We start from the raw sequence: 57,671 nt of genomic DNA, 5'->3' as shown, positions 1-57,671 counted from the left end.
ACACTCTGGAAGGTCTCGATGAAGCGCGCCGTACCGCCGAGCCGCTGGGGGTGAAGCTGGTCAACGGCATCGAGTTGTCCTGCGCCTGGGGTGGGGCGACCATTCACGTATTGGGCTATGCCTTCGAGCGCGAGGCGCCGGCGCTGTGTGCTGCCATCGATGCCCTGCACCACGGGCGCTGGCAGCGTGCTGAAGAGATCGACCGCCGCCTCGCGGCTAAGGGCATGCCCGGCGCACTTGAGGGCGCACGTGCTGTCCAACAGGAATTGGGCGACAGTGGCAACGCGCCGGCGCGTCCACATTTCGCCGAATTTCTCGTGCGTGCCGGCCATGTGCGCGACCGCGCCGAGGCGTTTCGCAAGTGGCTGGGCTCGGGTAAGTTGGGTGACGTCAAGCAACATTGGCCTATGCTGGAAGAAACCGTCGCCACTTTGCGTTCGGCCCGGGCCTGGATCAGCCTGGCGCATCCGTGGCAGTACGACTTTACTCGCAGTAAGCGTCGGCGCTTGGTGGCCGATTTCGCGGCGGCCGGTGGTCATGCCCTGGAAGTGGTCAATGGCATGCAGCCGGCTGAGCAAGTCGGCGGTTTGGCGATTCTGGCGCGCGAGTTTGGCTTGATGGCCAGTGTCGGCAGCGATTTCCATGCGCCCGGCGACTGGTCCGAATTGGGCATGTATCGCCCGTTGCCTGATGACCTGACTGCGCTCTGGGAGCGCTTCGAACATGCACAGCCATCCGCTGTCACTTCATGAGCTGGGAGCAAGTGTGAGTCAATTTTTCCAGGTTCACCCGGAAAACCCACAGGCACGCCTGATAAAACAGGCTGTGGAAATCATTCGTGGCGGCGGCGTGGTGGTCTATCCGACCGACTCTTCCTATGCACTGGGCTGCATGATCGGTGACAAGAATGCAGTTGAGCGCATTCGCCGCCTGCGTCAGCTCGACGACAAGCACAACTTCACCCTGGTTTGCCGCGACCTGTCGCAGATCGGCCTGTTCGCCAAGGTCGACACCGCCGCTTTCCGCCTGCTGAAGAATCACACCCCGGGCCCTTATACCTTCATCCTCAACGCCACCCGCGAAGTGCCGCGAATGTTGCTGCACCCCAAACGTCGCACCATCGGCATCCGCGTCCCCGGCCACCCGATCGCCCTGGCGTTGCTGGAGCAACTGGGCGAGCCGTTGATGAGCGTCAGCCTGATCATGCCGGGCGATGAGCTGCCGATGTCCGATCCCTACGAGATGCGCCAGATTCTCGAGCACCATGTGGACCTGATCATCGATGGCGGTTTTGGCGGTCTGGAAGCCTCTACCGTGGTCAATCTGGCCGACGACAGCCCCGAGGTCGTGCGCGTCGGTTGCGGAGACCCGACGCCGTTCAACGATCTCTGAGGCGAGGCCGGAAAAATCCGTCATGCCCGCGCCGGCGGGCATCCAGAGTTTTCGAATGATCTGGGCTTCCGTCTTCGCCGGAGTGACGATCAAGCGCTTTTTCAAAACATCCCTGACACCGCCTTTTCCGTTGTGAGCGCAGCTACCCTATACTCTGTGGTCTTGTCTGGATTATGGATAGAACGGTTTGAGCCTTAACGACTCTGAGCGTCGAGTGTTGTCAGGAATGCGTCCGAGTGGTCGTCTTCACCTCGGGCACTACCACGGTGTGTTGAAGAACTGGGTCAAGTTGCAGCACGAGTACGACTGCTTCTTCTGTATCGTCGACTGGCATGCCCTGACCACCGAATACGCCGATGCCGGCCAGCTTTCCCAGCACGTCATGGATATGGCAGTGGATTGGCTGGCCGCAGGCGTAAGCCCGAGCTCTGCAACGCTGTTCGTACAGTCTCAGGTGCCGGAGCATGCCGAGCTCCACGTGTTGCTGTCGATGATCTGCCCGCTCAGCTGGCTGGAGCGCGTACCGTCCTACAAGGAGCAGCAGGAGCACCAGAGCGGTAAAGACCTCTCCACCTACGGTTTTCTCGGCTACCCGCTGCTGCAGGCTGCGGACATTCTGTTGTACCGCGCCGGGCATGTGCCGGTCGGCGCCGATCAGCTCCCCCATATCGAATTTGCCCGTGAAGTGGCGCGCCGCTTCAACCACTTGTACGGCAGCGAGCCGGATTTCGAGCGCAAGGCTGAAGCTGCCATCGGCAAGCTGGGCAAGAAGCTCGGTAAACTCTACAGCAACCTGCGCAAGGCTTATCAGGAGCAGGGTGACGCACAGGCCCTGGAGACGGCGCGGGCCTTGCTCAAGGAGCAGACCAGCATCACCCTCGGCGATCAGGAACGCCTGTACGGCTATCTCGAAGGTGGTGGCAAGGTGATTCTGAGCGAGCCGCAGCCGATTCTTGCCGAGTTTTCGCGGGTACCTGGCCTGGACGGACAGAAGATGGCCAAGTCGAGCGGTAACGCGATATTCCTGCGCGATAGCGATGCCGAACTTGAGGAAAAACTGCGGCGCATGCCCACCGATCCGGCCCGCGTACATCGTGACGATCCAGGTGAGCCGCAGCGTTGCCCGGTCTGGTCGCTGCATCAGCTGTATTCCAGCGACGAGCAATTGCATTGGGTGATTGAGGGTTGTCGTAGAGCCTCGATTGGTTGCCTCGACTGCAAAAGCACGCTGTGCTCGTCTCTGCAGGCCGAGCTTGCGCCGCTGCAGCAGCGCGCCATCGATTACGAGGAAAGCCCGGACCTGGTGCGCAGCATTCTCGCCGAAGGCGCCGAGCGCGCGCGTGACGAGGCGCGTGAAACCCTGGCCGAGGTGCGCATGGCCATGGGCCTGAATTACCGTTGAAGGAGCGCCCGTCGATGAGTGAGCCCGCCACGCCAACCCCCGACAGTCAGGCCGGTGCCCAGCAGGAGCTGCCGTTCGCCCTGGTGTATGGCGAGGCGGTCACCGAGCTGCCACTGGATCTGTACATTCCCCCGGATGCCCTGGAAGTCTTCCTCGAGGCCTTCGAGGGGCCGCTGGACCTGCTGCTCTATCTGATTCGCAAACAGAACATCGACATCCTCGACATCCCGGTGGCCGAGATCACCAAGCAGTACATGGGCTACGTTGAACTCATGCATTCGGTGCGTCTGGAGCTGGCTGCCGAATACCTGGTGATGGCCGCCATGCTGGCCGAGATCAAGTCGCGCATGCTGCTGCCGCGCTCGACCGAGGCCGAGGAAGAAGAGGACGACCCGCGTGCTGAGCTGATTCGCCGCCTGCAGGAATACGAGCGCTTCAAGGCCGCTGCCGAAGGTATCGACGAACTGCCGCGTGTCGGCCGCGACGTGACCGTACCGAAACTGGATGCTCCCGAAGCCCGCGCGCGCAAGCTGCTGCCGGACGTGAGCCTGGAGGAGGTGTTGCTGTCGATGGCCGAGGTGCTGCGCCGTGCCGACATGTTCGAAAGCCACCAGGTTACCCGTGAGGCCCTGTCTACCCGCGAGCGCATGAGTGAGGTGCTGGAGCGCCTCAAGGGCGGGGCTTTCGTGCCGTTCGTCGAGCTGTTCGCCGCCGAAGAGGGCCGACTAGGTGTGGTGGTGACCTTCATGGCGGTGCTCGAATTGATCAAGGAATCCCTGGTCGAGCTGGTGCAGAATGAGCCCTTCGCCGTTATTCACGTCCGAGCCCGTGCCGAATGAACCTCAACGACCCCAAAGACCTGGCCCAATTGCTCGAAGCCTTTCTGCTGGCTTCCGGCAAGGCGCAGTCGCTCGAACGCCTTTTCGAACTCTTCGAAGAGGGTGAGCGGCCCGAGCCTGAGCAGTTCAAGGCGGCGCTGGAGGTCCTGCGTCTGTCCTGTGAGGGGCGCGCCTTCGAGTTGAAGGAGGTTGCCTCGGGCTACCGCCTGCAGGTGCGTGAGCGCTTTGCCCCTTGGGTTGGCAGGCTTTGGGAAGAGCGTCCGCAGCGTTACTCCCGTGCGCTGCTGGAAACCCTGGCGCTGATCGCCTACCGCCAGCCCATCACCCGTGGCGAGATCGAGGACGTACGCGGTGTGGCGGTCAACAGCAACATCACCAAGACCCTGCTCGAACGCGAGTGGATTCGCGTGGTGGGCTATCGCGATGTGCCGGGGCGCCCGGCGATGTTCGCCACCACCAAGGGCTTTCTCGATCACTTCAACCTGAAAAGCCTCGACGAATTGCCACCGCTCGCCGCTCTGCGGGAGCTGGAGCCCGAGCCTGAACTGGCATTGGATGACGACGCCGAGGTGCCGGCCGGGCTGCAAGCACGCGCCGATCTGGCCTTGCAGGACGACGGTGAAGCCGCCGAGCCTCGCGAGGAAACCAGCTTCCGCAGCCTGCTGGCCGAGCTGGACACCATGGAGCAAGGGCTCAAGACCGATTTCGATGATCTGCGCCTGGCCGACGACGACGAGGCAGGCGAGTCGAATGAAGCGGTCCAAGATGATCTGGCTGACCTGGATGGCGATCAGCCGTTGCATTGAGTGCGTGTAAGCGAGCTATCGAATACTTCAATCTCGCTGTTGTGTGCTCGGCCTTTATTCTGGCGCCCATCCGATCCTTCTCGGCCCAGGAGCGCCCATGAGCAAGAGCCCGTGCATCAAGGTCTGTGAATTCGAAAAGGACATCTGCCTCGGCTGCGGCCGTAGCCGCCAGGAAATCAAGGGCTGGAACCGCCTGGACAAGGGCGAACGCCTGGCCTTGCTGGCCGAAGCCGATATGCGTCTGCTGGCGCTGGAGGCGACCGGGCGGCGCAAGTTCTGAGCGTGCCGGGCGCTGCTTCAGCGCTTTTCGCTGTCGTTTGGCCTAGCCTCGTCTACCCTAAGGGCTCCGTAGTGCGTATGATGCGCGCCCTTCGATCATCAACTACTACACCGGGAGGTGCCCACGATGACTGAGCACGAACAACCGCGTCCTGCAGGCGAGAAACTGCAGAAAGTCCTGGCCCGCCTCGGGCTGGCTTCGCGTCGCGAAATCGAGACCTGGATCGCCGAAGGTCGGGTCAAGGTCAATGGCGCTGCTGCGACCCTGGGCCAGCGCGTCGATGCCAACGACGCCATCGCCCTCGATGGCCGCTTGCTCAAGCGCGAAGAAATCACCGGCTCGGTACGCCGCGTGCTGATCTACAACAAGCCGGACGGCGAGATCTGTACCCGTGACGACCCGGAAGGTCGCCCAACCGTTTTCGACCGCTTGCCTCGTCCCAAAGAGGGGCGCTGGATCAACATCGGTCGCCTCGATATCAACACAACCGGCCTGCTACTGTTCACCACCGATGGTGAGCTGGCCAACCGCCTGATGCACCCCTCCTATCAGATGGACCGCGAATATGCGGTGCGCGTGCGTGGCGAAGTCACCGAGGAAATGCTGGAGAACCTCAAGAACGGCGTGATGCTCGAGGACGGTCCGGCCAAGTTCACCGACATCAAGGAAGCGCCAGGCGGCGAAGGCTTCAACCACTGGTATCACTGCGTGGTGATGGAAGGCCGCAACCGTGAGGTGCGTCGCCTGTGGGAATCCCAGGGTCTGGTGGTGAGCCGTCTGAAGCGTGTGCGTTTCGGCCCGGTGTTCCTGACCTCCGAGCTGACCATGGGCCGCTGGCGCGAAATGGAGCAGCGTGAAGTGGACATTCTCAGCGCCGAAGTTGGCCTGACCCCGCAGGCTCTGCCGGCGATGAAGGAAAAGACCCGCGAGAAGCTTGACCGCCTGCAGCGCAAATCGGCCAAACCGGTCGAGGTGCGTGGTAAGCGCGTGTTGCGTCCGGCGAAGGACGAGGCCGGTGCTGACAATGCTCGCCCGAGCCGTGCACCGCGCCGTGACGAGGCTGAGCAACGTACACCGCGCGGCCCGCGTAAAGAGGGCGGTGAGCGCCGCGAGAATGGCCGTGGCACTCCGGTGGCGGAGCGTCCGAGCGATGTGAAGAAGCGTCAGCCGCGCCCGGCCGTCGAGTTGTCCGAGCGTCCGGCGCGCAAGCCGCGTCCGGCAACACCCGGCAAGCGTCCGCCCGCCGGCGATGGTCAGCGTCCCGGCTTCGGCTGCAAGCGCTGATAAACGAAAAAGGGACTCCGCGGAGTCCCTTTTTTCATTCTGCTGTCCGGATGGCAGCGTGAACCATTGTATTCAGAGCATTCCCGAATTAGGCGGGCAATCTCTCAACCGGCCATGGACAGGCGGTTGCGGCCTTCACGCTTAGCCACGAACAACGCGTTGTCGGCGCGGCGCAGCAGGCTTTCGCCTGACTCGCCCGGCAGCAGGCTGGAACAGCCCAGGCTGATGGATACGTCTATGTGGCGGCCGGCATCCAGGCATTGCAGCTCCATCACCGCAAAGCGCAGGCGCTCGCCCACCAGCGCAGCGCCTTCGCGGTTGGTGCCGGAGAGAATCACCAGAAACTCCTCGCCGCCGTAGCGAAATACCATGTCGATGTTGCGCAGCTGGTTCTTCAGGGTCTGGGCGACTGCTTTCAGCACTTCATCGCCAAGCGCATGGCCGTGGTTGTCATTGATGCTCTTGAAATGGTCGATATCGAGCATCAGCAGTGACAAGGGTTGCAGGTTGCGGCGGGCCAGGTCCACCTCGCGCTGCAGCACCTGGTCCATGGCGATGCGGTTGCCGGTATCGGTCAGTGGGTCGCGCAGCGCGCTTTGCAGGGCAGTGCGGTAAAGCAAGGCATTGCGCAGTGGGAACAATAGGCTGGCCAGCAACGACTCCAGCTGAATCAGCTCCTCTTCGGAGAAACGCTGCTTGCGGCGGAAAATCAGCTCGCCCAGGTATTCCCCCTCATGACTCAAGCGATAGCCTGCCGAGTGAGGTGCGCGCTCGCCCAGCTCGAGGCGCAGGTCGTGCGACGGATGCTGGAAAGCCAATGCATCGAGCGGCACCAGGCGCTGTACTTCGCGGAAGAACAGATTGAGGATTCGCTCCGCGTCCAGGCTGGTCTGCAGTTGCAGGCTCAATTGGTGACGCAGCTCTACTAGGCTGGCGGGCTTGAGCGGCAGGTTGCGACTGCCGGTAAAGCCGAGACGCTGCAGCTTGGCGGCATCGAAATCGATGGTGTTGGACTGGCTGGGGGGAACCATGGAGCTGAACCTCTGGCGCGATGGTGCGACGAGAGGGTTAGAGCGAATTTCGTGCCAGGTGGTTCTTTCTGGATTAAAGTCTTGTGAAGTCAGTCACTTAGATGTTTTTCAGAGCGCTGATCGGCAAGGGGTTGCCGGTTGCCTGACGGTGGTGCTGGCAATGTGCTGCCGCCTGGCAGTGATAGCGGCGGATTTTTGTCGTGCCATGGCCCACTGATAGGCAGTGAGCCATGGCAGGTAATCACTGAGCGTCGAATGCCTGGCCGTTGACGCCCTTGCTGTCCGGGCCCATCAGGTAGAGGTAGAGCGGCATGATCTCTTCCGGCTGCGGACGGGTCGCCGGGTTTTCCCCGGGGTAGGCCTGGGCGCGCATGGCTGTGCGGGTCGCGCCGGGGTTGATGCTGTTGGCACGCACGTTGGCGATGCCGTCCAGCTCGTCAGCCATGACCTGCATCAGGCCTTCGGTGGCGAATTTCGATACTGCGTAGGCGCCCCAATACGCGCGCCCCTTGCGTCCGACGCTGCTGGAGGTGAAGGCGACGGAGGCATCCTCCGACAGTTTGAGCAGTGGCAGCAGGGTGCTGCTGAGCATGAACATGGCGTTGACGTTGACGTGCATCACGCGCATGAAATTGTCGCCGGAGAGCTGCTCCAGCGGCGTGCGCGGCCCGAGGATCGAGGCGTTGTGCAGCAGGCCGTCGAGGCGGCCGAATTCGTTCTCGATCATCACCGACAGTTCGTCGTACTGATGCGGCAGGGCAGTTTCCAGATTGAAGGGGATCACCACTGGTTGTGGATGACCGGCAGCCTCGATTTCGTCATAAACCTGGCTCAGGTTGGCTTCGGTCTTGCCCAGCAGCAGCACCGTGGCGCCATGGGCGGCGAAGCTCTTGGCGGCTGCGGCGCCGATACCGCGGCCGGCACCGGTGATCAGGATGACGCGATCCTTGAGCAGGTCTGGGCGGGCGGTGTAGTCGAACATGGGAGAATCCTTCGGAGAGCTCTAAGGGTAGGGCGGGCGAAGCCCGCCAAATGGCGGAGTGGCCGGGTTTCACCCGGCCTGCGCGATCAACAGCTGCAAATGGCGCGATCGAGTACCGCGCGCAGCTCCTGAGGGTGATCCACGACCACATCGGCGCCCCAGTTGCGCGGGTTGTCTTCGGGGTGGATGTAGCCATAGGTCACTGCTGCGGTGCGGCAGCCAGCGGCACGGCCGGACTCGATGTCACGGGCGTCGTCGCCGATGAACAGCACTTCCTCGGGTTTGACCCCCATCTGCTGGCAGGCGAGCAGGAGCATGTCCGGCGCCGGTTTGCTCTGCTCGACGTGGTCGGGGCAAACCAGCACTGCCGAGCGCTGGGCCAGGTTCAGACCCTGCATGATCGGTTCGGCGTAGCGCACCGGCTTGTTGGTGGCGACGCCCCACAGCAGACGCGCCTGCTCGATGTCGTCGAGCAGGGCTTCGATGCCGTCGAACGGGCGGGTGAGGACGGCGCAGTGTTGCTGGTAACGCTCCAGAAACTCTTGGCGCAGGGTTTCGAAGGCGGCCGAGTCCGGGTCTTCATCGAAAGCGCAGGCGACCATGGCGCGAGCGCCACCGGATACCTGGTCACGAATGGCCTTTTCTGCCAGTGGCGGCAGGCCACGGGCCGCGCGCATGGCCTGGGTGATGGCGATGAAGTCCGGCGCCGAGTCGAGCAGGGTGCCGTCCATGTCGAAAAGAACTGCTTTCAAACGCATGCGTTCTACTCCTTGCGCAGCGTCTGGATCATGTAGTTGACGTCGACGTCAGCTTCCAGCTTGTAGTGTTTGGTCAGCGGGTTGTAGGTCAGACCGATGATGTCCTTGACCTCCAGTCCGGCTGCGCGGCTCCAGGCACCGAGCTCGGAGGGGCGGATGAATTTCTTGAAGTCGTGGGTGCCGCGCGGCAGCAGGCGCAGGATGTATTCGGCGCCGATCACCGCGAACAGGTACGCCTTGGGATTGCGATTGATGGTGGAGAAGAACACCTGGCCGCCCGGCTTGACCAGCGTGTAGCAGGCGCGGATGACCGAGGACGGATCGGGTACGTGCTCGAGCATCTCCAGGCAGGTGACGACGTCGAACTGGCCTGGCATTTCCTCGGCCAGGGCTTCAGCGGTGATCTGCCGGTAGTCGACTTCCACGCCGGATTCCAGTTGGTGCAACCTGGCGACCGACAGCGGCGCTTCGCCCATGTCGATGCCCGTCACTGTTGCGCCGCGCTGGGCCATGGCCTCGCTGAGAATGCCGCCGCCGCAGCCGACGTCGAGAACGCGTTTGCCGGCCAGACCGACGCGCTCGTCGATCCAGTTGACCCGTAGCGGGTTGATGTCGTGCAGGGGTTTGAACTCGCTCTCGCGGTCCCACCAGCGGTGTGCCAGGGCCTCGAATTTGGCGATTTCGGCGCGGTCGACGTTGCTCATAAGCATCTCTATTCAAAGCATGGAAAGCATATCGCCGCTATGTTGCCAGTTTAAGAACGGGCGTGGGGCGGCGCGGATTCGTTCAATGTATGTCAGTTTGTCGCAGTTGTTCCGTGAGCGTAGCCCGGATGCAATCCGGGGCGATTGCATTGTTCTCAGGCTGCATCCGGCGACCTTTGGGCAATTCTGGCTCCCCATTCCCTGGCCTTGGCGATCAGCTCGCTTTCGTCCATGCGCGTCAGGCGGCCGTCTTCCAGCAACTGCTTGCCGCCAACCCACAAATGCTTCACGCAGTCGCGGCCGCTGGCGTAGATGAGCTGCGATACCGGGTCGTAGATCGGTTGCTGGGCCAGGCCGGAAAGGTCGAAGGCGACCACGTCGGCCAGCTTGCCCAGTTCCAGCGAGCCGGTCTGTGTTTCCAGTCCCAGTGCGCGAGCGCCATTCAAGGTAGCCATACGCAAGGCGCTGTGAGCGTTCAGGGCGGTGGCGGAGCCGGCGACGGCCTTGGCCAGCAGGGCGGCGGTACGGGTTTCGCCGAGCAGGTCGAGGTCGTTGTTGCTGGCGGCGCCATCGGTGCCGATGGCGACGTTGACGCCAGCCTGCCACAGGCGCTCGACCGGACAAAAGCCGCTGGCCAGTTTGAGGTTGGATTCAGGGCAGTGCACGATGCTGCAATTGTGCTCCACCAGCAGTGCCAGATCCTCGTCATCGATCTGCGTCATGTGCACTGCCTGGAAACGCGGGCCGAGCAGGCCGAGGCGAGCCAGGCGCGCCAGTGGGCGTTCGCCGTGCTTGGCGACGGCTTCGGCCACTTCCTGGGCGGTTTCGTGCACGTGCATATGAATGCCGGCATCCAGTTCGTCAGCCAGTACGCGAATCTGTTCCAGCTTGTCGTCGCTGACCGTGTAGGGCGCGTGGGGGCCGAAAGCGATGCGGATGCGTGGGTGCTGCTTGAGGTCATCGAACAGTTGCAGGCCCGTGCGTAGAGCCTCGGCGGCATTGAGTGCGCCGGGTACCGGGAAGTCCAGCACGGGAACGGTGATCTGCGCGCGCATGCCGGCGTTGTGCACGCGTTCAGCGGCGGTCTGCGGGTAGAAGTACATGTCGGAGAAGCAACTGATGCCGCCCTTGATCTGTTCTGCGATGGCCAGATCAGTGCCGTCGCGGACGAAATCCTCGTCGACCCACTTACCTTCGGCAGGCCAGATATGCTCGTGCAGCCAGGTCATCAGCGGCAGGTCATCGGCAATGCCGCGCAAAAGCGTCATCGCGGCGTGGCCGTGGGCGTTGATCAGGCCGGGGGCGAGCAGGCATTGCGGCAGCTCTCGCACTTCCGTTGCCGGGTGGCGCAGCGCCTCGGCACGTGGCGCGATCAGTGCGATCTGCCCGTCGCGAATGCCCAGGCCATGGTCGCGTAGCACCACGCCGGCCGGCTCAACGGGCACCAGCCAGGTGGGCAGGAGCAGCAGGTCGAGAGGGGCTTCGGGCATGGGGGATTGTCCGTCTGGCTTGATCGATGCAAGGAAGGTCGCCAGTGTATAGATGAACGCACCTGGCTTGAAGTCGTGAGGGCGAGCAGGATTGTTCGGCTGGTCTTGGTCGGTCTGCGTATAATCCGCGATTTTTTGGCGGTGACAGATGGAGTGCGCGATGCGCGAGCAATTGCTGGCGGTGGAGAAGGTTCAGGCAATCGAGTGGCGCGATGGTGCGTTGCACCTGCTCGATCAGCGCCTGCTGCCGCATCAGCAGACCTGGCTGCGTTTCGACTCTGCCGCCGAGGTGGCCGATGCGATTCGCGACATGGTGGTGCGTGGTGCGCCGGCTATTGGCATCGCTGCTGCCTATGGGCTGGTGCTGGGTGTCCGTGCTCGTCTACAAGACGGTGGTGACTGGCGTGAGGCGTTGGAGGCCGATTTTGCCTATCTCGAGCGCTCGCGCCCGACTGCGGTAAACCTGTTCTGGGCTCTGCAGCGCATGCGTGAACGCCTGGCAAGACTCAAGGATGGCGACGACATCCTGGCGCTACTGGAGGCTGAGGCGGTGGGGATTCACCTCAGCGACCGTGAGGCCAACCTGACCATGGCGCAGTTGGGCATGGAGCTGATTCGCAAGCATCAGGGCAATCCACAGGTGCTGCTGACGCACTGCAATGCCGGTGCCCTGGCAACCGGCGGCTTTGGCACCGCGCTCGGGGTGATCCGTGCGGCGTATCTGGAAGGTTTGGTCGAGCAGGTCTATGTCGATGAAACCCGCCCCTGGCTGCAGGGCGCGCGACTGACGGCCTGGGAATTGGCGGGTGACGGCGTGCCGGTCACGCTCAATGCCGATGCAGCGGCGGCTCACCTGATGAAGACCAAGGGCATCACCTGGGTCATCGTCGGCGCTGATCGCATCACCGCCAACGGTGATGTGGCCAACAAGATCGGTACTTATCAGCTGGCGGTCAACGCCATGCACCACGGCGTGCGGCTGATGGTGGTGGCGCCGAGTTCGACCATCGATATGAATCTGGAAAGTGGCGAGGACATCCTGCTCGAAGAGCGCGATGGTCTTGAGTTGCTGGAGGTGGCGGGGCATCGAGTCGCGGCCGATGTGCATGCCGTCAATCCTGTGTTCGATGTGACGCCGGCTGATCTGGTTGACTACATCGTGACCGAGAAAGGCGTGATCGAGCGTCCAGATAGCGCCAAGCTGGCGCAGTTGATGTGCCGCAAGCGCCTGCATTGAACCTGCCATGCGCGCGCCGTCGCGGGGTAGGTGTGTAGCACGCTTTGTGGTAATCTCCGGCAGTTTTCAAGGGGGCTGACTGCAGCCTCCTTCACTGCATCGAATCGTGACATAACTCGTTGATTTGTCGTGAGTCGCTGATGGCCTGAGGCTATCGCGACGAGCTCCATGGCGTTCAGGAAGAATGACGCGGAGTTTCACCAGAAAAAGGAACCAGGCTTCTCATGGGCGAACTGGCCAAAGAAATCCTCCCGGTCAATATCGAAGACGAGCTGAAACAGTCCTACCTCGACTACGCGATGAGCGTGATCGTCGGGCGTGCGCTGCCGGATGCGCGCGATGGCTTGAAGCCGGTACACCGTCGTGTGCTCTACGCCATGAGCGAGCTGGGCAACGACTGGAACAAGCCCTACAAGAAATCCGCCCGTGTGGTCGGTGACGTGATCGGTAAATACCACCCGCACGGCGACACCGCGGTGTACGACACCATCGTGCGTATGGCGCAGGACTTCTCCCTGCGCTACCTGCTGGTCGACGGTCAGGGCAACTTCGGTTCGGTGGACGGTGACAACGCCGCGGCCATGCGATACACCGAAGTGCGCATGACCAAACTGGCCCACGAGCTGCTGGCCGACCTGGAAAAAGAAACTGTCGACTGGGTGCCCAACTACGACGGCACCGAGCAGATCCCTGCTGTCATGCCGACCAAGGTGCCGAACCTGCTGGTCAATGGCTCGTCCGGTATCGCCGTGGGCATGGCCACCAACATCCCGCCGCACAACCTCACCGAGGTGATCGACGGCTGCCTGGCGCTGATGGACAACGCCGAGCTGACCGTCGATGACCTGATGCAGTACATCCCCGGCCCTGATTTCCCCACTGCGGGCATCATCAACGGCCGTGCCGGCATCATCGAGGCCTATCGTACCGGCCGTGGGCGCATCTATATCCGCGCTCGCGTCGAGGTCGAGGATATCGACAAGGTCGGCGGTCGCCAGCAGCTGGTGGTCACCGAGCTGCCGTACCAGCTGAACAAGGCGCGTCTGATCGAGAAGATCGCTGAGCTGGTCAAAGAGAAGAAAATCGAAGGCATCACCGAGCTGCGTGACGAGTCCGACAAGGACGGGATGCGCGTGGTGATCGAACTGCGTCGTGGTGAAGTGCCGGACGTGGTGTTGAACAACCTGTACGCCCAGACCCAGATGCAGAGCGTGTTCGGCATCAACGTCGTGGCGCTGGTCGACGGTCAGCCGAAGATCATGAACCTCAAGGACATGCTTGAGGTGTTCATCCGTCACCGCCGTGAAGTGGTGACCCGCCGTACCGTCTACGAGTTGCGCAAGGCGCGTGAGCGCGGCCACATCCTCGAAGGCCAGGCGGTAGCGCTGTCGAACATCGATCCGGTGATCGAGCTGATCAAAGCCTCGCCGACGCCGGCCGAAGCCAAGGAGCGCCTGATCGCCACCGCCTGGGAATCCAGTGCGGTGGAAGCCATGGTCGAGCGCGCGGGTGCCGACTCCTGCCGCCCGGAAGGGTTGGATGCGCAATACGGTCTACGTGACGGCAAGTACTACCTGTCGCCGGAGCAGGCTCAGGCTATCCTTGAATTGCGCCTGCACCGTCTGACCGGCCTGGAGCACGAGAAGCTGCTGGCCGAGTACCAGGAAATTCTCAACCTGATCGGCGAGCTGATCCGCATCCTGACCAACCCTGAGCGCTTGATGGAAGTCATCCGCGAGGAACTGGAGAAGGTCAAGGCCGAGTTCGGTGATGCCCGTCGTACCGAGATCGTCGCCTCGCGTCTGGACCTGACCATTGCCGATCTGATCACCGAAGAAGAGCGTGTTGTCACCATCTCCCACGGCGGCTACGCCAAGAGCCAGCCGCTGGCGGCCTACGAGGCGCAGCGTCGCGGTGGCAAGGGCAAATCTGCCACTGGCGTGAAGGACGAGGACTACGTCGAACACCTGCTGGTCGCCAACAGTCACGCTACCCTGCTGCTGTTCTCCAGCAAGGGTAAGGTGTACTGGTTGCGTACCTTCGAAATCCCCGAGGCCTCGCGTGCTGCGCGTGGTCGTCCGCTGGTCAACCTGCTGCCGTTGGACGAGGGCGAGCGCATCACCGCGATGCTGCAGATCGACCTTGAAGCGCTGCAGCAGAGTGCCGGCGCTGATGAAGATCTGGACGACGAGGGTGTACTGATCGAAGGCGAAGCCGTCGAAGTGGTCGAGGCCGAGGAAGTCGAAGAGATCGAGGGCGAAACCCCCGAGTTGGTCGCCGAGCCAACTGGTGCCTTCATCTTCATGGCCACCGCCTTCGGTACCGTGAAGAAGACCCCGCTGGTGCAGTTCAGCCGTCCGCGCAGCGCCGGTCTGATTGCCCTGAAGCTGGAAGAGGGCGATACCCTTATTGCTGCCGCCATCACCGACGGCGCCAAGGAAGTCATGCTGTTCTCCGACGCCGGCAAGGTGCTGCGTTTCGCCGAGAGCAAGGTGCGCACCATGGGCCGTACCGCTCGTGGCGTACGTGGCATGCGCCTGGCCAAGGGCCAGCAACTGATTTCCATGCTGATTCCGGAGTCTGGTGCGCAGATCCTCACCGCCTCTGAGCGGGGCTTCGGCAAGCGTACCGGTCTGGGCAAGTTCCCCCGTCGCGGTCGTGGCGGCCAGGGCGTTATCGCCATGGTTACCAGCGAGCGTAACGGCAAGTTGGTCGGCGCCATCCAGGTGCAGGACGGCGAGGAAATCATGCTGATTTCCGATCAGGGCACCCTGGTGCGTACCCGTGTCGACGAAGTCTCCAGCTCGGGCCGTAACACTCAGGGTGTGACCCTGATCAAGCTGGCCAAGGACGAGACCCTGGTCGGCCTGGAGCGTGTGCAGGAGCCGACTGCGGTGGAAGAGGACGAGCTGGTCGAAGGTGCGGAGGGCGCTGAAGTCGCCGAAAGCGCCGAAGCACCAGTCGCCGACGCCGAGGAAGGCAGCGAAGAGTGAAGTCGGGCTCTGTGTGAGGGGCTTTAAAAGCCCCTCCCACAGACACGGTGACAGTGTGGACATGCCATCGCCTGGTGGTGGCGTTCTGTGAATCTGAGAGAGACAGACGTGAGCAAGCGAGCTTTTAACTTCTGCGCCGGCCCGGCCGCGCTGCCGACCGCTGTACTGCAACGCGCCCAGGCCGAGATGCTCGACTGGCAAGGCAAGGGCCTCTCGGTGATGGAGATGAGCCATCGCAGCGACGAGTACGTGGCCATCGCCAGCCAGGCCGAGCAGGACCTGCGTGATCTGCTCGCTGTACCCAGTGACTACAAGGTGTTGTTCCTGCAGGGCGGTGCCAGCCAGCAGTTCGCCGAGATTCCGCTGAACCTGCTGCCGGAAGACGGCGTGGCGGATTATGTCGAGACCGGCATCTGGTCGAAGAAAGCCATCGAAGAGGCGCGTCGTTACGGTGCCATCAACGTCGCCGCCAGTGCCAAGGCGCACGACTATTTCGCCATTCCCGGTCAGAACGACTGGCAGTTGTCGAAAGACGCTGCCTACGTGCATTACTGCAGCAACGAGACCATCGGTGGTCTGCAGTTCGACTGGGTGCCGCAGACCGGCGATACCCCGTTGGTCGCCGACATGTCCTCGGACATCCTCTCGCGTTCGCTGGATGTTTCGCAGTTCGGCCTGATCTACGCCGGTGCGCAGAAGAACATCGGCCCGAGCGGTCTGGTGGTGGTGATCGTCCGTGAAGACTTGCTCGGTCGCGCCCGTTCCAGCTGCCCGACCATGCTCGACTACAAGGTCTCCGCCGACAACGGCTCGATGTACAACACCCCGGCGACCTATTCCTGGTACCTCTCCGGTCTGGTCTTCCAGTGGCTGAAGGAGCAGGGCGGCGTCGAGGCCATGGAGCGCATCAACCGCGCCAAGAAGGACCTGCTGTACAAGGCCATCGACGACAGCGATTTCTACAGCAACCCCATCGCCCACAACGCGCGTTCCTGGATGAACGTGCCGTTCCGCCTGGCCGACGAGAAGCTGGATAAAGCCTTCCTGGCCGGCGCCGATGAGCGCGGCCTACTCAACCTCAAGGGCCATCGCTCGGTCGGTGGCATGCGTGCCTCCATCTACAACGCCGTTGGTATGGATGCGGTCGAGGCTCTGGTGGCCTATATGGCCGAGTTCGAGAAGGAGCACGCCTGATATGTCCGAGCAGGAGCTGCAAGCGCTGCGGGTACGCATCGACAACCTCGACGAGCGCATTCTTGAGCTGATAAGCGATCGCGCACGCTGCGCCGAAGAAGTCGCCCGCGTGAAGATGAAGGAGCTGAAGGAAGGCGAATCGCCGGTCTTCTATCGTCCTGAGCGCGAGGCTCAGGTGCTCAAGCGCGTGATGGCGCGCAACCAGGGCCCGCTCGGTAACGAGGAAATGGCGCGGCTGTTCCGCGAGATCATGTCCTCCTGCCTGGCGTTGGAAAATCCGCTGAAAGTCGCCTACCTCGGCCCTGAAGGTACCTTCAGTCAGGCCGCAGCGATGAAGCACTTCGGTCATGCGGTGATCAGCGTTCCGATGGCGGCCATCGACGAGGTGTTTCGCGAAGTAGCCGCTGGCGCTGTCAACTTTGGTGTGGTGCCGGTGGAAAACTCCACCGAAGGCGCGATCAACCATACCCTCGACAGCTTCCTCGAGCATGACATGGTCATCTGTGGCGAGGTGGAGCTGCGCATTCACCACCACCTGTTGGTGGGCGAGACTACTCAGACCGACAAGATCACCCGCATCTATTCCCACGCCCAGTCGCTGGCGCAGTGCCGCAAGTGGCTCGATGCGCACTATCCGAACGTCGAGCGCGTGGCGGTTTCCAGCAACGCTGACGCGGCCAAGCGAGTGAAGAGCGAGTGGAACAGCGCGGCCATCGCCGGCGACATGGCGGCCAACCTGTATGGCCTGACCAAGCTGGCGGAAAAGATCGAGGATCGCCCGGACAACTCCACGCGTTTCCTTATCATCGGCAGCCAGGAAGTGCCGCCGACCGGCGACGACAAGACCTCGATCATCGTCTCGATGCGCAACAAGCCGGGTGCGCTGCACGAGCTGCTGGTGCCGTTCCATAACAACGGTATCGACCTGACTCGCATCGAGACCCGCCCGTCGCGCAGCGGCAAGTGGACCTACGTGTTCTTCATCGATTTCGTCGGCCACCACCGCGATCCGTTGGTCAAGGGTGTGCTGGAGAAGCTCGCTCAGGAAGCGGTGGCGCTGAAGGTGCTGGGTTCTTATCCGAAGGCGGTACTGTAAACCGCGTCCCTGTAGGAGCGGCTTTAGCCGCGATGTTCGCGATTGAAGTTGCTCCTGCGAAGCCTGTGGCGCTCGGTCGAGACAATGAGGTTTTGTAATGAGTTGCGATTTCCTGACCCTGGCCCAGCCAGGCGTGCAAAAGCTGTCCCCCTACGTACCAGGCAAGCCAGTCGATGAGTTGGCCCGTGAGCTGGGTCTCGACCCGGCTGGTATCGTCAAGCTGGCCAGCAACGAAAACCCGCTCGGCCCCAGTACCAAGGTGCTGGCAGCGATTCGCGCCGAACTGGACGAGCTGACCCGCTACCCGGATGGCAATGGCTTCACCCTCAAGACTGCGCTGGCTGCCCGTTACGGTGTAGACGCTGCGCAGGTGACGCTGGGCAATGGCTCCAACGACATCCTTGAGCTGGTTGCTCGCGCCTACCTGGCGCCTGGCCTCAACGCTGTGTTCAGTGACTACGCCTTCGCGGTTTACCCCATTGCCACTCAGGCAGTTGGCGCACAGGGCAAGATCGTGCCGGCCAAGGATTACGGCCACGATTTGCAGGCGATGCTTGCCGCCATCGACGACAACACCCGCGTTGTCTTCATCGCCAACCCCAACAACCCGACCGGTACCTGGTTTGGCCCGGACGCGCTGGAAACCTTCCTGGCCAAGGTGCCGGAGTCGGTGCTGGTGGTGCTGGACGAAGCCTATATCGAATACGCCGAAGGCGACGAGTTGCCGGACGGCCTTGATTACCTGGCGCGCTACCCGAACCTGCTGGTCTCGCGCACCTTCTCCAAGGCCTACGGTCTGGCCTCGCTGCGCGTCGGCTATGCCATCAGCTCGCCGGCTATCGCCGACGTACTCAACCGCGTGCGCCAGCCGTTCAACGTCAACAGCCTCGCGCTGGCAGCTGCCTGCGCGGCGCTGAGCGATGCCGACTACCTGGCTGAAAGCCGTCGCCTAAACGATGCCGGCATGCAGCAGCTGGAAGAGGGTTTGCGGGCTCTGGGGCTGAGCTGGATTGCCTCCAAGGCCAACTTCATCGCCGTCGATTTTGGCCGGGATACCGCCGCGATCAACCAGGCGCTGCTGCGTGAGGGAGTGATCGTGCGGCCGATGGCCGGTTACCGCATGCCGAATTTCCTGCGCGTCTCCATCGGCCTGCCGCAAGAGAACGCACGCTTCCTCGAGGCCCTGGCGAAGGTGCTGTCGGCGTGACTGTCACTGCAGTGCAATCGATTACCCCTAAGATCGGCCGCCTGGTGGTGGTCGGCCTCGGCCTGATCGGTGGTTCCTTCGCCAAGGGCCTGCGTGAACGTGGTCTGTGCCGGGAAGTGGTGGGTGTCGATCTGGATGCTGAGTCGCGTCGCTTGGCGGTGCAGTTGGGCGTTGTTGATCGTTGTGAGAGCGATCTGGCCGCCGCCTGTCAGGGGGCCGAGGTCATTCAGTTGGCAGTGCCTATCCTGGCCATGGAGAAGGTGCTTGCTCAACTGGCTGTGCTGGATCTTGGCAGCGCCGTGCTGACCGACGTCGGTAGCGCCAAGGGCAATGTCGTGCGCGCGGCGCGCCTGGCGTTTGCTGGAAAGGCAGTGCGTCTGGTGCCCGGCCATCCCATTGCGGGGTCCGAGCAGAGTGGGGTAGAGGCTGCCAACGCCGAGCTGTTCCGCCGTCACAAGGTCATTCTCACTCCGTGCGAATACAGTGATGAGGCCGCTCTGGCGCTGGTCGAAGGGCTATGGCGCGAGCTGGGGGCGGATGTCGAGGCGATGGAGGTCGAGCACCACGACCAGGTGCTTGCCGCCACCAGCCACCTGCCGCATCTGCTGGCTTTTACCCTGGTTGACTCGCTGGCCAAGCGCAGCGAGAACTTGGAAATTTTCCGCTATGCCGCTGGCGGTTTCCGCGACTTCACGCGGATCGCCGGCAGTGATCCGGTGATGTGGCACGATATCTTCCTCGCCAACCGCGAGGCCGTGCTGCGCACATTGGATACGTTTCGCGACGACCTCGACGCCTTGCGCGACGCGGTCGACGCTGGGGATGGGCATCAACTGCTGGGCGTGTTCACCCGCGCCCGCGTGGCCCGCGAACATTTCAGCAAAATTCTGGCCCGCAGGGCCTATGTGGACGCTATGCACTCGACCGATCTGATTTTCCTGGCAAAACCCGGTAGCAGCCTGTCTGGACGTATCCGCGTCCCCGGTGACAAGTCCATTTCGCACCGCTCGATCATGCTGGGTTCGCTGGCTGAAGGCACCACCGAGGTCGAAGGCTTCCTCGAAGGCGAAGATGCCCTGGCCACGCTGCAGGCGTTCCGCGACATGGGCGTGGTCATCGAAGGCCCGCACCACGGCCGCGTGACCATCCATGGTGTCGGTTTGCATGGCCTGAGAGCGCCAGCCGGCCCGCTGTACATGGGCAACTCCGGCACCTCCATGCGCCTGCTCTCCGGCCTGCTGGCTGCGCAGCCGTTCGATACCACACTGACCGGTGATGCTTCGCTGTCCAAGCGCCCGATGAATCGCGTGGCCAAGCCGCTACGTGAGATGGGGGCAGTCATCGAGACCGGTCCGGAAGGTCGTCCGCCGCTGACCATCAAGGGTGGCCAGCGCCTCACCGGCATGGCCTACGAAATGCCCATGGCCAGCGCCCAGGTCAAATCCTGCCTGCTGCTGGCTGGCCTGTACGCTGCGGGTAGCACCTCGGTGACCGAGCCGGCGCCGACCCGTGACCACACCGAGCGCATGCTGCGCGGCTTCGGCTACCCGGTGAGCGTGGAGGGCAGCACCGCCAGCGTCGAGTCCGGCCACAAACTCAGTGCCACACGCATCGAAGTACCGGCGGATATTTCCTCGGCTGCTTTCTTCCTGGTCGCTGCCAGCATCGCTGAGGGCTCCGAGCTGGTGCTGGAGCACGTCGGTATCAATCCGACTCGTACCGGCGTGATCGATATTCTCAAGCTGATGGGCGGCGACATCACCCTGGAAAACCAGCGTGAAGTTGGCGGCGAACCGGTGGCGGACATTCGCGTGCGTGCAGCCAAGCTGAAAGGCATCGATATCCCGGAAGACTTGGTACCGCTGGCCATCGATGAATTCCCGGTATTGTTCGTCGCTGCTGCCTGCGCCGAAGGTCGTACCGTGTTGCGCGGTGCCGAAGAACTGCGGGTGAAAGAATCCGACCGTATCCAGGTCATGGCCGACGGCCTGATCGCGCTGGGCGTCAAGGCCGAGCCGACTCCGGATGGCATCATCATCGACGGCGGCACCATTGGTGGTGGTGAAGTCTGGGCGCATGGCGATCACCGTATCGCCATGTCCTTCAGCGTTGCCTCGCTGTGCGCCAGTGCGCCGATCCGCATCCACGACTGCGCCAACGTCGCCACTTCCTTCCCCAACTTCCTCGCCCTGGCGGCTGAAGTCGGTATCAGTGTGGCTATAGAGGGCAACGCATGAGCGCCCCGGTAATCACCGTCGATGGGCCGAGTGGGTCAGGCAAGGGCACGCTCTGCTCTTTGCTGGCCAAGCAGTTGGGCTGGAATCTGCTCGACTCCGGTGCGCTCTATCGCCTGCTGGCTTTTGCTGCCGGTAACCATGGTATCGATCTGACCAACGAAGAGTCGCTCAAGCAGCTGGCTGCGCATCTGGATGTACAGTTCATCGATAAACGCATCATCCTCGAAGGCGAGGAGGTGACCGACGCCATCCGTAATGAACAGATCGGTGCGGGTGCTTCGATGGTCGCCTCGCTGCCTGCCGTGCGCGAAGCACTGCTGCAGCGTCAGCGCGCATTCCAGGAGATGCCGGGCCTGGTGGCTGATGGTCGCGACATGGGCACCGTGGTATTCGCCGAAGCGCCGCTGAAGATTTTCCTGACCGCCAGCGCCGAGGAGCGTGCCCGTCGCCGCTACTTGCAGTTGAAGGCCAAAGGCGATGATGTTAATCTCGCGAGTCTTCTCGACGAGATACGGGCGCGCGACGAGCGCGATACCCAGCGCGCGGTGGCTCCGCTCAAGCCGGCAGCCGACGCAATCGTGCTGGATTCCACCGAACTTTCCATCGAGCAAGTGCTTGAACGAATTCTGAGTGAGGTCGCCGATCGCGATCTCGCCGGGTAAGGGCTCTCGGTTGCTTTAAATCGAAGGGGCCGCAAGGAGGCATACGGGAAACCAGTCCTTGTCCCGTAGGCCTCTTTTCATATGAACGAACCCACATGGTCTGGAATGTGGTTTGGGCGAATCCCCGCCCTTGATCAACAGGAATCAACATGAGCGAAAGCTTTGCAGAACTATTTGAAGAAAGCCTGAAATCCCTCGACATGCAGCCGGGCGCCATCATCACCGGTATCGTGGTCGACATCGACGGTGACTGGGTTACCGTTCACGCAGGTCTGAAGTCCGAGGGCGTCATCCCGCTCGACCAGTTCTTCAACGAACAAGGCGAGCTGACCATCAAGGTCGGTGACGAAGTCCACGTCGCGCTGGACGCGGTTGAAGATGGCTTCGGTGAAACCAAGCTGTCCCGCGAGAAAGCCAAGCGCGCTGAATCCTGGCTGGTTCTGGAAGCTGCGTTCAACGCTGAAGAAGTGGTCAAAGGCGTTATCAACGGTAAGGTCAAAGGCGGCTTCACCGTTGACGTCAACGGCATCCGCGCGTTCCTGCCGGGTTCCCTGGTTGACGTCCGTCCGGTGCGTGATACCACTCACCTGGAAGGCAAAGAGCTGGAATTCAAGGTCATCAAACTGGACCAGAAGCGCAACAACGTTGTCGTTTCCCGTCGCAGCGTCCTGGAAGCCGAGAACAGCGCCGAGCGCGAAGCTCTGCTGGAATCCCTGCAGGAAGGCCAGCAAGTCAAAGGTATCGTCAAGAACCTCACCGACTACGGTGCGTTCGTTGACTTGGGCGGCGTAGATGGTCTGCTGCACATCACCGACATGGCTTGGAAGCGCATCAAGCACCCGTCCGAGATCGTCAACGTTGGCGACGAGATCGACGTCAAGGTTCTGAAGTACGATCGCGAGCGTAACCGCGTATCCCTGGGCCTGAAGCAACTGGGCGAAGACCCATGGGTTGCCATCAAGGCTCGTTACCCGGAAAACACCCGCGTTGTTGCCCGCGTCACCAACCTCACCGACTACGGCTGCTTCGCCGAGCTGGAAGAGGGCGTGGAAGGCCTGGTACACGTTTCCGAAATGGACTGGACCAACAAGAACATCCACCCGTCGAAAGTCGTTAACGTCGGCGACGAAGTGGAAGTCATGGTTCTGGACATCGACGAAGAGCGTCGTCGTATCTCCCTGGGTATCAAGCAGTGCAAGACCAACCCGTGGGAAGACTTCTCCGGTCAGTTCAACAAGGGTGACAAGATCTCCGGCACCATCAAGTCGATCACCGATTTCGGTATCTTCATTGGTCTGGACGGCGGCATCGACGGCCTGGTTCACCTGTCCGACATCTCTTGGAACGAAGCTGGCGAAGAAGCCGTGCGTCGCTTCAAGAAGGGCGACGAGCTGGAAACCGTCATCCTGTCGGTTGACCCGGAGCGCGAGCGCATCTCCCTGGGCATCAAGCAGCTGGAAGACGATCCGTTCAGCAACTACGTCTCCATCAACGACAAGGGCACCATCGTCCGTGGCGTTGTGAAAGAAGTAGACGCCAAGGGCGCCATCATCGACCTGGGCAACGAGATCGAAGCTACTCTGAAAGCCTCCGAAATCAGCCGTGACCGCGTTGAAGACGCGCGCAACGTTCTGAAAGAAGGCGACGAAGTAGAAGCCAAGATCATCAGCGTCGACCGCAAGTCCCGCGTCATCAGCCTGTCCGTCAAGTCGAAAGACGTTGAAGACGAGAAGGACGCGATGAAGGAACTGCGTAACAAGCAAGACGTTGAAAGCACCGGCCCGACCACCATTGGTGATCTGCTCCGTGCTCAAATGGAAAAACAGAACTAAGTTCGGTTGATCCATTCAGGAAAAGGGCGGCCCTCGGGTCGCCCTTTTTCGTTTCTACATCCCGTAGGGTGCGCTGCTCGCGAAGCTTATTGCCCGTCGTTGATCAGTGGGTGCGCGGATTCGCTTTGGTGTGGCCATCCAGGGCGGGGCTTGCCCCAGTCCCGGGTTCGGCAAGCCGTTTTATGTCCCTGCTGTGAGCCTCTTGTGTGTCGTGTGGCGCGGTTCTGCCTCAGATTGCGCTAACACCTTGTTTTTTAGGCTGTTCAAAAGATGACCCGCGTGCTACAACCAAGCCGTCGAGTCTTCTAGCCGCTTGAAAAAGAAGGGAAAACCATGACCAAGTCGGAGTTGATCGAAAGAATTGTCACTCATCAAGGTCAGCTGTCCTCCAAGGATGTCGAGCTAGCCATCAAGACCATGCTCGAGCAAATGTCCCAGGCTCTGGCGACAGGGGATCGCATCGAGATCCGCGGCTTCGGCAGCTTCTCGCTGCACTACCGCGCACCGCGCGTTGGGCGTAACCCGAAAACCGGCCAGTCGGTGCGTCTGGATGGCAAGTTCGTGCCGCATTTCAAGCCGGGCAAGGAGTTGCGCGACCGGGTCAATGAGGACGACGAGTGACTGCGATTAGTCCCTCTCGTTAGTGCAAGTCTCCTGATTAGGCGGTGGCCTGGCGTCACACTTTTGTCATGCTTGCGAAATCATGGAAAACCGGCAAAATGTGCGGGCTTTCACAAGGCGTGCCCTTGTCAGATTTCCAGCTAGTTCAGCTAATCAGCTTTTTCTGAACTGCCATCCGCACTACTGGGCTGAGTCCCTTTAAATTTCGCCAGCGTTAGGGATTGACTCGTGCGGTACCCCTCCATTGTTCATCACGGCGCTGTCACGGGCGTTACTGGCTCATGTCATCAGCTACAGATGGGTGATGAGCACGCGCTGCTGATCGACTGCGGTCTTTTTCAAGGTGCCGAAACCTCCCCTGAAGGCCGGGCAGGCGCCGGTAAGCTCGCAATCGACTTTTCTCTGGACGGCATCAAGGCTCTGGTCGCGACTCATGTCCATATCGACCACGTTGGCCGCATTCCCTATTTGTTAGCGGCTGGCTTCAAAGGTCCGATCCTCTGCAGTGAACCGTCGGCAAAGTTGTTGCCCATCGTCCTTGAGGATGCCTTCAAGCTCGGTTTCAGTCGCGATCAAAAGCAAGTAGAGCGCTACCTCAAGCTGATCGAGCAGCGCATCGTCGCCTTGCCCTATAAGCAGTGGTTCACCCTGATTGACACGCCTCAGCTCAATGCTCGTATTCGTCTACAGCGTGCTGGCCACATCCTCGGCTCGGCCTACGTCGAAGTGGATCTGCAATATCCCGAGACGGGCGAGAAGAAACGCATCGTATTTTCCGGCGACCTGGGAGCTCCCCATGCGCCAATCCTCCCGGCGCCTGAAGCCCCATATAAAGCCGATATTCTGGTCATCGAAAGCACCTATGGCGACCACTTGCATGAAGATCGCCGCAGTCGTCGTGCGCGACTGGAAAAAGTGCTCGAGCACGCGCTGAGCAACCAGGGCACGGTTCTGATTCCAGCTTTCAGCATTGGGCGCACTCAAGAGCTACTCTACGAACTTGAAGACATCATCCATCGCAGAGCGCTGAAAGACTCAGCTAAGGCTCCGTCGAGTGCTTCCAAGTCGAGCACCAGTAAAGCGACAGTACTCGACTGGACGAATTTGCCGATCATTCTCGACTCTCCGCTGGCCAGCCGCTTCACTTCGGTTTATCGCGAGCTTGACCAGTTTTGGGACGCAGAGGCGAGGGCGCGCTTGGCCAAAGGCCGTAACCCACTGGCTTTCCGTAACCTGCTAACGGTCGATAGTCATCAGGCCCATCTGGCTATGGTCAACCGTCTGACGCAAACCGCTCAGCCGGCTATCGTCATTGCTGGCAACGGTATGTGCTCCAGTGGGCGAATCGTCAACTACCTCAAAGCCATGCTCGGTGATGAGCGGCATGATGTGCTCTTTGTCGGCTACCAGGCTGAAGGTACGCCCGGGCGACATATCCAGCGCTTTGGTCCGCGTAGTGGCTATGTGGAATTTGACGGGCAGCGCTATGACATTCGGGCTCAGGTGCATACCATAGGCGGTTATTCTGCACATGCAGATCAAAAGGGTCTGGTGAGCTTTGTTACCCGGATGACGCAATGGCCGTCAGAGGTCCGTGTCGTGCATGGCGAGCTTGAAGCCAAGCAGCAATTTACAACGGTTCTGCAGCAGCGCTACGACGCGACTGACAAGACTCTAAAAATCGTAATTCCGTGAAGTTTGTGATGGAGTGTAAGAGTGAAGGCTGATTCGCTGCAGGCGTATATCGATAAATTCAAAAGTCGAGACGCATTGGTAGGCATTGTCGGTCTCGGCTATGTCGGTTTGCCGTTGATGCTGCGTTACAACGCCATCGGTTTTCGCGTGCTCGGCATTGATATCGATGCAGTCAAGGTTGACAAGCTCAATGCTGGTCAGAGCTACATCGAGCATATTGCCAGTGAGCATATATCGAAAGCGCGTGCGAGCGGTTTTGAAGCGACCTGCGATTTTGCTCGAGCCAGCGAATGTGACGCATTGATTCTCTGTGTGCCGACTCCGCTCAACAAGTATCGCGAGCCCGATATGAGCTTTGTGATCAATACCACGAACGCGATCACGCCGTATCTACGTGCTGGGCAAGTAGTTTCCTTGGAAAGTACAACTTATCCCGGCACCACTGAAGAAGAATTACTGCCGCGTGTTGAATCGACAGGTCTGAGGGTCGGCGAGAGTGTTTTCCTGGTTTACTCGCCAGAGCGTGAAGATCCGGGCAACCCAGATTTCGAGACACGCACCATTCCCAAGGTTATCGGTGGCCACACGCCGAACTGCCTTGAAGTCGGTATTGCCCTGTACGAGCAGGCCATCGACCAGGTCGTGCCGGTCAGCTCAACGAAAGCTGCAGAAATGACCAAGCTACTGGAAAACATTCACCGTGCGGTGAATATCGGCTTGGTCAATGAAATGAAGGTGGTCGCTGATCGCATGGGTATCGATATCTTCGAGGTAGTAGATGCTGCTGCGACCAAACCTTTTGGCTTCACTCCCTACTATCCTGGGCCCGGCCTAGGTGGGCACTGTATTCCGATCGACCCGTTCTATCTGACCTGGAAAGCGCGTGAGTACGGCTTGCATACCCGCTTTATCGAACTTTCAGGCGAGGTAAACCAAGCCATGCCCGAGTATGTGCTCGGCAAGCTGATAGATGGCCTGAATGATCGCGGGCAGGCCCTAAAAGGCAGCCGCGTCCTGGTATTGGGCATCGCCTACAAGAAGAACGTAGATGACATGCGCGAGTCTCCCTCGGTGGAGATCATGGAACTGATTCAGGCCAAAGGCGGTATCGTTGCCTACAGCGACCCGCATGTGCCTTCGTTCCCAGAAATGCGCGAGCATCACTTCGACCTAAGCAGCGAAGTCTTGACTGCGGAGAATATCGCCAGCTTCGACGCCGTGGTTTTGGCAACCGATCATGAGCGTTTCGATTACGAGCTGATTCGGACTAACGCGCGGCTGATCGTCGATACCCGCGGCAAATATCGTGCTCTGCACGCGAACATCATCAAGGCCTGATTCTGCTGTACAGGCTGGTTTGCGCTTTGTGCGTACCGGCCTGTTCCTCCGCTGCGAGAAACAAACATGAAAAAATTTGCTCTACTCGGCGCTGCCGGCTATATCGCGCCTCGCCATATGCGCGCCATCAAGGACACCGGCAACCAGCTGGTCTGCGCTTATGACATCAACGACTCGGTCGGTATCATCGACAGCATCTCGCCGCAAAGCGAGTTCTTCACCGAATTCGAGCGGTTCCACGATTATGCCTCGCGCCTCAAGCGTGATCCGTCGACTGCTCTCGATTACGTCTCTATCTGCTCGCCAAACTATCTGCACCATCCCCATATCACGGCTGGCTTGCGTCTCGGCTGTGACGTCATTTGTGAAAAGCCGCTGGTGCCGACCGCTGAGCTGCTCGATGACCTTTCTCTGGTGGAGCGCGAAACCGGCAAACGTCTCTACAACATTCTGCAGCTTAGGCATCACCAGGCCATCATCGATCTGAAGAGGCGCGTGGGCGCTGGCGACAAAGCGCGCAAGCACGAAGTCGAACTGACCTATATCACCAGTCGCGGCAAGTGGTACATGGAGAGCTGGAAGGGCGACCCACGCAAATCCTTTGGTGTCGCCACGAACATTGGTGTGCACTTCTTCGACATGCTGCATTTCATCTTCGGCGCGCTGCAGCGCAACGTGGTGCACTATGTCGATGACTACAAGGCCACGGGGTATCTGGAGTATGAAAACGCGCGTGTTCGCTGGTTCCTCTCCATCGATGCGAACGACCTGCCTGATACCGTAAAGGGCAAGAAGCCGACTTACCGCTCTATCACATGCGATGGTGTCGAGATCGAGTTTTCCGAGGGCTTCACTGATCTGCACACTGTCAGCTATCAAGCCATTCTCAATGGCGATGGATATGGCATCGAGGATGCTCGCCACTGCGTGGAAACCGTGGAGACCATCCGTACCCTGGCCGCTACTCGCGCTCAGAACGGTGAAGATCACCCGTTCCTTGCGCGCCTGCTGGGTTGAGCTTATGAGCCACTACCAGCATCCCAGCGCCATCGTCGATGAAGGTGCACAGATCGGCGAAGGTTCGCGTATTTGGCATTTCGTTCACGTATGCGCGGGCGCTCGGATTGGTAAAGGTGTGTCCCTGGGGCAAAACGTATTCATCGGTAACAAGGTGCTGATAGGCGATCATTGCAAGATCCAGAACAACGTCTCTGTGTATGACAACGTCACACTCGAGGAAGGCGTCTTCTGCGGTCCTAGTATGGTTTTCACCAACGTCTACAACCCGCGTTCGCTGATCGAGCGCAAGAGCGAATATCGAGACACCTTGGTGAAGAAGGGCGCCACGTTAGGTGCAAACTGCACCATTGTCTGTGGCGTCACCATTGGCGAGTTCGCTTTCATAGGCGCAGGCGCAGTAGTCAACAAGGATGTGCCGGCCTATGCACTGATGGTTGGGGTTCCTGCCCGGCATATAGGCTGGATGAGCGAGCATGGCGAGCAGCTGGATCTGCCGCTTACCGGGGAGGGGAGTGCGCCATGCATTCACTCCGGAGAGCGCTATGTGCTTCAGGGTGGCATTGTGAGAAAGGAGCAAGCGCAGTGATCGAATTCATCGATCTCAAGGCACAACAGGCGCTGATCAAAGACAAGATCGATGCCAATATCCAGCGCGTATTGGCGCATGGTCAGTACATTCTTGGTCCGGAAGTGGCAGAGCTGGAAGAGAAGCTCGCAGTCTTCGTGGGTGTCAAGTACTGCATCAGCGTGGCAAACGGCACCGATGCGCTGCAGATTGCACAGATGGCACTGGGCATCGGTCCGGGCGATGAGGTCATTACGCCGGGCTTCACCTATATCGCCACTGCCGAGACCGTCGCTCTGTTAGGAGCCAATCCGGTTTACGTGGACGTCGATCCGCGCACCTACAATCTTGATCCGCACTTGCTCGAGGCCGCTATTACGCCGCGTACCAAGGCGATCATTCCTGTTTCGCTGTATGGCCAATGCGCCGACTTCGATGCGATCAATGCCATCGCTGCCCGGCATGGCATCCCCGTGATCGAGGACGCCGCGCAGAGCTTCGGTGCCACCTACAAGGGCAAGCGCTCGTGCAACCTGACCACCATTGCCTGCACCAGCTTTTTCCCAAGTAAGCCCTTGGGTTGCTATGGCGACGGTGGAGCAATCTTCACCAACGATGATGAATTGGCCAAGGTAATGCGCCAGATTGCTCGTCATGGCCAGGATCGCCGTTATCACCATGTGCGGGTTGGAGTGAACAGCCGGCTGGATACGCTGCAGGCAGCAGTGCTGTTACCCAAGCTCGAGGTGTTCGAGTCCGAGTTGACGCAGCGCCAGCGTGTGGCTGGTATGTATGCCGAAACTTTGCAGGCGCTCAGCATCGCTGTCCCTTTCGTGGAGGCGCATAACAGCAGTGCATGGGCGCAATACACTGTCCAAGTCGCAGAGCGCGACCGTGTGCAGGAAACGTTGAAAACCTTGGGAGTGCCGACCGCCGTGCATTACCCTATACCGCTCAATCGCCAGCCGGCTGTCGGCGATGACCTAGCCCGCTTGCCCATTGGTGACCTTGTCGCCAGCCGGGTCATGAGTTTGCCTATGCATCCTTATCTGACCGCTGACCAAGTCAATACGGTCGTTTCGCATCTGGCAGCCAGTCGGTAACGATCGTTCGGATCCATTGCCGCCGCCTATGCAGCGCGAACGGATCGATTTTTATAATTTATGGAAGTTTGAGGTGCTGTATGCGGGTTATCGCAAAGCTGGACGTCAAGCCGCCTCAGGTGGTGAAACCCGTTCATTTCGAAGGATTGCGCAAGATTGGTCTGCCCGAAGAATTGGCTCGCGCGTACTACGAGCAAGGGGCTGACGAAGTCTTCTACGTGGATATCGTGGCGAGCCTTTACCGGCGCGAGATTCTGCTGGATCAAATTGCCGCAACCGCTCGCAACCTGCTGGTGCCTTTTGCTGTCGGTGGCGGTGTGCGCAAGGTCGAAGACTTTACCCGGCTGTTCCATAACGGCGCCGACAAAGTTGTCATCAATACCGGTGCCCTCTGCGAGCCTGCGATCATCGACGCCGCCGCACGTGTGTTCGGTGGCCAGTCGGTCGTGCTGAACGTGGAGGCCAAGCGGTTACCTCAGGGCGGCTGGACTTGCTATAGCGACTGCGGGCGCATCCCTTCGGGGCGTGACCTGCTGGAATGGGTAAAGGAAGCGCAAGAGCGGGGTGTTGGTGAGATTCTGCTCCAGTCGGTCGATACCGATGGTCGTCGACGTGGCTTCGATGTCGAGTTGATCAGTGCAGTGGTTGATGCCGTGCGTATCCCGGTCGTCGCGGCGAGCGGGGCTGGCAGCCTGGACCACATCCTGGATGTCGCCAAACAGGCCAGACCCAGCGGGATCGCAGTGGCATCGGTGCTGCACTATGGGCAGGCCGATATCGGTCAGATCAAGCGTCATCTGAAACAAAACGGTGTGGAGGTGGCCCTGTGAGCCAATGTGTAGGCGTCGTCGATTACGGATCGGCAGGTAATACCTTCAGCATTGTTCGTGCTCTGGAGTTGGCAGGTGCGCAGCCACGGGTGATCAATACCCCGAATGAGTTGGCCAATGTCGACAAGCTGGTCTTGCCGGGCGTGGGCAGCTTTACCGACGGTATGGCCGAACTAAACACGTCCGGCATGGCCGGTGCGGTACGTGAATGGGCTACAGGCGGTCGTCCGCTGCTGGGCATCTGCCTGGGCATGCAGATCCTTTGTGATGTCGGTTTCGAATATGGCGAAACTCAGGGCTTGGGCCTTATTCGAGGTGAAGTGCGCGCGATGCAATGCAAGGGCGTCGTGCCCCATATGGGGTTCAACCGCGTCGCGGTGCAAGGTGATTCCCCTCTGCTCAAAGGCCTCGGCAGCGACGAGTCCCTGTATTTCATGCACGCCTTTGAAGTACAGAACTACACCAACATCATTGCGCTGACCGAATATGCCGGGCATCAATTCGTGTCGGCAGTACAACGCGATAATGTGTTCGGTGTGCAATTCCATCCGGAGAAGAGCCGTGAGGCCGGCATCCGGATTTTCCAAAATTACCTGTCGCTGTGAGCCCGGTATGACTGATCAAGCACTCTACGGCCGCTATGGCCTGCCATTGGATATCCAGTTCTGCAAGAAGTGCGCGATGAACAACCAGCGCCCTTCCTCCACGGTCGAGTTCAAGAACAAGCCGGGTGAAATCAAAAAAGCCATTTTCTTCGATGAGCATGGCGTTTGTGATGCCTGCAATTTTGCGGAGAAAAAGAAAAGTATCGACTGGTCGGACCGCGAGCGCGAACTGAAGGCGCTTTGCGATCGCCACCGTCGTTCCGACGGGCGCTACGATGTGGTGGTGCCGGGCAGTGGTGGCAAGGACAGCGTCATGGCTGCGCACGTGCTCAAGTACAAGTACGGCATGAACCCTATCCTGGTGACCTGGCCGCCTGCCATCTACACCGATATCGGTCGGCGCAATTTCGATGCCTGGATCAACGCCGGCTTCGCCAACTACACCTATCACCAGAACAAGAAGGTCCATCGGACCCTCACGCGCCTGGCCTTCGAGAAGCTCTGCCACCCGTTCCAGCCGTTTATTCTCGGCCAGAAGAATTTGGCACCGAAGATGTCCGCGCTGCTGGACATCCCGCTGGTCATCTTCGGAGAGAACGAAGCCGAGTACGGCAATGCCATTCAGGATAATGACAAGCCTACCCGGGATCCGAAGTACTACACCGCAGAAAACCAGATGGCGGACCTGTACCTGGGCGGCGTGAGTGCTCAGCAACTGATTGAAGAGTACAAGTTCACCCTGGCAGACCTCGAGGCCTATCTGCCGGTCGACCCCTACCGGATCGAGAAGGTTGGCACAGAGGTGCACTACCTGGGCTACTACCTCAAGTGGCACCCACAGGAAACCTATTATTTCTCGGTGGAAAATACGGACTTCATGCCCAATGACTTCCGCACCGAGGGCAGTTTCAGCAAATACAGCTCTCTCGACGACATGATCGACTGGCTGCATTACTACACCACCTATACCAAGTTCGGTATCGGTCGGGCCACGTATGACGCGGCCCAGGAAATCCGCAACGGCGACATTACCCGTGACGAGGCGATCGCCCTGATCAAGCGCTTCGACGGCGAGTTCCCGGAGATCTACCAGCAGCAGTGCCTGGATTACATGGGGATCACCCAGGATCGCTTCCTCGAAGTGATCGAGGAATTCCGCACCCCCCATCTGTGGGAGCAGACCTCCAGCGGTTGGGCACTCAAGAAGCCTATCTGGAAAGCCTGAATCAGCGAAATTAGGAACGCCATGAAAGCATTAGTTACTGGCGCCGATGGCTTTATCGGCTCCCACCTCACAGAACTTCTGGTTCGTGAAGGCTATTCGGTCCGCGCCTTGTCCCAATACAACTCCTTCAATAACTGGGGTTGGCTGGAAGACGTCGACTGCCGTTCTGCGATCGAAGTCGTCAGCGGCGATGTGCGCGATCCGCACTTCTGTAAGCACATCACCCGCGATGTCGATGTAGTCTTCCACCTCGCCGCGTTGATCGCCATTCCGTATTCCTATGTTGCCCCCGACAGCTATGTTGATACCAACGTTAAAGGCACCCTGAACATCTGCCAGGCCGCCAAGGAAAACGGGGTCAAGCGTGTTATCCATACCTCTACCAGTGAGGTGTATGGCACCGCTCAGTACGTGCCGATCGACGAGAAGCACCCGCTGCAGGCGCAATCGCCCTACAGCGCCTCGAAAATCGGGGCTGATGCGATGGCCATCAGCTTCTTCAATGCCTTCGACCTGCCAGTCACCATTGCCCGGCCGTTCAATACCTACGGCCCACGGCAATCTGCGCGCGCGGTGATTCCGACCATCATCACGCAGATCGCCAGTGGCACGAAGCAGATCAAGCTCGGCGATGTGTCGCCGACCCGCGACTTCAACTACGTCGCCGATACTTGCCGTGGGTTCCTCGAGCTGGCCCGATGCGACCAAGCCATTGGCGAAACCGTCAACATTGGCTCCAACTTCGAGATCTCGGTTGGCGACACCCTGAACCTGATCAAAGACATCATGGGCAGCGACGTCGAGTTCCTGATCGACGACCAGCGCCTGCGGCCGGGCAAGTCGGAAGTGTTCCGTCTGTGGTGCGACAACAGCAAGATCAACGGCATGACCGGTTTCAAACCGGCCTACAGTATTCGCGAAGGTCTGGAGAAAACCATTGAGTGGATGGTGCGGCCGGACAACCTGAGCAAATACAAAGCCGATATCTACAACGTCTGAGTGATCACCATGTTTGACGCCCTCGTCCGTTTCGTTCGCGAACAGTATCGAACCGAGGATTTCATCCCGCTTCACGCTCCGGCTTTCAAGGGGCAGGAGTCGGGTTATGTCCAGGAGGCCATCGAGTCGACCTTCGTTTCCAGCGTGGGTGCCTTCGTCGACCGTTTTGAGAAGGACGCTGCGGCGTATACGGGGGCTGCGCGTGCGGTGGCCACTGTCAACGGTACGGCTGCCTTGCACGCGGCACTGTTGCTTGCAGGCGTACAGCGCGATGAGTTGGTGATCACCCAGGCGCTGACATTCGTCGCCACCTGCAATGCCATCGCCTACTGTGGTGCGCAGCCGGTGTTCGTCGATGTCGATCAGTACACCCTAGGGATGTCGCCAACCGCCCTCGATGGCTGGCTGCAAGCGCATGCCCGGCTCGATGCTGATGGCAACTGTCGAAGCAAGGACAGTGATCGCCGTATCGCCGCGTGCCTGCCAATGCACACTTTCGGCCACCCGGCTGATCTGGACGGGCTGGTTCGCGTATGTGAGCAATGGAATCTACCACTGGTCGAAGATGCGGCAGAGAGCCTGGGTAGCCTTTATCGCGGCAAGCACACCGGTTCGTTCGGCCTGTTGGGTACCCTCAGCTTCAACGGCAACAAGATCATCACCACCGGCGGGGGGGGAATGATCCTGACCAACGAAGCGCTGGGCGCACGTGCCAAGCACCTGACGACCACGGCCAAACGTCCGCATCCGTTCGAGTATGTGCATGACGAAGTTGGATTCAACTACCGCCTGCCCAACCTCAATGCCGCGTTGGGGTGTGCTCAGCTTGAGCAACTGGAGCACTTCATCGCCTCCAAGCGTGAACTGGCCTCACGCTATGCGGCGCATCTGGAGGGCAGTGAGCTGATCTTCGTGCAGGAGCCTGAACACTGCCGCTCGAACTACTGGCTCAACGCGGTTATCTGCCCAAGTCGTGAGAGGCGTGATCTCCTGTTGCAGGCGAGTAATGCCGCCAATGTGATGACCCGGCCAATCTGGCAACTGATGTGCGACCTGCCCGCGTATGCCCATTGCTCGCACGATGGGCTTCAGCAGTCGCGCTGGCTGGCCGATCGCATCGTCAATCTGCCGAGTAGTGTGTTGCCGGAGCATCTTTCATGAAACGAAAGATAGCGGTCTTCACCGCTACTCGGGCGGAATACGGACTGCTGTATTGGCTGATGAAGGATATTCAGGCCAGCCCAGTGCTAGAGTTGCAGGTGCTGGTTAGCGGTACGCACCTTTCCCCCGAGTTTGGTGAAACCTGGAAGGATGTTGTCGATGATGGTTTTGTCATCGGAGCCAAGGTGGAAATGCTGCTGTCGTCCGACACAACTGTTGGTGTGGCCAAATCAATGGGGCTGGGTATGCTCGGATTTGCCGATGCGCTGACGCGGTTGGCGCCGGACGTGCTGGTAGTACTGGGTGACCGTTTCGAAGCGCTGGCGATGGTTCAGACTGCTACGGTAATGCGCATCCCTGTGGCGCACCTTCATGGAGGAGAAATCACAGAAGGTGCATATGACGACGCTTTTCGCCACGCCATCAGTAAGCTCTCCTACCTGCATTTCGTGGCTGCCGAGCCCTATCGCCAGCGTGTGGTCCAGATGGGAGAGACCCCTGAAAGAGTGTTTAATGTTGGGGCATTTGGCCTGGATCACATGCTGCGTACTTCTCGTATGAGCCGACAGGAGCTTAGCGAGAGTCTCAACTTCGCCCTCGACAAGCCATTCTTCGTGGTGACCTATCACCCGGAAACTGCCTTTCAGAGCGACTCCGCCCTTGAGTTTCAGGAGCTGCTGGCGGCGCTTGATTCATTTCCTGAACACCAGGTCATTCTCACTTATCCCAACGCGGACAATGGCGGCAGAGCGATCATTCCCCTCCTTGAAGCCTATGCCGCAGCTGATCCAAAGCGCGTGCTGGCGATCCCTTCGCTGGGCTTCAAGCGCTACCTCAGTGCCGTGGCGTTGTCATCGGCAGTTATCGGTAACTCATCCAGCGGGATCATCGAAGTCCCTGCTTTCGGTATTCCGAGCGTGAACATCGGTGCCAGGCAGCAGGGGCGTCTGGCGGCTGACTCTGTATTGCATTGCAAGGCACAAGTTAACTCGATCCGTGACTCAATAATGATGGCTCTTGACGATGTTTTCGCCGAACGCTGCCGTGATGTATTCAACCCCTATGGGCAAGGGAGCGCATCTGCCCGTACCGTGGCTGTTCTGGAGCAGTTTGGCGGCGCTACTCCCAAAACCTTTCATGACCTGGTTTGAGCAATGAACTATTTCGAGCGTGGCCGCGTGTACATCATTGCCGAGGCAGGCGTAAACCATGACGGCGACTATGACAAGGCTATGGCGTTGGTCGATGCCGCAGCCCAGGCCGGTGCCGACGCCGTCAAGTTCCAAACCTTCAATGCTCGCCTGTTAGCGTCCTCCAGCGCCCCGAAGGCGGCTTATCAAAAGCGCAATACGGGAGAAGAGGATAGTCAGCTGGAAATGCTGCTCAAACTTGAACTGCCACACGCCTGGCATTACCCGCTGCAGGCGCGCGCCCGTGAGTTGGGATTGGATTTCCTGTCGACCGCTTTCGACCATGAAAGCCTCGCGTTTCTCGATCAGCTTGAGCTTCCTGTCTACAAGATCCCTTCCGGTGAAATCACCAATGGCCCGCTGTTGTGGAGTATCGCGCAGGGCGGGCGTCCGATGATTCTCTCAACTGGCATGGCGACCCTTGGCGAAATTGACCAGGCGCTAGCGGTGCTGGCACATGGTCTGGAATTTAATACATCGCCCCAAAGTCTCGAAGAGGTTTGGCTCAATTGGATTCGCCCCGAGGCACGAGAGCGGGTGATGCAGCGAGTGGCCTTGCTGCATTGCACCTCGCAGTACCCGGCGCAGCCGGTAGAGGTCAACTTGCGAGCGATGGATGTGCTGAAGAACACATTTGGCCTGCCAGTTGGTTATTCCGATCATACCGAGGGTGTCCTGGCCTCCGTTGCAGCGGTGGCCCGTGGCGCCTGCATCGTAGAGAAGCACTTTACGCTGGATCGTGCATTGCCAGGACCAGATCATGCAGCGTCGCTGGCGCCGGATGAACTCAAGGAAATGATCGACCAGATTAGACAGGTGGAACAAATGATGGGGCTCGCGGCAAAAGTGCCACAGGCCAGCGAATGGGATACTCGTAAGGCTGCCCGTCAGAGCCTTGTGTTCGCCCGCCCCGTAGGTAAAGGGCAGCAGATCCTGGCTCAGGACCTGACCAGCGCTCGTCGCGGCTCAGGTGTTTCGCCGATGCACGCATGGGACCTGATCGGCAGGTTGGCCGAGTGCGATTACGAAGCGGGTGATCCTGCGTGAGCACACTCCCTGTTGTATTGCTCGGCGCTGGGGGGCATGCACATGTAGTGCTCGATGTAATCGGGTTGAGCGCGTATGTGCTAGCCGGTGTATCGGCGCCTGAGTTGGTACGAGGTAGTCGTTGGCTGGGGGTCGAGGTGCTCGGTGGCGACGAGGATGTTTTATGCCTTGATTGCGACGCGGTTCTGCTAGCAAATGGTGTCGGTGTAATTCCCGGTCAATCGGTAAGGAGACGGGTGCATCGTCATTTCGTCGGGCGAGGATACAGATTCATTTCGCTGGTCCATCCCTCGGCAGTGATAGCAGCACAGGTGGTGATAGACGAGGGCGTGCAGGTTATGGCCGGCGTCATTATTCAGCCCGGTTGCCGTCTCGCGACTGGCGTCGTTGTGAATACTGGCGCGCGTATAGATCATGACTGTGACATTGGAGAGCACGCCTTCATAGGGCCTGGTGCCACCCTGTGTGGCGATGTCCGTATTGAAGCGGGTGCGTTTGTAGGTGCAGGTGCCGTTGTGCTTCCGGGTGTTACGGTGAAAAAGGATGCTGTAGTGGGGGCTGGAGCTGTCGTGGTGCGCACTGTGGAAACAGGTGTAACCATGGTTGGCAATCCAGCCGTCCGCGTGAGTTAGATCATGAAGAACTGGAAAGACATAGTGGTTTCGCCTGAGGTATCTCTGCGAGAAGCCATTCGGCGCATCGATAGCGCAGGCACCCAAATGGCCTTGGTAGCCGATGAGGATATGCGCCTCCTCGGGTTGTTGACTGACGGAGACGTACGTCGTGCCATCCTCAGTGGAAGGGAATTGGATGGTCCGGTTGCACCGGTCATGAATACGACGCCGAAAACAGGATCAATGTTAACGCCGCGCGCTGAAATATTGGCGATGATGCGACGTTTTGCCTTTCACCATCTCCCTCTTATCGATGAACAGGGACGATTGGCCGGTCTTGCGACAATTGATGACTTCTTGGGAGTGGTTCCTCGTGACAATTGGGTGGTTCTGATGGCTGGGGGGCTGGGGGAGCGCTTGCGACCTCTAACAGATAATTGCCCCAAGCCCTTGTTGACGGTGGGTGGAAAACCGATCCTCGAAAGCATTCTTGAGGGCTTTTTGGAACAGGGCTTTCGCCGTTTTTTCATTTCGGTCAACTACAAGGCCGAAATGATCAAGGAGTATTTTGGTAATGGTGATCGCTGGGGGGCTCAAATTGAATATCTACATGAGCGAGAGCGTTTAGGGACCGCCGGGGCGTTGTCCCTTTTGCCGGAAAAGCCAACGGCTCCGCTATTTGTAATGAATGGCGACTTAATTACCAAAGCCAATTTCTCTGCAATGCTTGATTTCCATGAAGAGCATCGTGCTACAGCCACGATGGCTGTACGCGAATATGACTTTCAGGTGCCTTACGGAGTCGTGAGCGTCGAGGGTGTAACAATTACCGATATTCAGGAAAAACCGATCCATCGTTTTTTCGTTAATGGCGGCATCTATGTGTTGTCATGTGAAGTGCTACCCCGTATCCCTGCTGATACGTTCTTTGATATGCCAAGTTTGTTCCATGTGCTGAGGCAGGAGGGTGATAGGGCTGCTGCTTATCCACTGCGTGAGTATTGGCTGGATATTGGCCGTATAGATGAGTACGAGCGTGCTCAACGGGAGTGGGGCTGAGGAATGTATCAAGGAAAAAAAATACTGGGGCTCATAACCGCTCGGGGTGGGTCTAAGGGTATTCCACGAAAGAACGTTATTGATGTCGGTGGGAAGCCTCTTATCGCTTGGACTATTGAAGCAGCAAAAGAATCTAAATTGTTGGATCGGGTCGTTCTTTCCAGCGACAACGATGAAATCATCCAGGTTGCGGCTTCATGGGGATGTGAGGTGCCTTTCAAACGCGCGGCTGATCTTTCAGGAGACGCGGCTTCCAGTGCAGATGTCGTAAAGGACTGCCTGCAGCGAGTACCAGGCTATGACTATGTCGTTTTGCTACAGCCTACGTCGCCGTTGCGCAGAGCGTGCGATATAGATCAAGCGATAAAAATCTGTATCGATAATAAAGCGCCTGCGTGCGTGTCTATGTGCGAGTCAAATGAGAGCCCTTTTTGGATGTACTCCATCGGGCATGAGAACAGACTCGAACCGGTGGTGCCGAGTAACTATAACCGTAGACAAGAGCTGCCAAAGATATTTTCACTTAATGGTGCGGTCTATATTGCTAATGCGCAGTGGTTTATCAGGCATGGAAGCTTTATTTCAGATGAGACTCTTGGTTATGAGATGCCGCGGAAGTTTTCATTGGATATAGATGATTTAGAAGATCTGCGATTGCTGCGCCTGGCGCTACAGTTGGGTGATTAATACTTGAAGGTTTGCTGAGGCTTTAATGGCTAGGTTCGTTATTTCTAATGTTGAAGATTTTTTTCTGCGCGCCTGTGAGAAATACTCGGAAGCAGGATTTGAAGGTTGCATTGAACAATTGAGCGATGTGTTGGTAAAGTCTTTTTATAAGAAAGCCCATAAAAACAAAAATGGAGTAATTTTCGAAAATCAGGATTGCTGTTTTGTAATTGGAACATGTATCTACAAAGGTGTTGTGGGCGAAAAATCGATTCGGCAGTTGTACCAAGATTTTTCGGGAGATATCGAGTCTATTCGAGATGCGTCTCTTGGGAATTATGCTGTTCTGATCCGGAAGCATGGGAAGATCACGATATTTGTAGATAAATATCAGGTGTTCAACTTGTACTACTCGAATATCAATGGGCGATGGGTGGTGACGAATAGCCTGTCAGCTATCGCGTACTCTGCGGGGCTGAGCAAGATAGATGAATATGCATTGCTTGAAGAATCTATGTTGGTTGGGAGTATTGGTGAGCAGACGATTTTTTCTCATATAAAAAGATTGCAGGGTTACCAAGTAATCCGAATTGAAGAAAATGTTGAAAGTTTGGCTGTTTTTGATGTTCCCTATAATCGTCCGCGGAGAAATTTCGAGGGTGGTCGTATTGAAGATGCAGTAAATGAGTATGTTTCTCTAATCAAATCAAGCTTTTCGGTAGTGAGCGGAGCTTTTGGTGGTGATATCGCTATCCATCAGACGGGGGGGTTAGACAATCGCACAGTCTTGAGTGCCTTCCTTAATGTCGGCGCTCGCCCGCGAATGCTTTACGGTGTTGGAGATAGTATACTTTTAGATACCAAAAGCGAAGATCTGGAAATTTGTAGGATCTACCAAAATAAGTTTGATTTGCGGCTTGATGTATTAAATTGGGCGGATCCTGAAATAGGCAGCGAGTATCTATGGCAAGACCTTTTTTCTCGTTACGGATTTAAATACGCAATTTGTGGTGGATCCAGAGGGTTTTTGGAAAGCTACGAAAGTGGAATAAGCGACTATCCTAGGTTTTTTGAATGTGGCTATTTTTTGGAGAATTTGCGTTCTAGAGAGTTTTGTGATGCGTATGCTGGAGATAGCATCAGTATTGAGGACTTCGTTACGCATTACTTGTTAAATGGTGCTTATGGCAAATTTAACTCAGCTACGGGTTTTTATAAAGGGTATGACGGCTTTAGGCAGTCTCTTATATCGAGGTTTGAGAAGCATGCCGAGCTTTATAATATCGAGCGGGATGTAGATGGCCGTATTCCGTTGGGGCGCTTTGATGAGCTGCGCTGGATACACGCCCGGAGAAGTGACTCGCAGTTGGTCAATTTCTTGAATGATTTTTCTAATTCCATTGCGATTTTTTCAATACCAGAGTTGCACGAATTCCCTTTCGACTTACCCTTCGAGTGGCGGCAAAAAGCCCAGTTCCAGCTCCGAGTTATCAATGAACTTTGCTCGGATGCGCTCGACGTACCAATTTTTTCTCACTCGACACCTCATCGCTTTAATCGCGAAACTGCAACGATGGATCCTCTGCTTTCGCTCCGAGCTCGAGCCAGAGGACATATTGAACGACATTTTCCTGAAGGGTTAAAGGATTTCGTAATTAATGGGTATCGGCGCCTTAGGTCAATTGCTGGCGATGGGGGGAGTAAAGAGTTGCTAGTACAGGCCAATTCCACATTGGAGCCCTTTCTGCGTAAGCATGCGATCAATATAGACCTAGATCGGTATGATGGCTCTGTTGTTTATCTTATGCTGTTGGCTCAGTACTGTAAGGGAGTTGACTATATTGAGAAGGCTTGCTCAGAGTGAAAGTTGCTTTGAGTGGTGTTCTACTTGTGCGAGAGTTACTTCAACGACGTGGTGGTACGAATTTTATTATCTACCTGCTGAGTTCGGTGGTTAGTTCGATAATGCCATTTTTGGCACTTCCATTAATAGCTCGAGCGTTAGGGGTTGAAGAGTTTGGGCAGGCTGCTTGGGTCGCTGTTTTGGTGTCGTTGGCTGGTCCTTTTATCGGGCTAAGTGTGCATGGAGCTATTTATCGAAGTTTTTTTACTCTGCCTAAGGATGAGTTGGCTGTCTATGTTTTTAATGCAGTATTGATTCTTTCGTTGTCTACGGTTGCCGCTTTCGGGGCGGCGATGCTGATCTTTGAGTTTGTACCGTTTCTAGATAAGTGGCGCTTGCTGACTTGGCTGGCGATCCTGATTGGGTTTTCTTCATTTCTCGGTCAGATTTATCTAACTCTTATGCAGTTGCAGGGGCGTGCGTTCGCGTATGGTTTGTTTCAAGTAGGGCGAGCTATGCTGCAAAACGGGATAGCGGTCTATTTGGTGGTGTTTGTCGGTGCTGGCTGGCTGGGCGTCGCCTGGGGGATGCTATTTGCTTATTTTTCTTTCGCCATGTTGGGAGCATTATTGTTACTGTGTGAAAAACAGGTTTCCTTTGCTTTTAATTATCAGCATTTGTCGTCATTGATTAAATTTGGCGTTCCCGTAATTCCGGCTGCGCTAAAGGACGCCATATTCTCCGTTTCTGATAGAATTGTTTTAAGTGCGATGGTTGGCATTGCGGCGCTGGGAGTGTACTCAGTGGCGGTGCAGCTTGCGTCAGTGATTTTGCTTTTTGTGGGTTCTTTTAATAGCGCTTTCTCGCCTTGGTTTTTTAAAAGGCTGTTGGAGGTCGATGAGGCCGGCAAGGTGGGTGTTGTACGTCTGACCTATTTGTTGTTTTTACTGGTCTTGATTTTTTCCGGTGCCTGGGGTGTTTGTGCGATAATTTTTCTGAGTCTTTTTTTTCCGGCTGAATTTCAGTCTGGCAGAGCTGCTGTTTTTTGGTTAAGTGCGGCTTTTGCGGTCAGTGGTATGCATACTCTGATTGTAAGCTATATCTATGTTTCGGGGCGGACCGGTCGTTATGCATTTGTTGCCTTTGCTACTATAATTTTCGGATTGATTGCTAATGTGTGGCTGGTTGATCTGTATGGGATTGTAGGTGCGGCGCAGGCCACGTTTTTGACCTATGTGTTTATTTTTCTTCTTACGTGGGGGCTTGTTAATAGAGTTTTTCCTATGCCCTGGTTTGTGGCGCTAAAAAAACGCCAATCGCCTCGAGGTGACTGATATTGTCACGGGTTGGCTGATTTTAACTTAGGCCGCCTCCGATCTTGGTAGTGCAGGTGCAATGCTCTGCACCACTCTGCTTTTGGGGTTTTACAGGTTGGGGGCATACTTTAATTTGGCTCAGCCTGGGGTCGGATGCGTATGATGTATGGTAGAAGTTCTTTGAAAATTCCACGCTTTTTTTGGGGGCGAGAAGGTGCGGGGCGTTGCACTGTTTGCTTTTAAGGATTTTATTTTTCTTAGTCCTTTGCGTAACGTGCTTGGTCGTTGTTAGGTAGCTGCTCTGAGGGGCGTTAGATGGGGCTTAAGTCTGTGCTTGTCAAAATTTTGATCAGGATTTTAAATGCCTGGAGTGTTTTTTACTGGCGTATTATCTATGGCGGCTTTCGTTGTCGGTATTCGGTGTCTCCAGACTTTCGCTTTAATGGGAGAGGGATTCTTCTGTATGGAGATGGTGAGATTTTCATCGCGCGAAATAGCTACATTAGTGACTATTCGATGCTTCAGTCCTCGAAAGGTCACTTCATACGGATAGGGGAAGGTTGTCAAATATCATCAAATGTCAGGATTTTTACGGAATCCTCTAACGCGGATTGCGACTTTCGAGTCAAACCTGTGCCTGCAAAACTTGGAGATGTCTTGATTGGTGATGCGTGTTGGATTGGGGCCAATGTATTGATAAATCCAGGTGTGACCATTGGCGAAAATAGTGTTGTGGGTGCTAATAGTGTTGTCACGCGTGATGTGCCTCCGGGGGAGATCTGGGGAGGAGTTCCTGCAAAGTTTATTAGAAAGAAAAGTCAGGTTTGATGTTGTCGGTTTTTTATGTGTCGTACTCTTAGTGCGTATGGGTGTTTTTTAGCAGGGCTATATTAATTATTTGGTTTTCAATTTCTTGTTCTTAAATAATCTGGGGCTCAGATTAAATTACACTGCTGGAGGATAAAGTGGCATTGCCAAGTCTGAGCGATCTGCTCGAGATCGAGAATGATCATGCGTTTTTGGCATTTTGCTGCCCTCACAGCGGCGTTCTGATCTGGCCACTTGTGCGTAATCAGTTCCTTCGTCAGCTGATCTCGGATCTCTATTACCAGCAAGCACCGCTTGTTTCTGCTGTGCCTACGGTGCCGCGCCGACAGGCGCTGGGTGCATTTTCACGAGTGCTCGGACACAATCTGCAGCAGGGCAGGATGCGCGGTGAGGTGTTGGTGGTCGGTACTGGCGCCGGCCATTTTCAACGCGATGGTCACTGGTTCAATCGCATCACCGATTACCTTGTAGAGCAATCGCCTGCGGACACGGTGACGGTAGAAGGGTTGGTTGACTGGCACGTACCGACGCCACGCTGGAACCAGCGGGTCGCCTACTGGTTGCCTTGGCAAGGCGCAATCACGGTGACAGGTCGCTTACTAGTGCGTGAACGTCACGTGGCGAATGCGCGTGAGCTACTCGAATACGCAAGAATACGTGCTTCGCAATTGTTGGGGCTGACGATTGCCGACTCGAGCATGAACATGCTCGTTGGCATGCTGGCGCGCAAGCTGGCGCGACTGCCCGTTATGCAATATGCCTATCGCCGCCTGCTGGAAAGGGTGCAACCCCGCCTAGTACTGCTGGAACAAGCCTGTTACGGGGATTTTGCGCCCTTCAATCAGGTCGCGCGCGAGATGGGCATTCGAGTGGCTGAGCCCCAGCACGGCATGGTGTCCGGCGGCCACGACGCCTATTGCTATGCACCTGTTTTGCGAGAGAGCGAGGCGTACCGCGCCTGCCTGCCGCATGACTTCCTGGGTTACGGCGCCTGGTGGAATAGCCAGATCAATGTACCGGTGCAGAAATGGGTGATTGGTAACCCGCATTACAGCGAGCAGCGTCGGTCCATTTCACCGGCCCTGGGAGTGCAGAAGGATATCCTGCTGCTCGGCGATGGAATCGAATTTTCACTTTATCTGGCGCTGGCCCAGGAACTGGCGCAGTTGCTGCGCGGCCGCTACCGCATCGTGCTGCGGCCGCATCCGCTGGAACGTGCCGAGGTCCAATTACGCTTTCCCGAAGGACGAGTAGGTGATGTGTTGATCGATACCAATCGGGATATCTACAGCTCGTTTGCCACGGCTCACGCTGTCGTGGGAGAGGTTTCTACCGGGCTTTTCGAGGCACAGGGAATAGCGGGCAGGGTATTGCTCTGGGAGACCGCCAAGGCGCGATTCAGTTATCCGCAGCATCCATTCTGTGGCTTCGCTGACGCCCGGGCGCTTGTCGAGGCGTTGCAGACACCTGAGGGGGAGTATTCTGTGCCGCTGGCGGAGGAAATCTGGGCGCCTGGCTGGGCACACAATTATCGGGGATATCTCGCGCAGATACTTGCTGCCCTCGGTTGAAACTAACGTCGGGCGGCCAAGGATGAACAAACAGCGTATCCTTGCGCGCCCGGAGTGTTAGGGGTCGGTACTACGCCGGCAAACAGTTAAGTCTCTTTAATCGGTAGCGAATCTTGGCTGTACAGATAATTTCAGTGATCGACTATGGCTGCGGCAATCTAGCGTCGGTCGTTAACATGATCCAGCACGTAGGTGGTGAGGCGCGCATCATCCGAACGCCAGACGAGCTGGAGTGCGCCGGCAAGCTCATTCTGCCTGGCGTCGGTGCCTTCGATCACGGCATTGGCAGTCTGCGTCAAGGCGGCTGGATTCGGCCACTGGAGCAGGCAGTGCAGCAGCGCAGGGTACCCCTGATGGGCATCTGTCTGGGTATGCAGTTACTGACTCGCGGCAGCGAAGAAGGCCAGGAGTTGGGGCTCGGCTGGGTCGACGCGCAGGCAAGGCGCTTTCGTCCCAGCAACCTGCGGCTAAAGGTACCGCACATGGGCTGGAACGAGGTGCGACAGGTCCGCACGGATGAGCTGTTGCCAGCTTCGGCCAGTCCGCGGCGTTTCTACTTCGTGCATGCCTACCGGGTCGAATGCGCTGATCCTGCGGATGTGTTGCTGGAATGCGAATACGGCGAGACCTTCGTGGCTGCCTTTCGCCATGCCAATATCTGGGGCTTCCAGTTTCACCCTGAGAAGAGCCATCGATTCGGTATGGAACTCTTCCGTCGCTTCCTGGAGGTATGAGGTGCTCAAGCATCGTGTGATACCTGCGCTGCTGCTGCGCGACGGCGGCTTGGTAAAAACCCAGAAGTTCGGCAAGCACAAGTACATCGGCGATCCGATCAATGCCATCCGCATCTTCAATGAAAAGGAAGTTGATGAACTGGTGTTGCTCGACATCGACGCCAGCCGGCAGGGGCGTGAGCCGGACTATGCGCTGATCGAGAGTATTGCTGGCGAGTGCTTCATGCCTCTTGGTTACGGTGGAGGGATATCCACGATCGAGCAGGCGCGGCGAATCTTCTCTTCCGGTGTAGAGAAAGTTGTGCTGCAGACGTCGGCACTTCAGAATCCAGCGCTAGTCACGGAGATCGCCCAGCGCTTCGGCAGCCAGAGCGTGGTTGTTTCCATTGATATCAAGCGTGACTGGCTGGGGCGTTATCGTCTGTGGTCTTCGTCTTCCCGTCGGGCACTGTCCGCAGACTGGCTTCAAACGCTCCGTTCGATCGTATCCGCCGGCGCTGGCGAGGTCCTGCTCAACTCAGTGGATCGTGACGGGATGCAGCAGGGATATGACCTGCGTCTGATCAAGGCGGCTGCTGATGCAGTAGATGTGCCGCTGATAGCCCTGGGTGGTGCTGCGGAGCTAGGGCATTTCGTGGAAGCGATCGAGACGGGTGCTTCTGCGGTCGCTGCAGGCAGCCTGTTCGTGTTGCAGGGGCCGCATCGTGCTGTGCTTATAAGCTATCCCAATTATTCGGAACTCGAGTCGCTTTTCAGAGGTAAAGATGTTTCCTAAAGAACACAGGATTTGTTCGCGTTGCGTGATGGACGGCAGCGCATCCGCAATCACTTTCGACAACGCGGGTGTTTGCAACTACTGTACTTACTTCCAGCAGCGCGTCAATGGCGTGGTCTTCGCCCCCGAGCACGAGCGCGCGGAGCAGCGCAGGGCTTTTGTGGAGAAAGTGAAGAAGGCCGGCAAAGGCAAGAAATATGACTGCATCATCGGTCTCTCCGGTGGAGTGGACAGCTCCTATGTGTTGCATCTGGCCCTGAGCGAAGGCTTGCGGCCGCTGGCCGTGCACATGGACAACAACTGGAATTCCGAGCTGGCGGTCAACAACATCAAGAATCTGGTCACCCGTCTCGGTGTTGATCTGTACACCCACGTCATCGACTGGCCTGAGTATAAAGGGCTGATGCAGTCATTCTTCGACGCCGATGTCATCGATGTGGAGCTGCTTTACGACAACGCGATGCTGGCGGTGAACTACGAGCAGGCGCGGCGCTACGGCATCAAGTACATCCTGTCGGGAAGTAACTCCGCGACGGAGGGAATGCCGATGCCGGAGGGCTGGAACTGGCGCAAGTGGGACAAGCGCAACATCAAGGCGATCGCTCGGCGCAATTCAGTGCGGATTCGTACCTTCCCGATCATGGGAACGCTTGGCTACGTGTATAACCGTGTCGTGCGTGGAATTCAGTGGGCGTCATTTCTCGACCTTTACGACTACCAGAAGGAAGCAGCACTGGAACTGCTCGAGCAGAAGTACGCCTACAAACGCTACCCCTACAAGCACTACGAATCGGTCTTCACACGCTTCTATCAGGGCTACATCCTTCCAGAAAAGTTCGATGTGGATAAACGCAAGCTGCATCTCTCGACGCTGGTTATGAGCGGTCAGATGACTCGCGATCAGGCGCTTGCCCATCTCCAGGACTCTCCCTACGCCTCGCCGGAGGAACTCGACAGGGACCGCAAGTATTTCCTCAAGAAGATGGGCTGGTCTGAGGGCCAGTTGGAGGAATATCTGCGTAGACCAGGCAAGCCGCACGATGCTTATCCCAGTGAGCGCTTTGCCTGGGATCTCATTCGCAAGATCTATCAGATGCGGCGTGCTTCCTGAGTTCGTCTGTCAAGGGCTGCACGCTCGTTTCCGTTAAGGATTTTTCACTTGAACGTTCTGTTTCTGCATCCTGCTGCGGCTTTTGGTGGCGCATCCAAAAGCCTGATCGAGCTCTACAGGTTGCTACAAGACGGTGGGGTCCGAGGGACGGTTCTCACCCCGGCCGGAGCCGTTTGCCAGTCCTTCGAAAGGGCCGGCATGCGGGTTCATACGGTAAAGGGACTCAGTCAGTTCGACAATACGCGTTATGGCTACTATCGCAAGGTCCGCTGGTTGATCCTGTTACGCGAGCTCCTCCTGCTGCCGTTTGCGCTAGCGGGGCTGTGGCGGCTGCGGCGCGAACCCTTCGACCTGATCCATATCAACGAGATCACCCTGCTGCCGTTGGGGGTCGTCGCCAAATGGCTGCTGCGTGTCCCGATGGTGGTGCACGTTCGCTCGCTGCAGCGTAAGCCGGGCTCCGGCCTGCGAACCCGATGGCTTAATGGGCTGCTGCGTCGATACGCCGATGCAGTGGTGGCGATAGATCACACCGTCGCTGCCACGCTGGAGTCGGAGCTTCCGTTGAGCATCGTTCACAATGGCCTCGAGGTAACCAGGCAGCCAGTCGGGCGGCACTCTGCTGACGGGGTTGGACCGACCAAGGTCGGCTTCCTCGGCGTGCTGATTCCGCTCAAGGGCATCTTCGAGCTGGTCGAGGCGATGCGCATCCTGAAGTCCCGTGGCGTTTCCATCCAGTGCCTCGTGGCAGGTGAGAACGCGCGCGAGATATCCGGGCTCAAGGCCTGGATTTTGCGCAAGTTTGGCTTTGCGCGAGATGTCCGGAGCGAGCTGGAGGAGCAGATCTGCCGCGAAGGCTTGGAAGACTGGGTCAAGCTGCTCGGCTTCGTGAGCGATGTCCGCGAACTTTATCCGCAACTGGATATTCTCTGCTTCCCTTCGCATCTGGATGCGGCGGGGCGTCCGGTCTTCGAGGCGGCGTTCTACTCGGTACCCAGTGTCGTGGCCGTGAGCGATCCATTGCCGGACACTCTATTACACGAGGTGACAGGACTGGCGGTGCCGATACCAGACCCGCTGTTGATTGCCGACGCGCTGCAGCGGCTTGCGGAAAATCCCGATCTTCGCCGTCAGCTTGGATGTCAAGCGAAGCGTTGGGCCGAGGAAACCTTCGCGATTGACGTCAATGCGGCGCGCATGCTTGAGCTCTATCACCGCGTACTTTCATCAAATGCGAGTCGCTGAACCATGCGTATCCTCATGCTCTCCCAGTACTTCTGGCCGGAAAGCTTCATCATCAATGACATCGTGCGCACGCTCGACGCGCAGGGCCACGAGGTGGTGGTCGCCACTGGTAAACCCAACTATCCCGACGGCAAGATCTTCGATGGTTATCGTGCTGCGGGTACCCAGCGCGAACGTTATCTGGGGCGTGTCGAGGTAGTGCGGGTACCGCTGTGGCCACGGGGGCAGGGTGGTGCGAAAAATCTTATCCTCAATTACCTGTCCTTTGTATTCAGCGGTCTGCTGTGTCTGCCCTGGATGCTGCGTGGTCGCAAGTTCGACGCCATTCTGGTATTCGCCCCATCACCTATCACCCAGGCGATCCCGGCGATCCTGCTCAAGTGGTTGAAGAGGGCAAAGCTGGCTCTTTGGGTGCAAGACCTCTGGCCTGAGAGTCTTTCAGCTACCGGCTTTGTGCGTAACCCCTACCTGTTGCGTGCAGTGGGGTGGATGGTGCGTGGAATCTACAAATGCTGCGATACGCTGCTTGTGCAGTCCCGCGCGTTCGTCGAGCCGGTGGCGCACTACACTGACCGCGCGAAGATTCAGTACTACCCCAACTCCATGGATGTAAGCAGCCCGAAGGCTGTGGTGTCGGTACCGAGCGAGTTGCTCGAATTGCTCGAGCAGCATTTCTGCGTTGTATTCGCCGGCAACCTGGGTACGGCGCAGTCGCTGGAAACCATCGTACAGGCGGCGGTTCATCTGCGAGATGATCCGCATATCCGTCTGGTTCTGGTGGGTAGCGGTAGCCGCCTAGCCTGGCTCAAGGCTCAACAGCAGGCGCATGGTCTGGATAATATTGTACTGCCAGGACGTTTCCCCATGGAGGCGATGCCACAGATCTTCGAGCGCGCTTCGGCCCTGTTGGTATCGCTGAACAACGAACCGGCCTTCGCACAGACCATCCCCAGTAAAATTCAGGCTTATCTGGCTGCCGGTCGACCGATCATCGCTTGCATGAATGGTGAGGGGGCTCGAGTGGTATGCGAGGCGTGCGCCGGCCTCGCCTCTCCGGCCGAGCAGGTGTTGCCGCTGGTCGCTAACATTCGGCGTATCAAAGAGATGGGCGATGCGGAGCGTGTAGCTATGGGGCAGTCCGGCAAGGCATATTTTGATGCCAATTTTGAGATGGAGCGGCAGGTCGAAATCTTGGTGAAGTATTTGGCGGGAACGCCCTCCAGCAAAGGTTGTGAATGATATGAAGGTTCTCGTCCTAGGCGTCACCGGTATGCTCGGTAATGCCGTTTTTCGCGTTTTTTCTGCCGATGCGGCTTACCAGGCCTGGGGCACGCTGCGCAGTGCTGCGGCCCTGCGCCACTTTCCGCAGAACAGCAATGCGCGTTTGCTCTGTGGCGTTGATGTGCTGGACCAGGATACGTTGACCTCCGTCATGGCCCGGGTGAAGCCGGACGTGGTGATCAACTGCGTCGGGCTGATCAAGCAGTTGGCCGATGCCAATGACCCTCTCACTGCACTGCCGATCAACGCCATGCTGCCGCACCGCCTCGCGCGGTTATGCGAGCTGAGTGGGGCGAGGCTGATCCATGTCAGCACCGACTGCGTATTCTCCGGGCGCAAGGGGTTGTACCGAGAGACTGACCTGTCGGATGCGGAGGACCTCTACGGCAAGTCCAAGTACATCGGCGAGCTACACGAGAAGGCGCATGCGATCACCTTGCGCACATCGATCATCGGCCATGAGCTGGGCTCGAACCATGCGTTGGTGGACTGGTTTCTTTCGCAGCAGAATGGCGTCAGGGGCTTTACCAAGGCAATCTTTTCTGGTCTGCCAACGGTGGAGCTGGCGCGGGTGATGAAGGATTTCGTGATTGCGCACCCGCAGCTCAATGGTCTGTATCATGTCGCCGCGGAGCCGATCGACAAGTTCCGTTTGCTCAGCTTGGTGGCCGCGCAGTACGGCAAGACGATCGAGATTCGTCCAGATGATGCGTTTGTGATTGACCGCTCGCTCGATGGTGCATGGTTTCGAGATGCCACCGGCTATGTAGCGCCGGATTGGCCAGAGCTGATTCGTCGGATGCACGAGCAACGGTAACAAGGGCGTTGGACGACGATTGTCGTCTCCCTCGCGTCAGCCCCGCTCCCGTAGGGTGGGGCCTTACTACACTACAAATAGTCGCGCATGCATAAGCCTGCGCCCGTGGCCTGGAAAGTTTTATGTTTGATGACAAGGTATTGATGATCACCGGTGGCACCGGTTCCTTTGGGCATACGGTGTTGCGGCGTTTCCTCGATACCAATGTGCGCGAGATCCGCATCTTCTCCCGCGACGAGAAGAAGCAGGAGGACATGCGCATTGCCCTGGCCGATGACAAGGTCAAGTTCTACATCGGCGATGTTCGCGACTACGACAGCCTGAAGCAGGCCATGGTTGGTGTTGATTACATCTTCCATGCGGCGGCGCTCAAGCAGGTGCCCTCTTGCGAGTTCTACCCGATGGAAGCGGTGCGCACCAACGTCAACGGCACCGAGAACGTGCTCAATGCCGCCATCGCCTGTGGCGTTAAGCGTGTGGTAGTGCTCTCGACCGACAAGGCGGTGTACCCGATCAACGCCATGGGTATCTCAAAGGCCATGGCCGAGAAACTGATGGTCGCCAAGTCGCGGATGATTCCCGAGGGCGGAACAGTGGTCTGTGCCACTCGCTACGGCAACGTGATGGCCTCGCGCGGTTCGGTAATCCCCCTGTTCATCGACCAACTGCGCAGCGGCGAGCCGCTGACCGTGACCGACCCGCAGATGACACGTTTTCTGATGTCGTTGGAAGACTCGGTCGATCTGGTGCTGCATGCCTTCGAGCATGGCGAACAAGGCGACTTGTTCGTGCAAAAGGCACCTGCCTCAACCGTTGGAGATTTGGCCCAGGCGCTCAAAGAACTGTTCGGTTATGACAATCCGGTGCGAGTCATCGGTACTCGGCATGGCGAGAAGCTTTACGAGTCGTTGGTATCGCGCGAGGAAATGGCCAAGGCCGAGGATATGGGGCGCTACTACCGCATTCCGGCCGATAACCGCGATCTGAACTACAAGAAATACTTCGTCGAGGGTGAGGAGAAGATCTCCGAGCTGGACGACTACACCTCACACAATACCCATCGTCTGGACGTACCCGGCATCAAGGAGCTCTTGCTCAAGCTCGATTACATCAAGGAGCAGCTCGATGCTTAAGGTCATGACACTGGTCGGGACCCGCCCGGAACTGATCAAGATGAGCCGGGTGATCGCCGAGATGGACCGCCAGGTCACCCACGTACTGGTGCACTCGGGGCAGAACTACGACTACGAGCTCAACCAGGTGTTCTTTGACGATCTGGAGATCCGCAAGCCCGATCACTTCCTCGGTGCCGCTGGCGAGACCGCCGCTCAGACCATCGCCGAGGTGATTGCCAAGGCGGACGCCGTGTTCGAGCTGGAAAAGCCTGATGCGTTGCTGCTTTATGGTGATACCAATACTTGCCTGGCAGTGATTGCCGCGAAGCGCCGCAAGATTCCGGTGTTCCATATGGAGGCCGGCAACCGCTGCTTTGATCAGCGTGTGCCGGAAGAGCTCAACCGCAAGGTGCTCGATCATCTCTCCGACATCAATCTGGTGCTTACCGAGCATGCCCGTCGCTATTTGATCGCTGAGGGCATCCGCCCTGAGACTATCATCAAGACTGGCTCGCACATGCATGAGGTGCTGGATTACTATAGGCCGAAGATCGAGGCCTCCGACGTGCTGGCTCGTGAGGGGCTCGAGGCCGGAAAATTCTTCATTGTCAGCACCCACCGTGAAGAGAACGTCGACACTCCGGACAACCTGCGCGATCTGCTTGCCACCTTGCGAGCGTTGGCCGATGAATATAGCTTTCCGCTGATTGTCTCGACCCATCCGCGTACACGTAAGCGACTGGAGGCGTTGGGCGAATCGCTGGACCACCCTCTGATCCGCTTCTCCAAGCCATTCGGCCTGCTCGATTACATCAAGCTGCAGATGAATGCTTTCTGCGTGCTCTCCGACAGCGGCACCATCACCGAGGAAGCCTCGTTGCTCAATCTGCCGGCGGTGACGCTGCGCAATGCTCATGAGCGCCCTGAGGGTATGGACCAAGGCACGCTGATCATGAGCGGGCTGAAGAAGGAGTCAGTGATGGCCGCAGTCAAGGTCATCACCAGCCAGCATCGGGCCGGCGAGCGAGTGATTCCGCTGGTGCCCGACTACGAAGGCGGTCCGGTGTCGCTGCAGGTGGTGCGGGTGGTGCTCAGTTACACCGACTACGTAAACCGTACCGTCTGGCGCAAGGCCTGAACATGCGTGTTCTGCTGACTGGCGCCAGCGGCTTCGTTGGTCGTGGTGTGCAGGCGCGCCTGCTGGCCGATGGCGTGCATCGGTTACGCTGCGCCCAGCGCAAGGCACCGATTACTCCACTTGTCGGGGTGGAGTACTGCCAGGCACCGTCGCTGGAGGCTGAGGCCGACTGGTCGCAGGCGCTCGCGGACGTCGATGCGGTCATTCACTGTGCAGCGCGGGTGCACGTGATGCACGAACAGGCTGCCGATCCACTGGCGGAGTTTCGTCGAGCCAACGTCGAGGGCACCCTACGCCTTGCTCATCAGGCTGTGGCAGCGGGCGTGCGGCGTTTCGTCTTCGTCAGCTCGATCAAGGTCAACGGTGAGCAGACTCTTCCGGGGCAGGCTTATAGAGCCGATGATGTTTCGAATGCGACGGACCCTTACGGCATCTCAAAACGAGAGGCGGAGGAGGAATTGCTGGCCCTTGCTGCTGAAGCAGGGCTGGAAGTGGTCATCGTCCGGCCGCCCCTGATCTATGGCCCCGGGGTCAAGGCCAATTTCTTGAGCATGATGCGCTGGCTGCAGCGGGGTGTGCCGTTGCCGTTCGGTGCCATAGATAACCGCCGCAGTCTGGTGGCATTGGATAACCTGGTGGACTTGCTGGTGGTGTGCCTTACCCATCCGGCGGCCAGTGGGCAGCGGTTTCTGGTCAGCGACGGCGAGGATCTATCTACCACCGAGTTGCTGCGTCGTCTGAGTGCAGCTCTCGGACGCTCTGCGCGGCTCTTGCCAGTGCCGCAGGCGTTGATTGAGCGGGCTGCGATCTTGCTGGGGCGTCGCCAGCTTAATCAGCGTCTGTGTGGTTCGTTACAGATCAGCATGGACAAGACGCGCGAACGACTGGGGTGGACTCCACCTCTTACCGTTGATCAGGCTTTGGCCAAGACTGCTGCGCATTATCTGAAAGAAATATCTAAATGAAAGTTATGGTTCTGATGGTGGTCACTGCTGTCTTGGCGTGGGGGCTGACAGCGTTGCTGCGACGCTATGCGCTGGCCCGCAGCCTTATGGATATACCCAACGCGCGCAGCTCGCACAGCCAGCCAACTCCTCGTGGAGGAGGCGTCGCCATTGTGGTGGCATTCCTCCTGGGCTTATGCGTTGCGTCCGCCACAGGTCTGGATCTGCCAGCGGAGATTTATTACTCGCTGCTAGGCTCAGGTTCGGCAATTGCATTGCTGGGATTTCTTGATGACCACGGTCACATTGCCGCTCGCTGGCGCTTGCTCGGGCATTTCGCTGCTGCACTTTGGGCACTCTTCTGGCTTGGCGGGCTGCCTCCGCTGGTAATGGTTGGTCACTCAATTGATTTTGGTTGGCTGGGTTATTTGCTGGTCTCCTTGTATCTGGTTTGGTTACTCAACCTTTACAACTTCATGGATGGAATCGACGGCATCGCTAGCATCGAGGCTATCTGTGTGTGTTTGGGTGGCGCTCTGTTGTATGTCCTCCACGGGCATACTGATGCTGCAGTACTGCCACTGTTGTTGTCATTTGCGGTGGCGGGATTTCTTTACTGGAATTTTCCCCCTGCAAAAATTTTCATGGGTGATGCCGGTAGTGGCTTTCTGGGTGTTGTGCTTGGCGTTCTTTCCTTGCAGGCGGCGTGGATTGATCAGTCCTTGCTTTGGGGCTGGCTGATCTTGTTGGGTGTTTTTGTTGTGGACGCGACCTTTACTCTACTTCGGCGTTTACTGCGCGGAGACAAGGTTTATGAAGCTCATCGAAGCCATGCGTATCAATACGCTTCGCGTCAGTTCGGTCGCCATTTGTCGGTTACTCTGGCGGTAGCCGCGATCAATCTCTGCTGGCTGTTGCCGGTGGCAATTTGGGTAGCGCAAGGCGGCGATGGTTTGGTCGGACTATTGTTGGCTTACATGCCTCTGATAGCACTGGCTATCAAGTTTCGTGCTGGCGAATTGGAGCGTAGATGAGCCGGTTGCGAAAATTGCTTGTTCTTGGGGCCGGTGGTCACGGCAAGGCCGTCGCGGAGGCTGCGTTACTTTCTGGCGAGTGGCAGCAGGTGGTTTTCCTCGATGATAGATGGCCTGAGATCAACCTTGTTTGTGGCATGCCAGTGGTCGGTGACCTGAGTCATTTGGCTGAAAAAGCAGGGGCGACTGACGGAGCTATTGCGGCAGTTGGGAATAATGGCTTGCGCCGTGCCTGGCAAGAAAAGATTACCGCCTCCGGCATTTCGTTGGTCAGCGTAGTTCACCCCCGTGCTTGCGTGAGTGCTTCAGCTTCAATCGGCCCTGGTTCAGCCATCATGTCACTGGCAGTCGTGGGGGCTGAGGCTCGGCTGGGGCAAGGGGTGATCATTAACCCGGGAGCGGTGGCCGACCATGATGTGACCTTGGGCGACTATGCGCATCTTGGTGTCGGTGTCTGTCTGGCTGGCGGAGTCGCAGTCGGCGCGGCTGCTTGGCTTCAGGCAGGTTGTAGTGCTGGATATGGTGTCGTTATCGAGCCGGGTTTAGTTATCGAGCCTGGCCAGGCTCTGATTGCCAAGGATTGAGGTGTTGAGATGATTCGTCGACGAATAGAGTTACTGCGCCAATGCCTTTTGCATTTGTCTCGTCGGCAAAAGCGAGTTCTTCAACTGGCTGTTGATGTACTACTAATTTGGATGGCGCTGTGGTTGTCGTTTGCCGTTCGTATGGGGGAGTGGGATGCTGCCAGACCTTTTTCTGGTCATGGCTGGCTGTTTCTGTTGGCGCCTATTATTGCACTTCCCATTTTCATCAGGCTGGGGATGTATCGTGCGGTAATGCGTTATGTGGGTAACGACGCTCTTGTAACGATAGCCAAGGCAGTGACCTTGTCTGCATTGGTGCTATCTCTGGCTGTTTATTGGTATCGCGGGCCGACGGCTCTTGTTCCAAGGTCCATGGTTTTTAATTATTGGTGGCTGAGCCTGCTACTGTTGGGTGGTTTGCGTTTGACCATGCGCCAGTTCTTTATAGGTGATTGGTTCGAGCCGATTGCTCGCCGTCGCGATATCGAATCAGGTACCTCCAAGGTCGCCATATACGGAGCCGGGGCTGCTGGTAATCAGCTGGTAGCAGCTTTGCGTTTGGGTAAAACGATGCGTCCTGCTGCATTCATTGATGATGATTCCGGTATTGCTACTCGCACGATTGCGGGGCTGCGCGTCTACACACCCAAGCATATTCAGCAAATGATCGATGAAACGGGGGTTGCAGAGGTTTTGCTGGCAATGCCCTCTATCCCCCGCGCGCGCAGGCGAGAGATACTTGAGGCGTTGGAGCCTTACGCGCTGCATGTGCGAAGCATCCCCGGATTTATGGATCTCGCTAGTGGGCGAGTAAAGGTCGAAGACCTTCAGGAAGTTGATATCGCCGATCTTTTGGGCCGCGACGCCGTGCCGCCTCGACAGGATTTGTTTGAGCGCTGCATCAAGAGTCAGGTGGTTCTGGTTACCGGCGCTGGTGGCTCTATCGGTTCGGAGCTGTGTCGGCAGATTCTGGCGAGTGGTGCGCGTACGTTGCTGCTTTTCGAGCACAGCGAGTTCAATCTCTACAGCATCCATGGCGAATTGCAGCAGCGAATCGAGCGGGAGTCGCTGCCGATCAAGCTGGTGCCTATTCTCGGGTCTATCCGTAACTTCGAGCGTTTGTTCGACATTCTGCAGACCTGGCGCGTCAACACTATCTATCACGCCGCAGCATACAAGCATGTGCCGATGGTCGAGCATAACGTCGCTGAGGGTGTGCTCAATAACCTGGTTGGTACGCTCAATGCGGCGCAAGCGTCGATCAAGGCGGGTGTTGCCAATTTTGTGCTGATCTCAACCGACAAGGCGGTGCGACCCACTAATGTCATGGGCAGCACCAAGCGCTTGGCTGAGATGGTTCTGCAGGCGCTGAGTCGTGAGTCTGCGCCGTTGCTGTTCGGTGATGACTCAGGTGTTCATCACGTCAACAAGACCCGTTTCACCATGGTGCGTTTTGGCAATGTGCTGGGCTCTTCCGGGTCTGTGATTCCGCTGTTCAGGGAGCAGATCAAGCAGGGTGGGCCGGTGACGGTGACGCATCCGAACATCACCCGCTATTTCATGACGATCCCCGAGGCGGCGCAGCTCGTCATTCAGGCCGGTTCGCTGGGGCAGGGCGGTGATGTGTTTGTGCTGGATATGGGCGAGCCGGTGAAGATCGCTGATCTGGCCGAAAAGATGATTCGTTTGTCTGGTTTGTCTGTGCGTGATGAGCGCAGTCCGCATGGTGATATCGGTATTGAGTTCACCGGGTTGCGTCCTGGTGAGAAGCTCTACGAGGAGCTGCTGATCGGCGAGGATGTGAAGCCTACGGAGCATCCGATGATCATGCGTGCGGAAGAGGATATGTTGCCCTGGGACGAGCTTAAGGCGCGCTTGCAGGCGCTGCTGGCTGCAGTCGGTGAGGATGACTACGTTCGAGTGCGAGTACTGCTGCGTGAAACCGTGCATGGTTATGTGCCGGAAGGTGAGATCGTCGACTGGATTCACCTCAGAAACCGGGAGCGTTGAGGCTTTGATTTGACAGCTTGTAGTGGTCAACCCATCCCGGACAGTGGGTTAAGTTTTTCCTCGGCCACCGCAGGCGGTAGCCCATCGTTGAATTGATGTGGCCTGACCCAGTTGTAGCGATGCATCAGGTAGTGGCTGATGTCCCGTTGTGCCTCCTGGGC

General features: G+C 58.1%; 52 protein-coding genes and 1 pseudogene (1 of these 53 running past the window's edge). 47 read left to right on the top strand and 6 right to left on the bottom strand.

Annotated elements, in window-relative coordinates:
* The 7 genes from RTH74_RS23085 to rluB form a co-directional block, all read left to right on the top strand.
* Nucleotides 1–752, top strand: partial view of a PHP domain-containing protein gene (locus tag RTH74_RS23085; protein WP_316916192.1) — the 3' portion only. It extends 115 nt beyond the left edge of the window; only the last 752 of its 867 coding nucleotides appear in the window; the start codon falls outside the window, past its left edge; the stop codon is at nt 750–752.
* Between the two features lie 13 nt (nt 753–765).
* The gene (locus RTH74_RS23080; protein WP_099525359.1) at nt 766–1,392 is read left to right on the top strand and encodes an L-threonylcarbamoyladenylate synthase; all 627 of its coding nucleotides are present in this window, start codon (nt 766–768) and stop codon (nt 1,390–1,392) included.
* Between the two features lie 187 nt (nt 1,393–1,579).
* Nucleotides 1,580–2,794 (top strand): tryptophan--tRNA ligase, encoded by a 1,215-nt coding sequence (locus RTH74_RS23075; RefSeq protein ID WP_316916191.1) that lies wholly within the window; start codon nt 1,580–1,582, stop codon nt 2,792–2,794.
* Between the two features lie 140 nt (nt 2,795–2,934).
* Nucleotides 2,935–3,633 (top strand): segregation and condensation protein A, encoded by a 699-nt coding sequence (locus RTH74_RS23070; RefSeq protein ID WP_166432412.1) that lies wholly within the window; start codon nt 2,935–2,937, stop codon nt 3,631–3,633.
* A complete protein-coding gene (scpB, locus tag RTH74_RS23065) occupies nt 3,630–4,439 on the top strand; it encodes an SMC-Scp complex subunit ScpB (RefSeq protein ID WP_316916190.1) in 810 nt (269 codons plus the stop codon). The genes RTH74_RS23070 and scpB overlap by 4 nt, the downstream gene beginning before the upstream one ends.
* A gap of 97 nt (nt 4,440–4,536) precedes the next feature.
* On the top strand, nt 4,537–4,719 hold the full coding sequence (locus RTH74_RS23060; RefSeq protein WP_316916189.1) for a DUF1289 domain-containing protein: 183 nt from the start codon (nt 4,537–4,539) through the stop codon (nt 4,717–4,719).
* A gap of 126 nt (nt 4,720–4,845) precedes the next feature.
* Entirely contained in the window at nt 4,846–6,003 is a 1,158-nt protein-coding gene (gene rluB, locus RTH74_RS23055) for a 23S rRNA pseudouridine(2605) synthase RluB (RefSeq protein WP_316916188.1), read from the top strand.
* A gap of 104 nt (nt 6,004–6,107) precedes the next feature.
* On the opposite strand, the gene RTH74_RS23050 is transcribed toward rluB, so the two are convergent.
* From RTH74_RS23050 to RTH74_RS23030, 5 genes are all read right to left on the bottom strand, one after another.
* The gene (locus RTH74_RS23050) at nt 6,108–7,034 is read right to left on the bottom strand and encodes a GGDEF domain-containing protein (RefSeq protein ID WP_092374727.1); all 927 of its coding nucleotides are present in this window, start codon (nt 7,032–7,034) and stop codon (nt 6,108–6,110) included.
* A 241-nt stretch (nt 7,035–7,275) separates the two neighbouring features.
* Nucleotides 7,276–8,016, bottom strand: a complete 741-nt coding sequence (locus RTH74_RS23045) for a YciK family oxidoreductase (RefSeq protein ID WP_316916187.1) — start codon at nt 8,014–8,016, stop codon at nt 7,276–7,278.
* 86 nt (nt 8,017–8,102) lie between these two features.
* Complete coding sequence (gene mupP / locus RTH74_RS23040; RefSeq protein ID WP_316916186.1) at nt 8,103–8,774, bottom strand: N-acetylmuramic acid 6-phosphate phosphatase MupP; 672 nt, start codon at nt 8,772–8,774, stop codon at nt 8,103–8,105.
* 5 nt (nt 8,775–8,779) lie between these two features.
* Complete coding sequence (gene ubiG, locus RTH74_RS23035; protein WP_099525366.1) at nt 8,780–9,478, bottom strand: bifunctional 2-polyprenyl-6-hydroxyphenol methylase/3-demethylubiquinol 3-O-methyltransferase UbiG; 699 nt, start codon at nt 9,476–9,478, stop codon at nt 8,780–8,782.
* A gap of 155 nt (nt 9,479–9,633) precedes the next feature.
* Entirely contained in the window at nt 9,634–10,968 is a 1,335-nt protein-coding gene (locus tag RTH74_RS23030) for a TRZ/ATZ family hydrolase (RefSeq protein ID WP_316916185.1), read from the bottom strand.
* Between the two features lie 160 nt (nt 10,969–11,128).
* On the opposite strand from RTH74_RS23030, the gene mtnA reads away from it, so the two are divergent.
* From mtnA to RTH74_RS22835, 40 genes are all read left to right on the top strand, one after another.
* Nucleotides 11,129–12,205, top strand: coding sequence for an S-methyl-5-thioribose-1-phosphate isomerase (gene mtnA / locus RTH74_RS23025; protein WP_316916184.1), 1,077 nt, complete (start codon nt 11,129–11,131; stop codon nt 12,203–12,205).
* A gap of 224 nt (nt 12,206–12,429) precedes the next feature.
* Entirely contained in the window at nt 12,430–15,198 is a 2,769-nt protein-coding gene (gene gyrA / locus RTH74_RS23020; RefSeq protein WP_316916183.1) for a DNA gyrase subunit A, read from the top strand.
* Between the two features lie 108 nt (nt 15,199–15,306).
* Nucleotides 15,307–16,392, top strand: coding sequence for a 3-phosphoserine/phosphohydroxythreonine transaminase (gene serC, locus RTH74_RS23015; protein ID WP_316916182.1), 1,086 nt, complete (start codon nt 15,307–15,309; stop codon nt 16,390–16,392).
* Between the two features lies 1 nt (nt 16,393).
* Entirely contained in the window at nt 16,394–17,488 is a 1,095-nt protein-coding gene (pheA, locus tag RTH74_RS23010; protein WP_099525371.1) for a prephenate dehydratase, read from the top strand.
* Nucleotides 17,489–17,585: 97 nt separating this feature from the next.
* On the top strand, nt 17,586–18,695 hold the full coding sequence (gene hisC / locus RTH74_RS23005; protein WP_316916181.1) for a histidinol-phosphate transaminase: 1,110 nt from the start codon (nt 17,586–17,588) through the stop codon (nt 18,693–18,695).
* The gene (locus RTH74_RS23000; protein ID WP_316916180.1) at nt 18,692–20,932 is read left to right on the top strand and encodes a bifunctional prephenate dehydrogenase/3-phosphoshikimate 1-carboxyvinyltransferase; all 2,241 of its coding nucleotides are present in this window, start codon (nt 18,692–18,694) and stop codon (nt 20,930–20,932) included. Before hisC ends, RTH74_RS23000 begins: the two co-directional genes overlap by 4 nt.
* Nucleotides 20,929–21,594, top strand: coding sequence for a (d)CMP kinase (cmk, locus tag RTH74_RS22995; protein WP_316916179.1), 666 nt, complete (start codon nt 20,929–20,931; stop codon nt 21,592–21,594). The genes RTH74_RS23000 and cmk overlap by 4 nt, the downstream gene beginning before the upstream one ends.
* 149 nt (nt 21,595–21,743) lie before the next feature.
* Complete coding sequence (gene rpsA, locus RTH74_RS22990; protein ID WP_099525375.1) at nt 21,744–23,426, top strand: 30S ribosomal protein S1; 1,683 nt, start codon at nt 21,744–21,746, stop codon at nt 23,424–23,426.
* 333 nt (nt 23,427–23,759) lie between these two features.
* Nucleotides 23,760–24,047 carry an integration host factor subunit beta gene (gene ihfB, locus RTH74_RS22985; protein ID WP_125878923.1) on the top strand — a complete coding sequence of 96 codons (288 nt, stop codon included), beginning with the start codon at nt 23,760–23,762 and terminating at the stop codon, nt 24,045–24,047.
* A 228-nt stretch (nt 24,048–24,275) separates the two neighbouring features.
* The gene (locus tag RTH74_RS22980; RefSeq protein ID WP_316916178.1) at nt 24,276–25,742 is read left to right on the top strand and encodes an MBL fold metallo-hydrolase; all 1,467 of its coding nucleotides are present in this window, start codon (nt 24,276–24,278) and stop codon (nt 25,740–25,742) included.
* 36 nt (nt 25,743–25,778) lie between these two features.
* A complete protein-coding gene (gene wbpA / locus RTH74_RS22975; RefSeq protein ID WP_316916277.1) occupies nt 25,779–27,080 on the top strand; it encodes a UDP-N-acetyl-D-glucosamine 6-dehydrogenase in 1,302 nt (433 codons plus the stop codon).
* Between the two features lie 66 nt (nt 27,081–27,146).
* A complete protein-coding gene (locus tag RTH74_RS22970; RefSeq protein WP_316916177.1) occupies nt 27,147–28,097 on the top strand; it encodes a Gfo/Idh/MocA family oxidoreductase in 951 nt (316 codons plus the stop codon).
* Between the two features lie 4 nt (nt 28,098–28,101).
* The gene (gene wbpD / locus RTH74_RS22965) at nt 28,102–28,686 is read left to right on the top strand and encodes a UDP-2-acetamido-3-amino-2,3-dideoxy-D-glucuronate N-acetyltransferase (protein ID WP_316916176.1); all 585 of its coding nucleotides are present in this window, start codon (nt 28,102–28,104) and stop codon (nt 28,684–28,686) included.
* A complete protein-coding gene (locus tag RTH74_RS22960) occupies nt 28,683–29,768 on the top strand; it encodes a DegT/DnrJ/EryC1/StrS family aminotransferase (protein ID WP_316916175.1) in 1,086 nt (361 codons plus the stop codon). The genes wbpD and RTH74_RS22960 overlap by 4 nt, the downstream gene beginning before the upstream one ends.
* 80 nt (nt 29,769–29,848) lie before the next feature.
* Nucleotides 29,849–30,598: an imidazole glycerol phosphate synthase cyclase subunit gene (locus RTH74_RS22955; RefSeq protein WP_316916174.1), complete on the top strand. Its 750-nt coding sequence runs from the start codon at nt 29,849–29,851 to the stop codon at nt 30,596–30,598.
* Complete coding sequence (gene hisH, locus RTH74_RS22950) at nt 30,595–31,203, top strand: imidazole glycerol phosphate synthase subunit HisH (RefSeq protein WP_316916173.1); 609 nt, start codon at nt 30,595–30,597, stop codon at nt 31,201–31,203. The genes RTH74_RS22955 and hisH (RTH74_RS22950) overlap by 4 nt, the downstream gene beginning before the upstream one ends.
* A gap of 7 nt (nt 31,204–31,210) precedes the next feature.
* Entirely contained in the window at nt 31,211–32,428 is a 1,218-nt protein-coding gene (locus RTH74_RS22945) for an N-acetyl sugar amidotransferase (RefSeq protein WP_316916172.1), read from the top strand.
* A 21-nt stretch (nt 32,429–32,449) separates the two neighbouring features.
* Nucleotides 32,450–33,427: an NAD-dependent 4,6-dehydratase LegB gene (locus tag RTH74_RS22940; RefSeq protein WP_036986685.1), complete on the top strand. Its 978-nt coding sequence runs from the start codon at nt 32,450–32,452 to the stop codon at nt 33,425–33,427.
* Nucleotides 33,428–33,436: 9 nt separating this feature from the next.
* On the top strand, nt 33,437–34,588 hold the full coding sequence (locus RTH74_RS22935) for a LegC family aminotransferase (protein ID WP_316916171.1): 1,152 nt from the start codon (nt 33,437–33,439) through the stop codon (nt 34,586–34,588).
* A complete protein-coding gene (gene neuC, locus RTH74_RS22930) occupies nt 34,585–35,739 on the top strand; it encodes a UDP-N-acetylglucosamine 2-epimerase (RefSeq protein ID WP_316916170.1) in 1,155 nt (384 codons plus the stop codon). The genes RTH74_RS22935 and neuC overlap by 4 nt, the downstream gene beginning before the upstream one ends.
* 3 nt (nt 35,740–35,742) lie before the next feature.
* Nucleotides 35,743–36,825 carry an N-acetylneuraminate synthase gene (neuB, locus tag RTH74_RS22925; RefSeq protein ID WP_316916169.1) on the top strand — a complete coding sequence of 361 codons (1,083 nt, stop codon included), beginning with the start codon at nt 35,743–35,745 and terminating at the stop codon, nt 36,823–36,825.
* Complete coding sequence (locus RTH74_RS24295; protein ID WP_420713177.1) at nt 36,822–37,457, top strand: NeuD/PglB/VioB family sugar acetyltransferase; 636 nt, start codon at nt 36,822–36,824, stop codon at nt 37,455–37,457. Before neuB ends, RTH74_RS24295 begins: the two co-directional genes overlap by 4 nt.
* Before the next feature lie 3 nt (nt 37,458–37,460).
* Nucleotides 37,461–38,498 (top strand): nucleotidyltransferase family protein, encoded by a 1,038-nt coding sequence (locus RTH74_RS22920; RefSeq protein ID WP_316916168.1) that lies wholly within the window; start codon nt 37,461–37,463, stop codon nt 38,496–38,498.
* Nucleotides 38,499–38,501: 3 nt separating this feature from the next.
* Nucleotides 38,502–39,185, top strand: coding sequence for an acylneuraminate cytidylyltransferase family protein (locus RTH74_RS22915; protein WP_316916167.1), 684 nt, complete (start codon nt 38,502–38,504; stop codon nt 39,183–39,185).
* A 25-nt stretch (nt 39,186–39,210) separates the two neighbouring features.
* Nucleotides 39,211–41,028 (top strand): hypothetical protein, encoded by a 1,818-nt coding sequence (locus RTH74_RS22910; protein ID WP_316916166.1) that lies wholly within the window; start codon nt 39,211–39,213, stop codon nt 41,026–41,028.
* On the top strand, nt 41,025–42,341 hold the full coding sequence (locus tag RTH74_RS22905) for an oligosaccharide flippase family protein (RefSeq protein ID WP_316916165.1): 1,317 nt from the start codon (nt 41,025–41,027) through the stop codon (nt 42,339–42,341). Before RTH74_RS22910 ends, RTH74_RS22905 begins: the two co-directional genes overlap by 4 nt.
* A 297-nt stretch (nt 42,342–42,638) precedes the next feature.
* Complete coding sequence (locus RTH74_RS22900; protein WP_316916164.1) at nt 42,639–43,151, top strand: acyltransferase; 513 nt, start codon at nt 42,639–42,641, stop codon at nt 43,149–43,151.
* Nucleotides 43,152–43,288: 137 nt separating this feature from the next.
* On the top strand, nt 43,289–44,722 hold the full coding sequence (locus RTH74_RS22895) for a hypothetical protein (protein WP_316916163.1): 1,434 nt from the start codon (nt 43,289–43,291) through the stop codon (nt 44,720–44,722).
* Nucleotides 44,723–44,856: 134 nt separating this feature from the next.
* A complete protein-coding gene (hisH, locus tag RTH74_RS22890) occupies nt 44,857–45,456 on the top strand; it encodes an imidazole glycerol phosphate synthase subunit HisH (RefSeq protein WP_316916276.1) in 600 nt (199 codons plus the stop codon).
* A gap of 1 nt (nt 45,457) precedes the next feature.
* Nucleotides 45,458–46,231, top strand: a complete 774-nt coding sequence (locus tag RTH74_RS22885) for an AglZ/HisF2 family acetamidino modification protein (RefSeq protein ID WP_316916162.1) — start codon at nt 45,458–45,460, stop codon at nt 46,229–46,231.
* Nucleotides 46,221–47,342: an N-acetyl sugar amidotransferase gene (locus RTH74_RS22880; protein ID WP_316916161.1), complete on the top strand. Its 1,122-nt coding sequence runs from the start codon at nt 46,221–46,223 to the stop codon at nt 47,340–47,342. The genes RTH74_RS22885 and RTH74_RS22880 overlap by 11 nt, the downstream gene beginning before the upstream one ends.
* Nucleotides 47,343–47,390: 48 nt before the next feature.
* Nucleotides 47,391–48,587 (top strand): glycosyltransferase family 4 protein, encoded by a 1,197-nt coding sequence (locus RTH74_RS22875; protein WP_316916160.1) that lies wholly within the window; start codon nt 47,391–47,393, stop codon nt 48,585–48,587.
* 3 nt (nt 48,588–48,590) lie between these two features.
* Nucleotides 48,591–49,826, top strand: a complete 1,236-nt coding sequence (locus tag RTH74_RS22870; protein WP_316916159.1) for a glycosyltransferase family 4 protein — start codon at nt 48,591–48,593, stop codon at nt 49,824–49,826.
* A gap of 1 nt (nt 49,827) precedes the next feature.
* Nucleotides 49,828–50,685 carry an SDR family oxidoreductase gene (locus tag RTH74_RS22865; protein ID WP_316916158.1) on the top strand — a complete coding sequence of 286 codons (858 nt, stop codon included), beginning with the start codon at nt 49,828–49,830 and terminating at the stop codon, nt 50,683–50,685.
* Nucleotides 50,686–50,807: 122 nt separating this feature from the next.
* A complete protein-coding gene (locus RTH74_RS22860; protein ID WP_316916157.1) occupies nt 50,808–51,818 on the top strand; it encodes a nucleoside-diphosphate sugar epimerase/dehydratase in 1,011 nt (336 codons plus the stop codon).
* Nucleotides 51,811–52,938, top strand: coding sequence for a non-hydrolyzing UDP-N-acetylglucosamine 2-epimerase (wecB, locus tag RTH74_RS22855; protein WP_316916156.1), 1,128 nt, complete (start codon nt 51,811–51,813; stop codon nt 52,936–52,938). Before RTH74_RS22860 ends, wecB begins: the two co-directional genes overlap by 8 nt.
* A gap of 2 nt (nt 52,939–52,940) precedes the next feature.
* A complete protein-coding gene (locus RTH74_RS22850; protein ID WP_316916155.1) occupies nt 52,941–53,903 on the top strand; it encodes an SDR family oxidoreductase in 963 nt (320 codons plus the stop codon).
* Nucleotides 53,900–54,916, top strand: coding sequence for a glycosyltransferase family 4 protein (locus RTH74_RS22845; RefSeq protein ID WP_316916154.1), 1,017 nt, complete (start codon nt 53,900–53,902; stop codon nt 54,914–54,916). The genes RTH74_RS22850 and RTH74_RS22845 overlap by 4 nt, the downstream gene beginning before the upstream one ends.
* Nucleotides 54,913–55,500: an acetyltransferase gene (locus RTH74_RS22840; protein ID WP_316916153.1), complete on the top strand. Its 588-nt coding sequence runs from the start codon at nt 54,913–54,915 to the stop codon at nt 55,498–55,500. Before RTH74_RS22845 ends, RTH74_RS22840 begins: the two co-directional genes overlap by 4 nt.
* A 9-nt stretch (nt 55,501–55,509) precedes the next feature.
* Nucleotides 55,510–57,510 (top strand): nucleoside-diphosphate sugar epimerase/dehydratase, encoded by a 2,001-nt coding sequence (locus tag RTH74_RS22835; RefSeq protein WP_316916152.1) that lies wholly within the window; start codon nt 55,510–55,512, stop codon nt 57,508–57,510.
* Nucleotides 57,511–57,536: 26 nt separating this feature from the next.
* Here RTH74_RS22835 and RTH74_RS22830 read toward each other — a convergent pair.
* Nucleotides 57,537–57,671: pseudogene (locus RTH74_RS22830) on the bottom strand (IS3 family transposase); the annotation flags it as partial.

Source organism: Pseudomonas sp. zfem001 (genome assembly GCF_032621725.1).
Lineage (GTDB): Bacteria > Pseudomonadota > Gammaproteobacteria > Pseudomonadales > Pseudomonadaceae > Aquipseudomonas > Aquipseudomonas sediminis.
Note: the sequence above shows the minus strand (reverse complement) of the source record. Positions and strands in the feature narration are given on the sequence as shown.

Excerpts from the sequence above, each read along its gene's own strand:
- scpB (WP_316916190.1), top strand. The coding sequence starts at position 3,630 with ATGAACCTCAACGACCCCAAAGACCTGGCCCAATTGCTCGAAGCCTTT.
- RTH74_RS23060 (WP_316916189.1), top strand. The coding sequence starts at position 4,537 with ATGAGCAAGAGCCCGTGCATCAAGGTCTGTGAATTCGAAAAGGACATC.
- rluB (WP_316916188.1), top strand. The coding sequence starts at position 4,846 with ATGACTGAGCACGAACAACCGCGTCCTGCAGGCGAGAAACTGCAGAAA.
- RTH74_RS23050 (WP_092374727.1), bottom strand. The coding sequence starts at position 7,034 with ATGGTTCCCCCCAGCCAGTCCAACACCATCGATTTCGATGCCGCCAAG.
- RTH74_RS23045 (WP_316916187.1), bottom strand. The coding sequence starts at position 8,016 with ATGTTCGACTACACCGCCCGCCCAGACCTGCTCAAGGATCGCGTCATC.
- mupP (WP_316916186.1), bottom strand. The coding sequence starts at position 8,774 with ATGCGTTTGAAAGCAGTTCTTTTCGACATGGACGGCACCCTGCTCGAC.
- ubiG (WP_099525366.1), bottom strand. The coding sequence starts at position 9,478 with ATGAGCAACGTCGACCGCGCCGAAATCGCCAAATTCGAGGCCCTGGCA.
- RTH74_RS23030 (WP_316916185.1), bottom strand. The coding sequence starts at position 10,968 with ATGCCCGAAGCCCCTCTCGACCTGCTGCTCCTGCCCACCTGGCTGGTG.
- mtnA (WP_316916184.1), top strand. The coding sequence starts at position 11,129 with ATGCGCGAGCAATTGCTGGCGGTGGAGAAGGTTCAGGCAATCGAGTGG.
- gyrA (WP_316916183.1), top strand. The coding sequence starts at position 12,430 with ATGGGCGAACTGGCCAAAGAAATCCTCCCGGTCAATATCGAAGACGAG.
- pheA (WP_099525371.1), top strand. The coding sequence starts at position 16,394 with ATGTCCGAGCAGGAGCTGCAAGCGCTGCGGGTACGCATCGACAACCTC.
- hisC (WP_316916181.1), top strand. The coding sequence starts at position 17,586 with ATGAGTTGCGATTTCCTGACCCTGGCCCAGCCAGGCGTGCAAAAGCTG.
- cmk (WP_316916179.1), top strand. The coding sequence starts at position 20,929 with ATGAGCGCCCCGGTAATCACCGTCGATGGGCCGAGTGGGTCAGGCAAG.
- rpsA (WP_099525375.1), top strand. The coding sequence starts at position 21,744 with ATGAGCGAAAGCTTTGCAGAACTATTTGAAGAAAGCCTGAAATCCCTC.
- ihfB (WP_125878923.1), top strand. The coding sequence starts at position 23,760 with ATGACCAAGTCGGAGTTGATCGAAAGAATTGTCACTCATCAAGGTCAG.
- RTH74_RS22970 (WP_316916177.1), top strand. The coding sequence starts at position 27,147 with ATGAAAAAATTTGCTCTACTCGGCGCTGCCGGCTATATCGCGCCTCGC.
- wbpD (WP_316916176.1), top strand. The coding sequence starts at position 28,102 with ATGAGCCACTACCAGCATCCCAGCGCCATCGTCGATGAAGGTGCACAG.
- RTH74_RS22955 (WP_316916174.1), top strand. The coding sequence starts at position 29,849 with ATGCGGGTTATCGCAAAGCTGGACGTCAAGCCGCCTCAGGTGGTGAAA.
- RTH74_RS22945 (WP_316916172.1), top strand. The coding sequence starts at position 31,211 with ATGACTGATCAAGCACTCTACGGCCGCTATGGCCTGCCATTGGATATC.
- RTH74_RS22940 (WP_036986685.1), top strand. The coding sequence starts at position 32,450 with ATGAAAGCATTAGTTACTGGCGCCGATGGCTTTATCGGCTCCCACCTC.
- RTH74_RS22935 (WP_316916171.1), top strand. The coding sequence starts at position 33,437 with ATGTTTGACGCCCTCGTCCGTTTCGTTCGCGAACAGTATCGAACCGAG.
- neuC (WP_316916170.1), top strand. The coding sequence starts at position 34,585 with ATGAAACGAAAGATAGCGGTCTTCACCGCTACTCGGGCGGAATACGGA.
- neuB (WP_316916169.1), top strand. The coding sequence starts at position 35,743 with ATGAACTATTTCGAGCGTGGCCGCGTGTACATCATTGCCGAGGCAGGC.
- RTH74_RS22920 (WP_316916168.1), top strand. The coding sequence starts at position 37,461 with ATGAAGAACTGGAAAGACATAGTGGTTTCGCCTGAGGTATCTCTGCGA.
- RTH74_RS22915 (WP_316916167.1), top strand. The coding sequence starts at position 38,502 with ATGTATCAAGGAAAAAAAATACTGGGGCTCATAACCGCTCGGGGTGGG.
- RTH74_RS22910 (WP_316916166.1), top strand. The coding sequence starts at position 39,211 with ATGGCTAGGTTCGTTATTTCTAATGTTGAAGATTTTTTTCTGCGCGCC.
- RTH74_RS22900 (WP_316916164.1), top strand. The coding sequence starts at position 42,639 with ATGGGGCTTAAGTCTGTGCTTGTCAAAATTTTGATCAGGATTTTAAAT.
- RTH74_RS22880 (WP_316916161.1), top strand. The coding sequence starts at position 46,221 with ATGTTTCCTAAAGAACACAGGATTTGTTCGCGTTGCGTGATGGACGGC.
- RTH74_RS22870 (WP_316916159.1), top strand. The coding sequence starts at position 48,591 with ATGCGTATCCTCATGCTCTCCCAGTACTTCTGGCCGGAAAGCTTCATC.
- RTH74_RS22865 (WP_316916158.1), top strand. The coding sequence starts at position 49,828 with ATGAAGGTTCTCGTCCTAGGCGTCACCGGTATGCTCGGTAATGCCGTT.
- RTH74_RS22860 (WP_316916157.1), top strand. The coding sequence starts at position 50,808 with ATGTTTGATGACAAGGTATTGATGATCACCGGTGGCACCGGTTCCTTT.
- wecB (WP_316916156.1), top strand. The coding sequence starts at position 51,811 with ATGCTTAAGGTCATGACACTGGTCGGGACCCGCCCGGAACTGATCAAG.
- RTH74_RS22850 (WP_316916155.1), top strand. The coding sequence starts at position 52,941 with ATGCGTGTTCTGCTGACTGGCGCCAGCGGCTTCGTTGGTCGTGGTGTG.
- RTH74_RS22845 (WP_316916154.1), top strand. The coding sequence starts at position 53,900 with ATGAAAGTTATGGTTCTGATGGTGGTCACTGCTGTCTTGGCGTGGGGG.
- RTH74_RS22840 (WP_316916153.1), top strand. The coding sequence starts at position 54,913 with ATGAGCCGGTTGCGAAAATTGCTTGTTCTTGGGGCCGGTGGTCACGGC.
- RTH74_RS22835 (WP_316916152.1), top strand. The coding sequence starts at position 55,510 with ATGATTCGTCGACGAATAGAGTTACTGCGCCAATGCCTTTTGCATTTG.